Genomic DNA, 42,534 nt, shown 5'->3' on the forward strand with positions numbered 1-42,534 from the left:
TGTTCTCCGGCGTCAGGGCAACCGTGTGCGAGGAGACCGACCCGTGCCGTCCCAGCAGAAGTTTGTTTACTCCTTCACCGAAGGAAACAAGGACCTCAAGGATCTTCTTGGCGGCAAGGGCGCGAACCTGGCCGAGATGACCAACCTGGGCCTCCCCGTCCCTCCGGGGTTCACCATCACCACCGAGGCCTGCAAGGTCTTCCTGGAGACCGGTAGCGAGCCCGCCTCGCTGCACAAGGAGATCAGCGCCCACCTGGAAGCCCTTGAGCAGGAGATGGGCAAGAAGCTCGGCCAGGCGGACAACCCGCTGCTGGTGTCCGTGCGCTCCGGTGCCAAGTTCTCCATGCCCGGCATGATGGACACCGTCCTGAACATCGGCCTCTCGGACGTCTCGGTGACCGGTCTGGTCGCCCAGTCCGGCAACGAGCGCTTCGCCTGGGACTCCTACCGCCGCCTGGTCCAGATGTTCGGCAAGACCGTGCTGGGCGTCGACGGCGAGCTGTTCGAGGAGGCCCTGGACGAGGCCAAGCACGCCAAGGGCACCACCAACGACCTGGACCTGGACGCTTCCGACCTCCGGGAACTGGTCGAGGTGTTCAAGGGCATCGTCCAGCGCGAGACCGGCCGGGACTTCCCGCAGGACCCGCGCGAGCAGATGGACCTCGCCGTCCACGCCGTCTTCCACTCCTGGAACGGCGACCGGGCCCGCCTGTACCGCCGCCAGGAGCGCATCCCGAACGACCTGGGCACGGCGGTCAACGTCTGCACCATGGTGTTCGGCAACCTCGGCGAGGACTCCGGCACCGGTGTCGCCTTCACCCGCGACCCCTCCACCGGTGCCGTCGGCGTCTACGGCGACTACCTGTCCAACGCCCAGGGCGAGGACGTCGTCGCCGGCATCCGCAACACCCTGCAGCTCGCCGACCTCGAGCAGCTCGACAAGAAGTCGTACGACGAGCTGATGGCGATCATGCTGAAGCTCGAGAACCACTACCGCGACCTCTGCGACATCGAGTTCACCATCGAGCGCGGCAAGCTCTGGATGCTCCAGACCCGGATCGGCAAGCGCACCGCCGCCGCCGCCTTCCGGATCGCCGTGCAGCTGGTCGACCAGGGTCTGATCGACCTGGACGAGGCCCTGATGCGGGTCACCGGCGGCCAGCTCTCGCAGCTGATGTTCCCGCGCTTCGCCCCGGACTCCACCTCCAAGCAGATCGCCTGGGGCCTGGCCGCCTCGCCCGGCGCCGCGATCGGCAAGATCGTCTTCGACTCCTACACCGCGGTGAAGTGGTCGCGCTCCGGCGAGAAGGTCATCCTGGTCCGCCGCGAGACCAACCCGGACGACCTGGACGGCATGATCGCCGCCGAGGGCATCCTCACCTCGCGCGGCGGCAAGACCTCGCACGCCGCCGTCGTCGCCCGCGGCATGGGCAAGACCTGTGTCTGCGGTGCCGAGGAGCTGGAGGTCGACACCAAGCGCCGCCGGATGACCACCTCCGACGGCCTGGTGCTGGAGGAGGGCGACGTCGTCTCCATCGACGGCGCCACCGGCAAGGTCTACCTGGGCGAGGTACCCGTCCTGCCGTCCCCGGTGGTCGAGTACTTCGAGGGCACCCTGCACGCGGGCGCCGACGTCCAGGGCGGCCTGGTCCAGGCCGTGCACCGGCTGATGTCGCACGCCGACGTCCGCCGCCGGCTCGCGGTGCGCGCCAACGCGGACAACTCCGAGGACGGCGGGCGCGCCCGCCGCTACGGCGCCCAGGGCATCGGCCTCTGCCGCACCGAGCACATGTTCCTCGGCGAGGAGCGCCGCAAGGAGGTCGAGCACCTCATCCTGGCGGACAACGACAAGGACCGGGAGCTCGCCCTGTCCACCCTGCTGCCGCTGCAGAAGGGTGACTTCCTGGAGCTCTTCCAGGCGATGGACGGGCTGCCGGTGACGGTGCGCCTGCTCGACCCGCCGCTGCACGAGTTCCTGCCCGACATCACCGAGCTGTCGGTGCGCGTCGCCCTCGCCGAGGCCCGCAAGGACCCGAACGAGAACGACCTGCGGCTGCTCCAGGCCGTGCACAAGCTGCACGAGCAGAACCCGATGCTGGGTCTGCGCGGGGTGCGCCTCGGCCTGGTCATCCCCGGCCTGTTCGGCATGCAGGTCCGCGCCATCGCCGAGGCCGCCGCCGAGCGCCGGCTGGCCGGCGGGGACCCGCGCCCCGAGGTGATGATCCCGCTGGTCGGCACCGTCCAGGAGCTGGAGCTGGTCCGCGACGAGTGCGAGCGGGTGCTCGCCGAGGTCGCCCAGTCCACCGGCGTCCAGCTGGACATCAAGCTCGGCACCATGATCGAGCTGCCGCGTGCCGCCGTGACGGCGGGCCAGATCGCCGAGGCCGCCGAGTTCTTCTCCTTCGGCACCAACGACCTCACCCAGACGGTCTGGGGCTTCTCCCGGGACGACGTGGAGGCCTCCTTCTTCACGGCCTACCTGGAGAAGGGCATCTTCGGGGTCTCCCCGTTCGAGACCATCGACCGGGACGGCGTCGGCGCGCTGGTCAAGCACGCCGTCGAGGCCGGCCGGGCCACCCGCCCCGACCTCAAGCTCGGCGTCTGCGGCGAGCACGGCGGCGACCCGGAGTCGGTGCACTTCTTCCACGAGGTGGGGCTGGACTACGTCTCCTGCTCCCCCTTCCGGATCCCGGTGGCGCGCCTGGAGGCAGGCCGCGCCGCCATCGAGACGGCGGGCAGCGACTCGCGCTGACGGCGGCAGCCCTCCCGACCAGGCATCGGCCGGGAGGGCCCGCCCCAGCGCGGTCCCATCGCTGACCGCACCCCTCCCACCGGGAGGGCGTACACCGGAGCTCGGCGCAGGAGAACCGGCGTACGTAACGCAGCCGGGGCGGGGACGGACAATGGCGTCCGTCCCCGCCCCGGACGCATGTCCGCACGCGGCCGGGTGTGGCGACGACCACCCGCGCGGTTGCCGGGCCGCACCCGGGGCGGCTGCGAAGCTGGGCCCATGACCAGCAGAAACCGCCTCTACGCCGTTGTGGCCGTCCTGCTCTGCGTACTCGCCGCGGCGGCCGGGTACCTGCTCTCCGACAACGGATCGAGCCACTCCGGGGCCGCCGCCTCGTCCGCTCCGACGGCCTCCGCCGCCTCCGCGGGCTCGGCGGTGCCGAAGCCCAGCGCCCCGAAGCCGAGCGCCCCGAAGTCCTCCCCGCCGGCCGGCGCCGTCGTCTGGGTGCCCACCGACCCCGCGCTGGCCGACGTCTGCCGCACCGGCCTGCCCGGCCAGGCCCTCGACACCCTCGGCCTGATCGCCAGGGGCGGCCCGTACCCGTACCGCTCGGACGGCATCGTCTTCGAGAACCGCGAGAACCGCCTTCCGCGCAAGGCCACCGGCTACTACCACGAGTACACCGTCGTCACCCCCGGCTCGAACGACCGCGGCGCCCGCCGGGTGGTCACCGGCACCTCCGGCGAGCAGTACTGGACGGCCGACCACTACGCCTCGTTCCAGGAGATCGACCCCCGCTGCTGAGCGTCCGGCGCCGCCCGCCCGGCGGGGCCGGCCGGGCAGGCCCTGGTCGCTCACCGGGCGCGGCGCCAGGTGAGGCGGGCGTGCGGTCCGTGCGGGCCGGTGGCGAGGAGGGTGTGCAGCTCGTGCAGCACGGGGGCCGGATCGCGCCGCAGCTGGGTCGGGGTGGTGCGGACCACCGGGAGCCCGGCGGCGGTGAGGCGGTTGGCCCGGGCGAGGCCGTTCTCGTGGTCGGCCGGGCGCAGGTGCCAGGCCCGGGAGTCGATCTCCAGGGCCACGCAGGCGTGCGGCCAGTAGGCGTCCGGGACGGCGAGGAAGCGGCCGTCCAGGTGCAGGACCGGGTTCCACAGCGGCTCGGGCAGGCCGGACTCGCGCACCAGCTCGCGGGCCTCGCCCTCGACCACCGACCGCACCCCGGCCGCCAGCTCCTCCACCACCCGGGCGACCGGGGGCAGCGCCAGGGCGCCCGGCCGGGCGAGCAACTGCTCCATCAGTTCGCCGAGTTCGCAGTGCCGCCGCTGTACCGCCTCCGCACACAGCGCCCGGAACCGGCGCTGCCCGGCGCCCCGGGGCGCCAGGTCGGCCAGCGCCCGGGCGACCGTGGTGCTCCACAGCCCGTCGTCCCGCTCGAAGCCGGCCGGCATCGGGCCGGCGGCCCGGTGGATCCGGACGAAGGCCCGGTCCGCGACCCGGCGGGCGCCGGGGATCAGCACGTCGACCTCCGCCAGGTCGGCGGGGTGTCCCGCACTGGGCAGTCCGGCGTGGGCCAGCACCGCCACCCCGGTCAGCAGCACCTCCCCGGCCCGTGCCGCCCGGCCCTTGGGGGCCGCGTAGGACAGGGCCGCCCGCAGCCGCTGATGGGCGGTCAGCCGGCCGTTCTGCAGGTGGATCACCCGGGGCAGCACCTGCTGCCAGGGCCCGCCCGGTCGCAGCCGGTGGGCGATCGTGCCGGACGGCACACCGAGCTGGCGCAGCTGCGCGCGGGTGGCGATGTGCTGCTGGTCGGCGCCGAGCAGCAGCAGCGGGTCGATCCGGTCGACACGATCGGGACGGGTCATGTCGCGGTAGTGCCCACCCGGGTCGGATGTATGCGAAACATCGCCCGTGGGGGGACGGGCGACAAGGATGTTGACGAGCCGCCGGGCGGTGCGGCGGGCCGGGGCCGACCTCCGCCCGACCTCGCCAGGACACCCGGAGCCGCCGCCACCGGTGGAGCGGGAGCGACCCTCAGGCCGTGATCAGCCGGCCGCCGCCGTGTCTAAGGCACTCCTGGTTGATCGCCCGGTCCGGGGCGCTCGGCGAGGTGGCGGCGGCGATCCGCAGCTCGATGATGTCCCGCACGGCGGGCCACTCCGAGTCGAGGATCGAGTAGAACGCGGTGGAGCGCACCACCCCGTCCAGGCCCCGCGAGTGCGCCCGGCGGACGCCCTCGGAGGTCGCGCCGAGGCGCTCGATGGCGGCCCGGGAGCGCAGGTTGCGGGCGTCGGCGCGCAGCGAGATCCGCTGCACCCCCCACTCCTCGAAGGCGTACCGCAGCATCAGCAGCTTGGCCTCGGTGTTGATGCCGGTGCCCTGGGCGCGCGGGGAGAGCCAGGTGTTGCCGATCTCGGCGGCGTCCGGCACCGCGGTGGCCGGATCGCCGAACGGCACCCCGGGCACCGGCGGCCAGACCACCGGGCCCTGCCAGTAGTCGAGTTCCAGGAACCGGGTGGAGCCGACCACCCGGCCGTCGGCGGCACTCACCGTCGCGAACGGCAGCGACCGGCCCGCGGCCTGGTCGGCGAGGGCGCGCGAGATGTAGTCGCGGGCCGCTTCCAGGCCGTGCGGGACGGGGGTGAAGGCGTAGGTCGTACGGTCCTCGGCGCCGGCCCCGGCAAGGGCCTCGGCGTGGTGCGCGGCGAGGGGCTCCAGCCGCACGGTGCGGCCGGTGAGGATGACAGGTACGGGCACGGAACCTTCGGTCCTTCGGCGGTCGGAGGATGCCTTCCGCGCCGGGGTTGCGGCGTGGGCGGCTCTGGACGTTCGCCCCGCCCGGACTCCGCCGCCGGGTACCCGTGCAGGCCGGAGGTCCGGTGCACGGGGCGGGGGCGGCGGCCCGGAGGCGGGCACGCGGTGCCGGAACGGACACGGGTCCACGGACCGGTCCGGCGGGATGAGCGAGGGGACAGTGTGCGTCCGCGAAATGGCCGAAGAGGAAACGAGAGCGCGAAGGGAAGCAGGCGGCCAGGTGAAGGCAAGATGCGTCGTGGGTGGCTGGCCGAGCACCGGGCCGGGACGTGATCGACGGCGTTACGGACGACGTGACGACGACGCGACGATGCGAGGCAGCGAGAGGACGATACCCGCCAGAAGGCGGTGCGTCACTTCGCGGCACACGAATGGGCGCGCGGGTCTCCCCGGCGCCTGCCCGGAAGGGCCGCCGAACGCCTGTGACCAGCGGATTTCCCGCCGAGTGCGATCATGGTCGGGGAGCCCTTCCAGCGGGGCTCCGGGCGGTCGCCGGGGCGCGGCCGCGACGATGGCCGGCGGTGCCGGGAATTCCGGCGGGGCCGGGCACGCTGGACGAGAGGAACGCAGGTGACGAGTAGAGATCGGGGTTGGGTGCGCGGTGCGTGATCCCCAGGCGCTGTACGAGCTGGATCAGCAGGGTGTGGACGCCGTGGCCGCGGCGAACGCCGCATTGGGCGACACCGGCGCCGGCCTGGTCCTGCTCCACCACTTCGAGGGCTTCATGGACGCCGGCGAGGCCGGCGGCCAGGTGGTGGCCCACCTCTTGGAGGAGGGCGAGCCCCAGGTGGTGGCCCGCTTCGACCACGACCGGCTGGTCGACTACCGGGCCCGCCGGCCCGCGATGGTCTTCGACCGCGAGCACTGGTCCACCTACGAGCCGCCGGAGATCCTCCTGCAGCTCGTCCACGACGCGGCCGGCTCGCCGTTCCTGCTGCTCAGCGGGCCCGAGCCGGACGTCGAGTGGGAGCGCTTCATCGCCGCCGTCCGCGAGCTGGTCGAGCGCTTCGAGGTGCGGCTGACGCTCGACTTCCACGGCATCCCGATGGGCGTGCCGCACACCCGCCCGGTCGGCCTGACCCCGCACGGGACGAGGCTGGACCTCGCCGCCGGGTACCCGCAGTGGTTCGAGCAGGCCCAGGTGCCGGGCAGCGCCCAGGCGCTGCTGGAGTACCGGCTCGCCGAGGCCGGGCACGACGTCCTCGGTTTCGCCGTGCACGTGCCGCACTACGTGGCGCGCTCGGAGTACCCGGCCGCGGCGGTGCTGATCCTGGAGGCGGTGCAGTCGGCGACCGGCCTGGTGCTGCCGGGGATGCGGCTGCGCGAGCGGGTCGGCGAGGTGTACGCCGACATCGAGGAGCAGCTGGCCCAGGGGGACGGCGAGCTGCGCTCGGCGATCCGGGGGATGGAGGGCCAGTACGACGCGGTCGCGGGCGCCGAGGGCCGGGAGAGCCTGCTGGCCGAGCCGGTCGACCTGCCGTCCGCGGACGAGCTGGGCCGGCGTTTCGAGGAGTTCCTGGCCGAGCACGAGCGCGGACCGGAGTAGGCGCCGGCCCGGAGCAGGACGGGGCCGGGTCAAGGCCTGGTCGGGGCGGGGTCAAGGCCCGGAAAATTTCCCGGGGGTCGGGAGTCATCGGGCAGCGTCGTTCGTTGGGCGGGAGGTGCCCGGGGGACGGGCCGCCGTCCGGAGAACACTTCTGATACTCCTACCCCCGGGGGGACTTCGTGCTGATGCCCAGGCGCTCGACCGCCGTAATGACGGCCGGGCTGGCCGCCCTGCTGCTGGCCGGCTGCACCGGCCAGGGCGACGCGGACGGCGGTCAGGCCAAGGGCTTCGGCGGCGCCCTGCCGGGCCGCACCTCGACCGGCCCGACGCCGACCCCGACCCCGCCCCCGACCGGGCCGTACGTCGCGCTGGGGGACTCCTACACGGCGGGCCTGAAGCTCGGTCCGCAGGTGGGGGAGCCGAAGGGCTGCTCCCGTTCCGCCGTCAACTACCCGTCCCTGGTGGCCAAGGCGCTCGGCCTGGCGCAGGAGCAGTTCCGCGACGTCAGCTGCAGCGGCGCCCGTACCGGCGACCTGACGGGCGCCCAGCAGACCGACGGCGGGGTGGCCAACCCGCCGCAGCTGGACGCGCTCTCCCCGGCCACCCGCCTGGTGACCGTGGGGATCGGCGGCAACGACGCCGGGTTCATGGAGGTCGTCGGCCAGTGCGCCAAGGAGAACCTGGTGGACGCGGTGAAGGGCCTGGTCGGCTCCGGCCGCGCGGCGGCGCCCTGCCGGGACCACTACTCCGCGGGAGCCGGCGCGGACCAGGTGCAGCGCAAGGTGGACGCGGCCGGTGAGCGGCTGGGCCAGGTGCTGCAGGAGATCAGGCGCCGCTCCCCGCAGGCCCGGGTCTACGTGGTCGGCTACCCGGGGCTGCTCCCCGCCGACCCGGGCGGCTGCGCGCCGGTGCTCGGCGCCGCCGTGGCCGCCGCCGACCTGGGCTTCCTGGTCGAGAAGGAACAGCAGCTGAACGCGATGCTCCGACGCCGGGCGGAGACGGCCGGCGCGGTCTTCGTGGACGCCGCCGCGCCCTCGGTCGGCCACGACATGTGCGCGGGCGAGGCCGCCCGCTGGGTCGAGCCGCCGTTCCCGGCCCCCGGCCTGGCGGCCATCCACCCCAACGCCCAGGGGCAGCAGGGCCTGGCCGCCGCCGTCCTGAAGGCCGTCCGGGGTTAGGGCGGGCCCCGGGCCCAGGGCGCCCGCCGCCAGCGCCGCCGCCCGGGCCCCCGCCGGCGTACGGCCAAGGGTTCACGCCCCGGCCCGCGCCCCTTCGCGCGCGGCTCACCTCGGGTGTCGGAGCCTCGGCGTACCGTGATTGGCATATGGACGACACCGCGCACCGCCCCACCGCCGCCCCGACCCCGTACGACCACGCCGCCGAGGCCCGCTGGGTGCCCGAACCGGACAAGCGCCCCGGCCGGACGGCGTTCCAGCGCGACCGCGCCCGCGTGCTCCACTCCGCCGCCCTGCGCCGCCTCGCCGGCACCACCCAGGTGGTCGCCCCGATGCGCAGCGACTTCCCCCGTACGCGGCTGACCCACTCGCTCGAATGCGCCCAGGTCGGCCGGGAGTTGGGTGCGGCACTGGGCTGCGACCCGGACCTCGTCGAGACCGCCTGCCTGGCCCACGACATCGGCCACCCGCCGTTCGGCCACACCGGCGAGGAGGCGCTCGACCAGGCCGCCGAGTCCTGCGGCGGCTTCGAGGGCAACGCCCAGTCGCTGCGCATCCTCACCCGGCTGGAGCCCAAGCGCTTCGCCCCGCAGGACGAGCAGCCGGCCCGGCTCGCGCCCTGGCCCGGCCGCAGTGTCGGCCTCAACCTCTCCCGCGCCGCGCTGGACGCCGCCACCAAGTACCCGTGGAGCCGGGGCTCCCACCCCACCGACCCGGCCTCGCCCAAGTACGGCGTCTACGCCGACGACCTGCCGGTCTTCCGCTGGCTGCGGGCCGGCTCCCCGACCGGGCGCAAGTGCTTCGAGGCCACCGTCATGGACTGGTCCGACGACGTCGCCTACTCCACCCACGACGTCGAGGACGGCCTCCAGGCCGGCCACATCGACCCGGCCGCACTGCGCGCCCCGAGCGAGCGCGCCGAGCTGTTCAAGGTCGCCGAGCGCTATGCCCCGGACGCCGAGCCCGAGGAGCTGGACGCCGCCCTGGACCGGCTGCTCGCCCAGGAGTGGTGGCCCCGCTCGTACGACGGCTCGGCCCGCGCCCGGGCCGGGCTGAAGGACCTCACCAGCCAGCTGATCGGCCGCTTCTGCCTGGGCGCCGAGCAGGCCACCCGGGCCCGCTACGGCCCTGGCCGGCTCACCCGGTACGGGGCCGAGCTGGTGGTGCCGCGCGACGTCCGGCTGGAGTGCGCGGTGCTCAAGGCGGTCGCCGTCCGGTACGTGATGCAGCGCGACGAGCAGGCCCAGCTGCGGGCCCGCCAGCGGATCGTGATCGCCGAGCTGGCCTACGTGCTCACCCAGCGCGCCCCCGAGGGGCTGGACCCGGTCTTCGCCGCGCTCTACGAGGAGGCCGAGGACGACTGCGCGGCCCTGCGGGCGGTGATCGACCAGATCGCCACCCTCACCGACGCCTCCGCCCTGGCCCTGCACGCCAGGCTGGTCGGCGCGGCCTGGACGTGACGGTCCCCGCCGGGCGGGGCGGAAAGGCCCGGCGGGAGGCCTGACGGGAAGGCCCGGCGGAGAGCCACCGGAAAGCCCGGCGGGAAAGCCCGGGGGGAAACGATTCCCGGCACCGTAGACTTCCTGGGTGGCCGGGCGGATCAGGGACGAAGACGTGCAGGCGGTGCGCAGCGCACTGCCCATCGACGTGGTGGTCGGCGACTACGTACAGCTCACCAACGGTGGCGGTGGCGAGTACAAGGGCGTCTGCCCCTTCCACGATGAGAAGTCCGCCTCCTTCTACGTGAACCCCGCCAAGGGCGTCTTCCACTGCTTCGGCTGCCAGGAGAACGGCGACACCATCGCCTTCCTGATGAAGATCGAGCACTTCACCTTCGCCGAGGCCGTCGAGCGGATGGCCGCCCAGGCCAACATCACCCTGCGCTACGAGGAGGGCGGCTACAGCCCCCGTCACCAGCAGGGCGAGCGCACCCGCCTGGTCGAGGCGCACAAGGTGGCGGCCGCCTACTACCAGGAGCAGCTGGGCTCGCCGGAGGCGGAGATCGGCCGCCGCTTCCTCGCCGAGCGAGGCTTCGACGAGCAGGCGGCGCAGACCTTCGGCGTCGGCTACGCGCCGGTCGGCTGGGAGCACCTGGTGCGCTACCTGCGCGGCAAGGGCTTCAGCGACAAGGAGATCCTGCTCGGCGGCCTCGCCTCGCAGGGCCAGCGCGGCGGCCTGATCGACCGCTTCCGGGGCCGGCTGGTCTGGCCGATCCGGGACATCGCGGGCGAGGTGGTCGGCTTCGGCGCCCGCCGCCTGCGCGAGGACGACAACGGCCCGAAGTACCTCAACACCCCCGAGACGCCGATCTACAAGAAGTCCCACGTGCTCTACGGCATCGACCTGGCGAAGAAGGACATCGCCAAGTCGGGCCGGGCCGTGGTGGTCGAGGGCTACACCGACGTGATGGCCTGCCACCTGGCGGGCGTCACCTCGGCGGTGGCCACCTGCGGCACCGCGTTCGCCGAGGACCACATCAAGATCATCCGCCGGCTGCTGATGGACACCTCCCAGTACCGCGGTGAGACGGTCTTCACCTTCGACGGCGACGCGGCCGGCCAGAAGGCCGCGCTCCGGGCCTTCGAGGACGACCAGAAGTTCGCCGCCAAGACCTCCATCGCGGTCAGCCCCGGCGGCATGGACCCGTGCGACCTGCGGCTGGCCCAGGGCGACGAGGCGGTCCGCGCGCTGGTCGAGAACTCCGTCCCGCTCTTCGAGTTCGCGCTCCGGACGGCGGTCGCGCAGCACCGGGTGGAGACGCCCGAGGGACAGGCGGCCGCCATGGAGGCCGCGGCGCCGATCGTCGCCAAGATCAAGGACCAGTCCGTCCGCCACGGCTACGCGGTCCGACTGGCCGGACTGCTGGGGGTGACCCCGGGCGACGAGCAGTTCGTCGTCCGGCGGATCACCCAGCTGGCCCGCTGGGACCGCGAGCGCCAGCAGAACCCGCGCGCCGCCCAGCCGCGCCGCCCCGAGCCGGCCCAGCCCGTCCAGCAGGCCCGCCCGGTGTTCCGGCTCAACCCGCGCGACCCGGCCCAGTTCGTCGAGCGCGAGCTGCTCAAGCTGGCCCTGCAGCACCCGGAGCTGGTCGCCCCGGCCTTCGACCACTACGCCGAGGACGAGTTCCCGACCCCGCCGTACACGGCCGTGCGCCGTGCCATCGGCCAGGCCGGCGGCGCCGCGTACGGGGCCACCCTGGCCGACTTCACCAGTACGGTGCGCGAGGCCTGTCCGGACGACCAGGTGCGCTCGCTGGTCACCGAGCTGACCGTGGAGCCGGTGCGCTCGCGCCGCAAGGTGGACGCGGTCTACGCGGGGGAGTTCCTGGTCAAGCTGCGCCTGCTGGCGGTGGACCGACGGGTCGACGAGGTCCGCGCCCACCTGCAGCGGCTCGGCACCCGGGCCTCGGCCGAGGAGCAGCACGCGGTGCAGTCCGAGCTGTGGCAGCTCCAGCAGTACGGGCAGGGCCTGCGCAGCCGGGGCGCCGCCGGGCTGTAGGCCGCGGCCGGCCGAGCAGTCGGGGCCCTCGGCCCGGCAGGCGGTGGGCGGCAGAAAGTCCGCGCACGAGTCTCGGCCACGGAGCGTGGTGTGCCGCACACTGGAGGGCGTCCCACCTCCGTACAGCGCGGGTCCGCCAGAGTCGCGCCCGCCCCGAGGGATGCCCGTGGACCGAGGCCTTGCCGCCACCCCCCGCCCCACCACCGACCCGCTCGCCCCCGATGACGCCCCCGCCGGCGCCCCCGAGGATCGCGACGACGACCACGGCCGGGCCCAGGCCCCGCCACCGGACGGCGCCCGGGTGCCCGTGCAGGGCCACCCCCAGGCCCTGGACGACAGCGCCCTGGACGCCGAGGACGCCGAGGACGCCGAGGCACCGGACACGGAGGACGCCGACGGCGCCGACGACGGCCCGGACACCCCGCGCACCCCGGACCGCTCGGACGGCTCGGACCGCTCTGACCGCGAGGCGGTCGGACCCGCCGGGGTGACCGGCCCGGCGGCCGACCTGCTCCGCCAGTACCTGCGCGAGATCGGCCGGATCCGGCTGCTCAACGCCGCCGAGGAGGTGGAGCTGGCCCGCCAGATCGAGGCCGGCCTCTTCGCCGAGGAGCAGCTGAACCGCGCGTCGGCCCCACCCGACCCGCTGGCCGGCGAGCTGGACACCCTGGTGGTGATCGGCCGGATCGCCAAACGGCGACTGATCGAGGCCAACCTGCGGCTGGTGGTCTCGGTCGCCAAACGCTACGTCGGCCGCGGGCTGACCCTGCTGGACCTCGTCCAGGAGGGCAACCTCGGCCTGATCCGGGCGGTGGAGAAGTTCGACTACGCCCGCGGGTACAAGTTCTCCACCTATGCCACCTGGTGGATCCGGCAGGCGATGAGCCGCGCGCTGGCCGACCAGGCCCGGACGATCCGGGTGCCGGTGCACGTCGTCGAGCTGATCAACCGGGTGATCCGGGTGCAGCGCTCACTGCTCCAGGAGCGCGGTACCGAACCCGGCGCGGCCGACATCGCCGCCGCCCTGGAGCTCACCGAGGAGCGGGTGCGCGAGCTGTTGCGGCTGGCGCAGGAGCCGATCTCGCTGCACACCCCGGTGGGGGAGGAGGACGATGTCGCGCTCGGCGACCTGATCGAGGACGCCGACGCCGCGTCACCCGCCGAGTCGGCGACCTTCCTGCTGCTGCGTCAGCACCTGGAGGCGGTGCTGGCCACCCTCGGCGAGCGCGAGCGCCAGGTCGTCCAGCTCCGCTACGGCCTGGACGACGGGCGCCCGCGCACCCTGGAGGAGATCGGCGGCCTGTTCGGGGTGACCCGCGAGCGGATCCGCCAGATCGAGTCCAAGACCCTGGTCAAGCTCCGCGACCACGCCTTCGCCGCCCAGCTGCGCGGGTACCTCGACTAGGGCCGGGCAGGCCCTGGCTCAGGAGGCCGACGGCGACGGTGCGGCCGCAGCCGGCGGCGGGGAGGCCGGGCCGATCGGGATCGGGGTGGAGGCCACCAGGGTGGCCAGGTCGCTAACGGTCATCGTGCAGGCGCCGCCGCCGCCGTTCGCCTCGGCCCGCTGCCCGCAGACCTGGAAGGTGGTGGCCGGGTCCGCCGCGTTCACCATCGCCGAGTAGTTGTCGTAGCCCCAGTGGATCAGGGCCGTCTCCAACTCGCCGGAGGCACTGGTGATGGTGGAGGCGTCGCCGGGCGCGCCCTCGGTGATGGCCGCCCAGGCGGCCTGGCACTTCTGGCTGTAGCGCAGGTAGACGACCACCTTGCCGACGTTGCTGGTCTGCAGGGTGCGGGCGTCGGCGCCGCAGCCGGTGGTCTTCGGGTCCTTGTGCGAGCAGCCGAGGCCCTGGCAGGCGGGCACCGCCTGGGCCGGGCCCGCGGTCTTGGCGGCCGGGCTCGGGGCGGCCGTCGTGGGCGGGACGGACTGGGCGGCGACGGCCTGGTCCCCGTCGGCGCCGGAGAGCCGCACGCCGGCCAGCACCAGCAGCGCGAGCACCACGGCCGCGCAGGTCACCAGCACCAGCGGCCGACGCCACCACACCGGTCCCGTCACCGGGCCGGGCTTCGGCTCCTCCCCGGACTCCGAGGCCTCCGGCGTGTCGCGCGGCGCCTCCTCGACCGCTGCCTCGTCGACAGGTGCCTCCCCGGCCTCGTCCGCCGCCGGGGCGTCGGACGCGAGCTCGTCGGACGCCAGACCGTCCGCCGCCGGGGCGTCCTCGGCGGCCTCCGGGGCCGAGGCCTCCGCCCAGAGCGCCCGCAGCCTGGCCCCGTCGCACTCCACCGCCCCGATCAGCGCCTCCAGCGCCTGCTCGGTGACGACCCGTTTGCCGTTCAGCCAGCGCTCCCAGGAGGCCCGGCTGTAGTGGGTCCTGGTGGCCAGCTCGGACAGCGAGAGGCCGGCCGCGTCCTTGATGGCGCGGAGGTCCTCCGTCAGACGTCTGGCGGGGCCGGACAGCTCGTCCGGCAGTTGCTTCCAGGCGGATGCCATGGGGCCTTCCCAACGTGAGAAACGGCGGACGGGGGGCGGGGAGGGCCGAGGTGCGCACCGGCCCGGGGCCGTGGGGGCGTTTCGGCGTCTCCAACCTCACCGGCCTACCGTCTCAAACCCCAGGTCATGGCTCTGAGACGGACGGAAGTGTCTCACAACCCCGTCAGCCGCTCGAACATGCATGTGCCCGTGCTGCAAAGTTCTCTGGTCGGAGCGTTTCAGCGCCCGATCCTTCGTCCGGGCACTGTTCGCAGACCCGGCGATCAGACGTCCCGAATCCCCCACGGATCGAGGCAGCCTCGCGGGGGGAGGCTGCCTCGAATCAAGGGACGCGCGGCGGGGAGGGCGCCTTGAGGGCGCCCTCCCCGCCGGGACCACCCGCCCGCGGGCGTCCGCGCTCCGCGCCGGGTCGTGCCCGCGCCGGGCCGGTCGGTGGTGGGTCGTGTCGGTGGTGGGTCGTCAGTGGTGGAAGGCCGTCCGGGCCGGCACCCCGAGCTCCTTCAGCGGACCGGGCTGGCTCCGCAGCTCAGGCAGCAGCCGTTCGAGGTCGCCGAGCAGCAGGTCGGCCAGGTCCCGCGAGAAGCCGTTGCGGCACACCACGCGCAGCACCGAGAGGTCCTGACGGTTCTCGGGGAAGGTGTACGCGGGCACCTGCCAGCCGCGCTCGCGCAGTCGGCGCGACACGTCGAACACGTCGAACGGCACGTCGTCGGTGGTGGTGAAGGCGAAGACCGGCAGTTCGTCACCCCGGGTCAGCATCCGGAAGCAGCCGAGCGCCTCGACCCGCCCGGCCAGGTACTGCGCCACCTCGCGCGAGGCCCCCTGCACGGCCCGGAAGCCGTCCCGGCCGAGCCGGACGAAGGTGTAGTACTGCGCGATCACCTCGGCGCCGGGCCGGGAGAAGTTCAGCGCGAAGGTCGGCATCTCGCCGCCGAGGTAGTTGACCCGGAACACCAGCTCCTCGGGCAGCGCCTCGCGGTCGCGCCAGAGCGCCCAGCCGACGCCCGGGTAGACCAGGCCGAACTTGTGGCCGGACGTGTTGATCGAGGCGACCCTGGGCAGCCGGAAGTCCCAGACCAGCTCGGGGTCGAGGAAGGGCGCCACCATGGCACCTGAGGCACCGTCCACGTGTACCGGGACGTCCAGCCCGGTACGCGCCTGGAGCTTGTCCAGGGCGGCGCAGATCTCCTCCACGGGCTCGTACGAGCCGTCGAAGGTCGAGCCGAGGATGCCGACCGCGCCGATGGTGTTCTCGTCGCAGAGCGCCACCGCCTGCTCGGCGCCGAGGTGGTACCGCTCGCCCTCCATCGGCGCGGTGCGGGCCTCGACCTCCCAGAAGGTGCAGAACTTCTCCCAGCAGACCTGCACGTTGACGCCCATCACCAGGTTGGGCCTGGCGCCGGCCGCGTAGCGCTCGGGGTTGCGGCGCATCCAGCGGCGCTTGAGGGCGAGGCCGGCCAGCATGCAGGCCTCGCTGGAGCCGGTGGTGGAGCAGCCGACCGTGTTCTCCGGGTCGGGGGCGTGCCAGAGGTCGGCGAGGATCGCCACGCAGCGCCGCTCCAGTTCGGCGGTCTGCGGGTACTCGTCCTTGTCGATCATGTTCTTGTCGAGGCACTCGGTCATCAGCCGGGAGGCCTGGGCCTCCATCGAGGTGGTGACGAAGGTGGCCAGGTTGAGCTTGGCGTTGCCGTCCAGCATCAGCTCGTCGTGGATCAGCTGGTACGCCGTGTCGGCCGCGACGGGCTTGTCCGCGAGCCGGTGCAGCGGCGGTGACAGCTCCATCGGGCCCAGCGGGTCGGCCGTGCCGACGAACGGACTGATGGTCAGCCGGCGGTCGTCGCCGGCCCCCTTGTGCAGCGCCATGAAGTCCTGCCGCCCTTCGCTACCGGTGACCGCGTCGCCTCCCACGCTGCCACCGGCCACCGCAGGGCGCATCTCCACCGCGCGCCAGGGTGGAGCTAGGCGCTCTCCGGGTGGATCTGCTCGCGGGCGGAGCGGTACTGCTGGCGCACCGCCGAGCCGAGCGGCAGGTCCTGCTCCGGGTCGGGCGCCACGGTGACGGCCTCCGGCAGCGGCCAGCGCGGCGGCTCGGGGGTGCCGGCCAGCGCCCAGGCGGCCTGCCGGGCCGCGCCGCGGGCCGCGTGCGCACCGGGCGGCGGCACCACGACGGGGACGCCGAACAGCAGCGGCGCGATCTGCCGGACGGCCGGGAGCCGACCTGCGGCGCCCAGCAGGAAGACCCGCTTCACCTCGACGCCCTGGACGCGCAGCACGTCGAGGGCGTCCGCGATGTTGCAGAGCATGCCCTCGACGGCGGCCCGGGCCAGGTGCTGGGGGGTCATCGACTCGGCCCGCATTCCGGTCAGGGTGCCGGCCGCGTGCGGCAGCGCGGGCGTCCGCTCGCCGTCCAGGTAGGGCAGCAGCACCAGTCCGTACGCGCCGGGGGAGGACTGCAGGGCGAGGTCGCTCAGGCCCTCCAGGTCGCGGCCGAGCAGGGCGGCGGTGGAGCGGAGCACCTGGGCGGCGTTCAGGGTGGCGACCATCGGCAGGTGCCGGCCGGAGGCGTCGGCGAAGGAGGAGACCAGCCCGGTGGCGTCCACCACGGCCCGCTCGTGCACGGCGAAGATCGTCCCGGAGCTGCCCAGCGAGACCACCGCGTCCCCCGGCCCGAGGCCGAGGCCGAGCGCGGCCGCCATGTTGTCGCCGGTGCCGGCCGAGATCAGCAGGCCTTCGGGGGTGTGCCCGGCGGGCTCCGCGGGGGCGAGCACCTCGGGCAGCCGCAGCTCGTGGCCGAGCGCGAGCTCCACCAGGTCCTGGCGGTACTCGCCGGTGATCGGCGACCAGTAGCCGGTCCCGGAGGCGTCGCCCCGGTCGGTGGTGCGCCGCTTGGGGTGGCCGAGCAGCTGCCAGACCAGCCAGTCGTGCGGCAGCAGCACCTCGGCCACCCGGCGGGCGTTCGCCGGCTCGAACTCGGCGAGCCAGCGCAGCTTCGCGATCGTGTAGGTGGGGCCCGGTACGGCGCCGATCGCCTGGGTCCAGGCCGCCGCGCCGCCCAGGGCGTCCAGCAGGGCGGCCGCGGCGCCACTGGAGCGCGGGTCGTTCCACAGGATCGCGGGGCGGACCAGTACGCCGCCCGCGTCCAGGCCGAGCATGCCGTGCTGCTGCGCGCTGACGCCGATCGCCCGGACGCCCTCCAGCAGGCCGCCGGCGGCCGCGTCGCCGAGCGAGTGCAGCCAGATCTGCGGGTCGGCCTCGCCGGCCCGGGCGTCCGGGCCCTCCGGAGCGGGGTGCGGTGCCTTGCCGGACCGCAGCACCGCGCCGGTTTCGGTGTCGCACGCGACGATCCGGGTGTGGCTGGTCGAGCTGTCTATCCCCGCGACGATGGCCATGTCGAGATCATGCCTCAGCGCACGGTCGGACGCGTCCGGACCGGGCAGGTTTTGCCCGTTCGGTATCGCGGCCGGATCCCCCGCGGACAGCCGCCCGTCACCAGGTCGTCACGGGCGGAAGGTACCCCAGCCGTCGTCCTCGACCCGGGGCCGGTTGAAGTACGGCACCCGTTCGGTGACGGCGGGCGGCAGCTTGTCGCCGACCTTGTCCGCGACGGCCCCGGCGGCCTTCCCGGCGACCGCTCCGGCCTGCTGCTTCGCCTTGCCGGCCGCGCCCTGGACCTTGGGGTTCTGGGCGACCTGCCGGGTGACCTTGGCGATCTGCTCATAGCGCTGGCGCCCGGCGCGCGAGCCCAGCACGTAGCCCGCCGCGAGTCCGACGATCAACGACAGCTTCCACATGATCGGATTCCACCCTCTCCTGGCGGCCTCTGCCGCATTGCCCTACCCGTAGTTCGGGGCGGCGAACCGTCCGTGCCCCCCAGCATCCCCGGGCGCTCCGCCGGGCGCGCGCGGGGCGCGCCGGTCGGGGCCGCCGGGGCGGCCGGGGGGAAAGCGATTGGCGGACCACCCCCCCGAGTGCGCTAATGTATGTCCCGCAGCGAGCGCCGAGGAGCCCGGGGAACCGGGAGCCGAAGCGGAAGCCGATCCCCCATAGCTCAATTGGCAGAGCAGCCGACTGTTAATCGGCAGGTTATTGGTTCGAGTCCAATTGGGGGAGCTCAGGTGGCGGGTCCTTCGGGCCCGTTCTCCTGTCCGTGGTACGGCAGTTGTGTACCGCGATCCCGCATAGCTCAATTGGCAGAGCAGCCGGCTGTTAACCGGCAGGTTTTTGGTTCGAGTCCAAATGCGGGAGCTTCACCGGGTGCGCCCGGTGACTGCTCAGAGCGAAGGCCCCCCGGTCGACCGGGGGGCCTTCGTGTTGTGTGGCCTGCGCCACCTCCGGCCCGGCCGCCCGACCGGATCCGGGGTCGGACGGGCTCCGGTGCCGGGCAGGCCCTAGGCGGTGGCCCGGCGGTACAGCTCGGCGACCTTGTCGTCGAAGGCGACGCTGTACGAGGTGTCCGGGGTCTCGCCGCCCTCCTGGTAGCCGCCGATCACGCCGACCACCGTGCCGCCCTGGGTGATCCACGGGCTCCCGCTGGTGCCGTCGGTGTAGCCGCCGCAGTCGAACCGCTCCTGGGTGGGGCTCTGCGAGCTTGTCCGGGCCGCGCAGGTGATCGGCTCGTCGCGCTCGTTGGGGTAGCCCGTCACCGAGACCGCGAGCCCGAAGCCCTCGCCGGTGCCGAGGGTGTTGCCGCCGACCGCGTCCTCGACCTCCCGGCCGCCGGCCGGCCGCAGGGTGACGAAGGCCACGTCGTACTCGGGATCGTCGTCCTCCGCCCAGCGCGGGTCGACGGTGATCGACTGGACCGGCCAACTCCCGTAGGGCGAGTAGCCGTTGCGGTAGCCGGGGGTGAACACCAGGCCGTCCAGCAGGCCGATCCGGCGGCTCTGCACGCAGTGTGCGGCCGTCACCAGCAGATTGCGCCGCGGGCTGTGCACCACGCTCGCCGTGCACGCCCGCGGACCCTGCGCGGTGCGGATCGAGAGGGTGCCGACCCGGTCGCCCGACGGGCTCTGCGCCGCAACCCCGGCGGTCACGGCCGGCTCCGCCCCGCCGCCGCAGGCGATGCCGGCGGCGAGCAGCAGGGCCGCCAGCGCGACCGCCTGGCCCGCGCGCATGGGCCGTACCGGGCGGGAGGCCATCGGGTCTCCGTCTCGTCCTCGGGGCGGGCACTGCGGGTCGTGCGTACCGCCGTTCGTGAGGAAGATCTATCAGGCCGCGCCCGGTGGCGCCACCCCCGGCCCGGTCAGCCCGTGGCCCGGTCGTAGAGGGCCTGGACGCGGTCCCCGAAGTAGCTGCTGTACGAGGTGTCGGGGCTGTCCCCGCCCTCCTGGTGGCCGCCGATCACGCCGACCACGGTGCCGGTCCTGGAGGCCGGGTCGAAGTCGGTCACCCAGGGGCTGCCGCTGGTGCCGCCGGTGTAGTCCGGGCAGTCGATCCGCAGCTGGGTCGGGCTCTGCTCGGTGGTGGTGTTGCTACAGGTGATCGGCACGTCGCTGGTGCCGGGGTAGCCGGTGACCTTCACCGGCAGCCGGAAGCCGCGGTTGACGCCGAGCCGGTTCGCGCCGAGCACCTGCTGCACCTGCTGTCCGTTCTGGGCCTGGACGACCGCGAAGGCGACGTCCACGTCCGGGTCGGCGCCGTCCTTCCAGGCCTGGTCGACGGTGACGGCCAGCAGCGGCCAGACGCCGCTCGGGGCGTCGCCGTCCCGGTAGCCGGGCACGAACACCAGGTCGCCGCGCTGGCCGAGCTTCGGGTCCCAGACACAGTGCGCGGCGGTGACGATCAGGTTGAGTCCGGCGCTGTCGACCACGCTGGCGGTGCAGAAGTGGTCGCCGTCCGCGTTGCGGGTGAAGACGGCGCCGACCAGTCCGTTGAGGACGCTGGGCTTGGCGGTGCGGGTGACGCCGGTGTGCCGGGCGGCGGCGCCGCGCAGCCGGTCCCGGCTCCAGCCGTGGCTGTCGGCGGCGGGTGACGACGGCGGGTGCGAGCTCACCGTCGGCGTGCTGCCGCCGGGGCCCGCGGCGGTGGTGCAGCCCGCGGCCGCCAGCGCCAACAGGGCGGCGCCGACCGGGGCCAGCTCACGTACCGTCATCCGCCCAGGCTCCCGGCGCCCCTGGCCGCCCGCCAGCGGGCCTGCGCCGTCCGGGGAGGCGTGATGGCGGGCGTACCCGTGTGCGCCCCCGGCGCGCACCACGGCTGACCGACCGGCTATGCTGCCCGGGACGGCCTTCCGGGGCCGTCTGCTGCTGCCGCAACCGGGTGACCGGCGGGCACGGCGAACCGGGGCGGTAGCTCAGCCGGTTAGAGCAGGGGACTCATAATCCCTTGGTCGTGGGTTCGAGTCCCACCCGCCCCACCTCCGAACCAGACGGTTCGTCAGATAAAAAGGGCTTCTGGCCAGGGGAAATGCATCCCGGTCTGATCGAACTGTAGAGCACCGGGCCCGCTGGAGCCCGGCCGCCACGCCGAGAGTCACCCACGAGTGGACATCCGTGGACACGGCAGAGGCGCGGGGCGAGCGGCGCCGCCCGGGGGGAGCCAACCGGGCCGCGTTCCGTATCCTGACCCGATGCTCGAACCCGCCCGGCTGCCGACCCCGCTGACCGACTGCACCGACGAGGCCCTGGCGCGTACCGGGGTGGAGCTGCGGCTCAAGCGGGACGACCTGCTGCACCCGGGAGTTCCGGGGAACAAGTGGCGCAAGCTCGCCCCCAACCTGTCGGCGGCCGTCGAGCAGGGGCACACCCGGCTGGTGACCTTCGGCGGGGCGTACTCCACGCATCTGCGGGCGGTGGCCGTGGCGGCCGGGGCGCTCGGGCTGGAGAGCGTCGGGCTGGTCCGCGGCGAGGAGCTGGCCGGGGCCCCGCGCAACTGGTCGCTGCGGGCGGCCGAGGCGGCGGGGATGGAGCTGGCGTTCCTGTCGCGCTCGGCGTACCGGGAGGCGGCCGGCCGCGGGGCACCCGGCGGCGCGGCCGAGGCGGAGCTGCAGCGCCGCTGGGGCCCGTGCCTGGTGCTGCCGGAGGGCGGCTCCAACGCGCTCGCGGCGATCGGTGCGGCGCAGATCCCGGCGGAGCTGCCCGACCTCGGCGAGCGGGACGTGGTCTGCTGCCCGGTCGGCACCGGCGGCACCCTCGCGGGCATCGCGGCCGGCCTGCCGCCGGGGGCGCGGGCGCTCGGCGTGGCCGTGCTGCGCGGCGGCGAGGGCTATCTGGAGGGCGAGGTGACGCGGCTGCACCGGGCCGCGTACGGGCGCGGGTTCGACAACTGGCGGATCGACCACGACCACCACGGCGGCGGCTACGGCCGCGTCCCAGCCGGGCTGGCCGCCTTCGCGGATGGCTTCGAGCAGCGGCACGGCGTCGCGTTGGAGCGGCGCTACGTCGCGAAGCTGCTCGCCGCCGTGCACGGCCTGGCCGCCGCCGGGGCCTTCCCGCCGGGGACCAGGCTGACCGCGGTCGTCACCGGCCTGCCGGACCCGCCGGACGGGCCCTAGCCGAAGGTGAGGTTGGCGCAGGGGTCGGTGTCGGCGTTGCGGGAGTTCTCGGCGATGCCGGTGGGGACGCCGGTCGGGGTCGGGGCGGCGCTCGCGCCGGGGGCGGCGGCCGGGGCGCCGCCGGGAGTGGGGACGCCGGGGGCGGCCGCTCCCGGGGCGGCGGCGAGGGAGTCGATGCCGGTGGAGGCGGTCGGGTGGTAGTCCCGGCCGAGGGTGATGGTGACGTCCTCCGAGCCCGGCTCCTCGACCAGCCGCGCCTGCGGGAAGAGCGGCGCCAGCTGGTCGGCGACGGCCTTCAGCGCGGGACCGTAGGCGATCTCGGTCCGCAGCCGCCCGCCGTCGACCGGGCCCAGGACGACGTTCTGGAAGCCCTTGGCCCGGATCGTCTCCGCGGCCTTGCCGGCCAGGCCGGAGGTGCCGACCCCGTTGACCACCACGACGGGCGCGGCGGCCTGCTCGGGCGTCAGCGCGGTGGGGGAGGGCGCGGCGGCGGTCGGCGTCCCGGAGGGGGCGGGGGCGCCGTCGGCCTGGCCGGTGGTCTGCCCGTCCAGGGTGCGGTCCTCCCGCAGCAGCCGCCAGAGCGTGTCCACGTCGGGGTGGACCAGGGCGACCCGGTCGCCGGAGTAGCGCCAGGGCGTGGTGACGAAGGTGATGTCGGAGAGCTTGATGCTCTGCAGCGACTGGGCGAAGTCCACCAGCTTCAGCGCGGTGCCGAGGTTCTCGTCGACGGTGAGCGAGCGGGTGGCGGCGTCGGCCAGCGGGAGCAGGGTGGGCAGCGAGAAGCCGAGGCCCTGGATCTTCTTGATCATCGAGGACAGGAAGGCCTGCTGGCGCTTCATCCGCCCGATGTCGGAGTTGTCGCCGAAGCCGTACCGGGCCCGCAGGTAGTCCACGGCCGGCTGGCCGGAGATCTTCTGCAGCCCCTTCTTGAGCCGGATGTTGTGCGAGTTGACGTCGTTGGGGACGCAGATGTCCACGCCGTTGATGGCCTCGGTCATCGCCGCGACGCCCTTGAAGTCGACCACGATGGTGTGGTCGATCCGCAGCCCGGTCAGCGCCTCGACGGTGTTCTGCGTGCAGGCCGGGTTGCCCTTGGGCAGCTCGCCTATGGTGAACGCCGAGTTGAACATCTGGTTCGGCCGCGGCTCCGTCCAGCGGCCGCTCGGCAGCTTGCAGGACGGGATGGTCACCAGGGTGTCCCGGGGTATGGAGACGCCGACGGCGTGCTTGTGGTCGGCGTAGATGTGCAGCACGATCGCGGTGTCCGAGTGGCCCACGCCCTCGTCACCGCCGCCGAGGTCGGCGTTGCCGTCGTCCCGGGTGTCCGAGCCGAGCAGCAGGACGTTGACCGGGACGGAGGCGCCGGGCGTGACCGGGACGGGCGCCGGCGGGCGGGTGGTGGCCACGCCGCCCGGGTCGAAGGTGGTGATGTTGCTGTCGAGCCGGTGGTAGAACCAGGCCCCGGCGCCCGTGACGGACAGCACCAGGACGGCGGCGAGCCCTACGGCGGTTCGTACGATGCGCCGCCTGCGCGAGCTGCTGCTCATCGTCCCCGGGCCCCCGTCTTCTCGTGTCGGTGCGTGCGGCGCCGGTCTGGACAGTCCGGTGCCGAGTTACTCGAACGTTAGACGTTTCGGGGAAGTGTTCGGTTACATCCGATGGCCGACGAATACGGCCCGGATCAGGCATTCCGGCTGTGATGCTGCTCACGCCGGCGTCCTGGGGTGCCCGAAGCGGGCGCCCTGGTCAGGCCCCCGGGCCGGAGGCGCCGGACAGCATCCGCCGCAGCAGGTCCCGCAGGGCGGTGCGCTCCTCGGCGTCGAGGGCGGCCAGCGGCTCACGGGCGAAGTTGAGCGACTCGCGCAGCTCCTCGGAGGCGGCCGCGCCGGTGTCGGTGGCGGCGACCAGCTTCACCCGGCGGTCCTGCCGGTCGGCCTCGCGGGTCACGAAGCCGCGCGACTCCAGGCGGTCGACGATCCCGGTGATGTTGGACGGCTCGCAGCTCAGGGTCTGCGCGATGTGGCGCATCGGCATCGGCCCGCGCCGCAGCAGGGCGAGCACCTTGGCCTGCGCGCCGGTGAGCGAGCGGGCGGCTGCGGCCTCCTCGTACTCGCGATGGAAGAGCCCGACCAGATTGGCCATGAGGTCGACGACCTCGCGGGTGATCTCGTCGGACTGCGGCGTGGCGGCCCCGGTCGGCTGGGTGTCCATGCCTCAGAGTCTACCTGAACATTTGACAACATGAACCTTTCATGTCCATCGTTACTTCAGTAAGTCAACCTTTCATGCAAGCAGGGAGTACCACCCATGGCAGACCAGGCAGCGCCCGCGACCGCCCGCGAATGGCACCTCGCCGCCCGCCCGCAGGGCTGGCCCGTCCCCGCCGACTTCGCGCTGGTCGAGGCGCCGGTCCGCACCCCCGGCCCGGGCGAGATCCTGGTCCGCAACGCCTACCTCTCGGTCGACCCGTACATGCGCGGCCGGATGAACGACGTGAAGTCGTACGTCCCGCCGTTCCAGCTCGGCGAGCCGATGGACGGCGGCGCCGTCGGCTACGTGGTCGCCTCCGCGGCCGAGGGCTTCGCCCCGGGCGACGCGGTGCTGCACGGGCTCGGCTGGCGCGAGTACGCCACCGTGGACGCCCGGCGCGCGGTGAAGGTCGACCCGTCCGTGCCGCTGTCCGCCTACCTCGGCGTGCTCGGCATGACCGGCCTGACCGCCTACGCCGGCCTGCTGGCCGTCGCCGGTCTCAAGGAGGGCGACCGGGTCTTCGTCTCCGGCGCGGCCGGCGCGGTCGGCTCGATGGTCGGCCAGATCGCCCGGCTCAAGGGTGCGGCGCTGGTCGTCGGTTCGGCCGGCAGCCCGGAGAAGGTCGCCAGGCTGGTCGACGACTACGGCTTCGACGCGGCGTTCAACTACAAGGACGCCCCGGTCGCCGAGCAGCTCGCCAAGGCCGCCCCGGACGGCATCGACGTGTACTTCGACAACGTCGGCGGCGAACACCTGGAGGCCGCGATCGGCGCCCTCACCCCGCACGGCCGGGCCGTGCTGTGCGGCGCGATCGCCCAGTACAACGAGACCTCCGCCCCGGTGGCCCCGCGCAACCTGGCGCTGGTGATCGGCAAGCGGCTGCGCCTGGAGGGCATGCTGGTGGGCGACCACGCCGCCCTGCAGCCGCAGTTCGTCGCCGAGGTGGGCGGCTGGCTGCAGGACGGCGCACTGCGCAACGAGGAGACCGTGGTGGACGGCTTCGAGCACACCGCGCAGGCCTTCCTGGACCTGCTGCGGGGCGTCAACACCGGCAAGATGGTCGTTCGCCTCGACGGCTGACACCGCATCAGGACCCCTTCGCCGGGGCCGCTCGACCGCCCCGCCGCCCCGCCCGGGCGTGCGGGGCGGTTTGCGTACCGGGCGCTGGGGGTTCGCCCGCACTACCGCATTCCGGCCGGATCCGAAAGTGCGTCATCCGCGGTGCGGGGAGGCGCGGTACGGTGGTTCCGCCGCCTATGGGGCCGTTCGGGGGAGAGATCCCACCGAGGGGTGGACCTCGTTGAGGATTCGACTAGCATTGAGCGAAAGCCTGTCCGTTTTGCTCAATTTAGTGGCTTAATGTCGGCTAACGTGGGTAACTGTGGATCAACTACAGGCACTGACACGAGGCAGCTGGGGAAGGCGACCCTCGTCCACAGCCTGGAGGTCCCGGTGACGACACGTGGAGTCCTGTACGTCCACTCCGCGCCCCGCGCGCTGTGCCCGCACGTCGAGTGGGCCGTCGCAGGAGTGCTCGGTGTGCGGGTGAGCCTGGACTGGATCCGCCAGCCGGCCGCACCCGGACACTGGCGCGCCGAGCTCTCCTGGCAGGGTGAGCCCGGTACGGCCTCGAAGCTCGCCTCCGCGCTGCGCGGCTGGCAGCTGATGCGCTACGAGGTCACCAGCGAGCCCTGCGCCACGGCGGAGGGCGAGCGGTACAGCAGCACGCCCACACTCGGCATCTTCCATGCCGTCACGGGCATCCACGGGGACATCCTGATCCCCGAGGACCGGCTGCGCGCCGTCCTGCTGCGCGCCCGCAGCGAGGGCGCCGACCTGGAGGCGGAGATCTCCCGGCTGCTCGGCAAGCCCTGGGACGACGAACTGGAGCCGTTCCGCTACGCCGGGGAGGGCGCTCCGGTGCGCTGGCTGCACCAGGTGGTCTGAGACCGGACGTACGACGAAGGGGCCGGCCGCTCGGTACGAGCGGCCGGCCCCTTCGCGCGGGTTCGGTCAGACGCTGCGGAAGGCCAGCACCACGTTGTGGCCGCCGAAGCCGAACGAGTTGTTCAGCGCCGCGATCCGGCCCTCGGGCAGCGGACGGGCCACGTCGCGCACGATGTCCGCGTCCACGTCGTCGTCCAGCTCCTCGACGTTGATGGTCGGCGGGGCGAGCCGGTGGTGCAGCGCCAGCACGGTGGCGACGGTCTCGATGCCGCCGGCGCCGCCCAGCAGGTGGCCGGTCATCGACTTGGTCGCCGAGATGGCGATGTGGTCCAGGTCGTCGCCCAGCTCCTTGCGGAGCGCCTTCAGCTCGGCGGTGTCACCCTGCGGGGTCGAGGTGGCGTGCGCGTTGACGTGCACGATCTCGGCCTTGGAGAGGTCGTTGCGCTCGAAGAGGTCGGCGAGCGCCCGGGCCACGCCGGCGCCGGTGGGCTCGGGCTGGGCGATGTGGTGGGCGTCCGAGGACAGGCCCTGGCCCACGGCCTCGCAGTAGATCCGGGCGCCGCGCGCCTCGGCGTGCTCGATCGACTCCAGGACGACGATGCCGGCGCCCTCGCCCAGCACGAAGCCGTCCCGGCCCTTGTCGTACGGGCGGGAGGCGCGCTGCGGCTCGTCGTTGTTCTTGGACATCGCCATCATGTTGGCGAACGCGGCGATCGGCAGCGGGTGCATCGCGGCCTCGGTGCCGCCGGCCACCACGACGTCGGCGCGGCCGGTGCGGATCATCTCGATCGCGTAGCCGATCGCCTCGGCGCCGGAGGCGCAGGCGGAGACGGGGGTGTGCACACCCGCGCGGGCGCCGACCTCCAGGCCGACGTTGGCCGCCGGGGAGTTGGGCATCAGCATCGGGACGGTGTGCGGGGAGACCTTGCGGGCGCCCTTCTCCCGCAGGATGTCGTACTGGTCGAGCAGGGTGCCAACGCCGCCGATGCCGGAGGCGACCACGGCGCCCAGGCGCTCGGGGGCGAGCTTGGAGGAGTTGTCGGTGGCCGGGGTCTCGAACCCGGCGTCGGCCCAGGCCTCGCGGGCGGCGATCAGCGCGAACTGCGCCGAGCGGTCCAGCCGGCGGGCCAGCGGGCGGGGGAGGATCTCGCCCGGCTCGATCGCGACGCGCGCGCCGATCCGGACAGGCAGATCGGCGGCCCACTCGTCGGTCAGCGGAGCCACTCCCGAGTGCCCGGCAACCAGGTTCTCCCAGGTGGTGGCGGCATCGCCGCCCAGCGGCGTGAAGGCGCCGATACCCGTGACGACCACGGTACGGTTTTCAGCGGTCACTGGATCTTCTTCTCTCACGTGTGCGGTTCGGCGGCGAGCCGGGGGTGGGACCCGGCCGGGGCGCCCGGTGGGGCGCCCCGACCGGAAGGTCGGCGGGCACGGGGCCTACCGACGGTCAGGCATCGAGCTGGTTGATCGCTCAGGCGTTGGCGAGGATGTAGTCCACCGCGTCGCCGACGGTCTTGAGGTTCTTGACCTCGTCGTCCGGGATCTTCACGTCGAAGCGCTCCTCGGCGGCCACGACGACCTCGACCATGGAGAGCGAGTCGACGTCCAGGTCGTCGGTGAAGGACTTGTCGACCTCGACGTCCTCGGCCGGGATGCCGGCGATCTCGTTGACGATCTCAGCGAGACCTTCCAGGACCTCGTCCTTGGTAGCCATACTGGCTGCTCCTCTTCGGTGTTGAATGCGGCCGCCCGGCGGACGGACGCAGGCTTGTGGATGGGATGGGGCGAAACGCGCCTAGGGGAGCGTAACGACTGCCGCCGCGTAGACCAGACCCGCCCCGAACCCGATGATCAGCGCGAGGTCGCCACTTCGGGCCTCGCCGCTCTCCAGCATGCGCTCCATCGCCAGCGGGATGGAGGCCGCGGACGTGTTCCCCGTCTCGGTGATGTCGCGGGCGACCGGCACCGAGTCGGGCAGCTGAAGCTTCTTGATCATGGCATCGGTGATGCGCATGTTCGCCTGGTGGGGGATGAACGCGCCGAGCTGGTCGGCGGTGACCCCGGCGGCGTCCAGCGCCTGCTGGGCCACCTTGGCCATCTCCCAGACGGCCCAGCGGAAGACCGCCTGGCCCTCCATCCGCAGGGCCGGCCACCTGGTCTCCGCGCCGACGCCGTTGACGGCGTCCTCCTTCGCGAAGGCGGTGTCCCAGGCCTCGGTCTGCGAGATGACGTCCTTCTGGGAGCCGTCCGAGCCCCAGACGACCTTGCCGATGCCGGGCGTGTCGGACGGGCCGACGATCGCGGCGCCGGCGCCGTCGCCGAAGATGAAGGCGGTCGAGCGGTCCGACTGGTCGGTGAGGTCGCTGAGCCGCTCGACACCGATCACCAGGACGTACCCGGCGCTGCCGCCGCGGACCATGCCGTCGGCCAGGCTCAGACCGTAGCCGAAGCCGGCGCAGGCGGCCGAGATGTCGAAGGCCGGGGCGGTGCCGCAGCCGAGCCGCTCGGCGATCTCGGTGGCGATGGCCGGGGTCTGCTTGAGGTGCGAGACGGTCGCGACGATGACGCCGCCGATCTGGTCCGGGGTGATCCCGGCCTGGGCGATCGCCTTGCCGGCGGCCTGCACCGACATCTCGGCGACGCTCTCCTCCGGACCGGCCCAGCGGCGCTCGGCGATGCCGCTGCGGGTGCGGATCCACTCGTCCGAGGAGTCGATCCAGTTCAGCACCTCGGCGTTCGGGATCACCCGGACCGGACGGTAGCCGCCGACACCGTGGATGCGCGAGTAGCGGGCGCCGGTGACGGGCTTGATCTGGGGCACACTCATGCCTTGGTCTCCTGATCCTTACCGCCGTGCTCCGCGACGATCGCGCGGGCCTTGTCCAGATCGGCGGGGGTCTTGAGGGCAAGCGTCGCCACACCCTTGAGGTTGCGCTTGACCAGTCCGGTGAGGGTGCCCGCGGGAGCGAGCTCGATGACGGCGGTCGCACCCAGCCGCTGGAGGGTCTCCATGCAGAGATCCCAGCGGACCGGGTTGGACACCTGGGACACGAGGCGGTCGAGCACCTCGCCGCCGGAGGCCACGACCTCGCCGTCCCGGTTGGAGACGTACGCGACCTTCGGGTCCGCGACCGGCAGGGTCGGGGCCAGCTTGGCCAGCCGCTCGACGCCCGGGGCCATGTGGTCGGTGTGGAACGCGCCGGCGACCTTGAGCGCGATCATCCGCGCACCGGCCGGCGGGTCGGCCTTGAGGGCCTCCAGCTGGGCCAGCGTGCCGGCCGCCACGATCTGGCCGCCGCCGTTGTTGTTGGCCGCGGTCAGGCCGTGCTCGGCGAGCTTGGCGGCCACGACCTCCGGCTCGCCGCCGAGGACGGCGATCATGCCGGTCTCGGTGGCGGCGGCGGCCTCGGCCATTGCCAGGCTGCGCTCGCGAACGAAGGTCAGCGCGTCATGGGCGGTGAGCACCCCGGCGCCGGCGGCGGCGGTGATCTCGCCGACGCTGTGGCCGGCCACGGCGCCGACCAGCTCACGGGCGCGGTCCTCGTCGGGGAAGAGCGCGCGGGCGGTGACCAGGCCGGCCGCGACCAGCAGCGGCTGGGCGACGGCGGTGTCCTTGATGTCCTCGGCGGACGCCTCGGTACCGGCGTGCACCAGGTCGAGCCCGGCGACCTCCGACCAGCCGCGAAGCCGGTCGGCGACACCGTCGAGCTCCAGCCAGGGGCTGAGGAAACCGGGGGTCTGGGCACCCTGTCCAGGGGCGACGATTACGAGCACGGTTCAACCCTCTCTCGCCAGGCGCCCGGGGGCGGGTAGGCGACGGTAACGAAGAAAAGCATCGGGGATTGTAAGTTCCCTACAGCCTGGTCAGTTCTGCTCCCCGGTCGCCGCGAGTCGGCCCAGCGCCAGTGCGATACGCAGGGTGAACGCCGAACGCACGTCCGAAGGAGCGTAGCCCGTGACGTCTGTCACACGTCGGAGCCGGTAGCGCACCGTGTTGGGGTGGACGAAGAGCATTCTGGCAGCGCCCTCCAGGGAGGAGGCCTGCTCCAGATAGACACTCAAGGTCTCCAGGAGTGCCGAGCCCGCTTCGTCCAGCGGTGTGTAGATCTCCTCCACCAGCTGGCGGCGGGCCGCCTGGTCCCCGGCGAGCGCGCGCTCGGGCAGCAGATCGTCGGCCAGTACCGGGCGCGGCGCGTCCGGCCAGGCCGCGCAGGCCCGCAGGCCCGCGGCCGCGGCGTGCGCCGAGCGGGTCGCCGACAGCAGGTCGGGCACGGTCGGGCCGACCACCACCGGACCGGGCGCGAACTGGCCGATCAGCGCGCGGGCCGCGTGCACCGGCTCCTTGTCGCCGCCGACCACCACGACCAGGCGCTTGCCCAGCACCCCGGTCAGGACGTGCAGCTTCGCGTACCGGGCGGCCCGGCGGATCGCCTCCACCACCAGCTCGCTGTCCCCGTCCGGGGCACTGCCCATCACCACCCGCACCTGGCTCGGCTGGCCCCAGCCGAGCGCCGCGGCCCGGGACAGCACGCCCTCGTCGGCGTCGCCGGAGAGCAGCGAGTTGACGACCAGCGCCTCCAGCCGGGCGTCCCAGGCGCCGCGCGCCTCGGCCGCCTGCGCGTACACCTGGGCGGTCGCGAAGGCGATCTCCCGGGCGTACACCAGGACGGACTCGCGCATGTCCGCCTCGTCGCCGGGGGCGGCCACCTCCTCGATGGCCTCCTCCATCACCTCGATCGTGGTGCGGATCAGCTCCACGGTCTGGCGCAGGGTGATGGCCCTGGTCAGCTCGCGCGGGGCGGTGCCGAAGACATCGGTGGAGATCGCCTGCGGGGCGTCCGGGTGGCGGTACCACTCGGTGAAGGCGGCGATACCGGCCTGGGCGACCAGGCCGATCCAGGAGCGGTGCTCCGGCGGCATCCGCCGGTACCAGCCGAGCTGGTCGTCCATCCGCGAGATCGCGGCCGTGGCCAGCTTGCCCGAGGACTTCTCCAGCCGCTTCAGGGTGGCGGCCCGGCGCTCGGCCCGGTCGGCCGCGAGTCTGCGCTCCTGAGCCGTCAGCCGTGGCGCCGCGCGCCCCGGCCGGTCTCGCCCGGCCCCGGGCGTCGGGCTCTTCCCGCCCTTGTCGGGCTGGGCGGTGGGATCGCTCTTGGAGTTCGCGGAGGCGGCTGGCACAAGGACAAGACTGCCTCACCGGAGTGACTGCTCGTGCACACCCCCCGGTTAGGAGGCGCGGTGGCAGTGGTCACACCCGCTACCGTGGGCCCGTGACCGACGCCCCCGCCCGCCCCCGCGCCGACCTGCGCCGTGCCGCCGAGCGCTACCTCTCCACCCCGGACGAGGGCATCGAGACCAGACACGCGTTCTCCTTCTCGGGCCACTACGACCCGAGGAACACCCACTTCGGCGCACTGCTCGCCTGCAACGAGGAACTGCTCGCGCCCGGTGCGGGGTTCGCCGAGCACAAGCACCGCGACACCGAGATCCTCACCTGGGTGCTGGAGGGCGCGCTCGCCCACCGCGACTCGCAGGGCCACAGCGGCGTGGTCCGGCCCGGGATGCTCCAGCACCTGAGTGCGGGCTCCGGTGTCACCCACACCGAGCGCAACGTCGGCGGCGCCGACGGACCGGTGCGCTTCGTCCAGATGTGGCTCCAGCCGGACGTGTTCGACGCGACCCCCGGGTACGGGCTGCGCCGGGTGGAGCGGGCCGCCGAGGGGCTGACGCTGCTCGCCTCCGGCCTGGCCCGGGACGCCGGGACGGACGCCCTGCGGCTGCGGCGCGGCGACGCCGCGCTCTGGCTGGCCACCGCGGGCCCCTGGCAGCCGCTGCCCCAACCGCCCGCCGCGGCCTGGCGGTACGCCCACCTGACGGCCGGTTCGCTCGGCTACCGCACCGTCCCGGGCCCGCAGGGCGGCGGCCGCTCGATGGTGCCCGGCGACAGCGTGCGGATCACCGGCGCCGCCTTCGCCGACCCGACGGCCGGCGAGGCGGGCGCCGAGCTGCTGGTCTGGGAGATGCACTCGCCGCTCACGTACGGCTGAGCCACCGGGCGGGGGCCCAGCCGTACCGGAGGGTCTCAGCCGCGCAGTTCGGCCAGCACGGCGTCGGTGAGCACGGGCCAGACCTCGGCCGCCCACGGGCCGAAGTCCCGGTCGGTGAGCGCGACGCAGGCCGCGCCCGCCTCCGGGTCGACCCAGAGGAAGGTGCCGGACTGGCCGAAGTGGCCGAAGGTCGCGGGCGAGCTGGTGGTACCCGTCCAGTGCGGCGCCTTGCCGTCGCGGATCTCGAAGCCGAGGCCCCAGTCGTTCGGCCGGCGGTGGCCGAAGCCGGGCAGTACGCCGCTGGTCCCGGGGAAGGCCACCTCGCGGGTGGCGGCGTGCAGGGTGGACGGGTCCAGCAGCTTGGGCGACTGCAGCTCGGCCGCGAACAGCGCGAGGTCCGCCGCCGTGGACAGGCCGCCGGCCCCGGCCGGGGACTTGTGCGCGGTGTTGATCAGCGTCGAGCGCATGCCCAGCGGCTCGAACACCGCCTCGGCGGCGTACCGCCCGAACTCGATGCCGGAGGCCTGCGCCAGGGCCTGCGCCAGCACGTCGAACCCGGCGTTGGAGTACAGCCGGCGGTTGCCCGGCTCGGCCATCACCCGGTGCTCGTCGAAGGCCAGCCCCGAGGTGTGCGCCAGCAGGTGCCGGACGGTCGAACCCGCGGGCCCGGCCGGGGAGTCCAGCTCGAACACGCCCTCCTCCACGGCGACCAGCACGGCGTAGGAGGTGAGCAGCTTGGTCACCGACGCCAGCGGGAAGAGGTGCTGCTGGGGCCCGTGCCCGCCCAGCACCGCGCCGTCCGCACCCCGTACGACGGCCACCGCGGCGTTCGGCACCGGCCAGTTCTCGATCATCCGCAAGCTCTCCATGGGCCCGACTCTAACCGGGGTCCGGAACCGGGTGCCGGGAGTACCCGCGTGGGAGGCTTGCTTGGAGTGCGCTCTAACTCATTAGCGTCGTGGACACCGCTCACCACAGGGGGTTTGGAAGATGGCAACGCTCGCGTCGATCAAGGTGGATCTGCGGACCTGCGACCAGGTCTTCCACACGCCGACCGGCGAACCGGACCGGACCCCGCGGCACGGCATCAGCGAGGTCGCGGCGGCCAGCGGACTGACCGCCCACACACTGCGCTGGTACGAGCGGATCGGCCTGCTCGACCCGGTCGACCGCTCCGCGTCCGGCCAGCGCCGCTACTGCGACGCCGACCTGCACCGGCTGGCCTTCCTGGGCCGGCTGCGGCTGACCGGCATGTCGGTGGCCGACATGCTCCGGTACGTCGAACTGGCCCGCCGCGGTGAGCAGACCCTCGAGGACCGGCGCGACCTGCTGGTCGCCCACCGCGAGGAGGTCCGGCAGCGGATCGCCGACCTCCACGCGACCCTCGCCGTCATCGACTACAAGATCGATCTCTACGCCGGGAAGATCGCCGACAGCGGCGTCCCGGCGGACCGCCCGCAGAGGAAGAAGCAGAGCGCATGAACCTCCCCGTCCTTCCCACCGCGCAGCTCGGCACCGACGGCCCGACCGTGGGCCTCCAGGGCCTCGGCTGCATGGGCATGAGCGAGTTCTACGGCCCGACCGACACCGCCGAGGCCCTCGCAACCCTGGACGCCGCCCTGGAGGCGGGTGTCACCCTCTTCGACACCGCCGACCAGTACGGCGAAGGGCGCAACGAGGAGCTGATCGGCCCGTTCGTCCGGGCCAACCGCGACCGGGTGGTGCTGGCCACCAAGTTCGGCGTCGAGCGCAAGGCCGACGACCCGCTGTACCGGGCCGTCCGCAACGAGCCGGCGTACATCCGGACCGCGGTGGACGCCTCGCTGCGCCGGCTCGGCGTGGACGTGATCGACCTCTACTACATGCACCGCCGCAACCCGGCCGTACCGATCGCCGAGTCGGTCGGCGCGATGGCCGAGCTGGTGGCGGCCGGGAAGGTGCGCCACCTCGGGCTCTCCGAGGTGACCGGGGCCGAGCTGCGCGAGGCGCACGCGGTCCACCCGATCGCCGCCCTGCAGTCCGAGTGGTCGCTCTTCGCCCGGGACGTCGAGCGCTCGGCGGTGCAGGCCGCCGCCGAGCTGGGCGTCGCCTTCGTGCCCTACTCGCCGCTCGGGCGGGGCTTCCTGACCGGGTCCTTCGCCGCCGCCGAGGAGCTGCCGGCGGACGACGTGCGCCGCACCCAGCCCCGGTTCAACGGCGCGAACGCGGCGGCGAACCTCGCGCTGGTCGAGCCGGTCCGGGAGATCGCGGCGGCGCGCGGGATCACCACCGCCCAGGTGGCGCTCGCCTGGGTGCACCAGCGGGCGGAGGTGCACGGGCTGACGGTGATCCCGATCCCGGGCACCCGTCGGCGCGCCCGGCTGGCCGAGAACACCGCGGCCGCCGTGCTGCGGCTCACCGCCGAGGAGCTGGCGGTGCTGGAGCCGGTCGCCGGCCAGGTGGCCGGCGACCGCTACCCGGACATGGCCTTCACCTCGGTCGGCCGCGAGTAGCGCCGGGTGCGGGCCGCACCCGACGGCGGCTCAGGCCTCGCGGCCCAGCCAGGCCGCCAGCCGGGTGGCGGCGTCCGCACCCTCGGGCGCGGTCCGCTCGTCGGCGAAGGGGATGGTCTCGTCGCGCGAGCCGGGCGGCAGTACGGCCTGGGCGATCGACAGGGCGGTCTCGGCCAGCGGCCCGTCCAGGACGAGGCTGCTGCCGAGCGCCCGGGCGATGTCCCAGGAGTGGGTGACGGCCTCCACGATGTAGCCGCCCAGCACCGCCCGGCCCGGCACCTCGCCCCAGGGCGCGACGGACGGGCGGTCCAGCTTGGCGTCGTCCGCCCAGGCGGCGGTGACCCGGGCCCGGGCCCGGCCGAGCGCGGCCGGCCAGCCGTCGTCCGGCTGATCGCCGGTCGCGGCCGCCACGTCGTGGGCGATGCCGCCCTCACCGATGTAGGCGAGCCGGTGCACCCCGCCGACCACATGGCCGAGCAGCTGCCGCAGGTCGTACTCGGTACACGGGGTCGGCCGCCCCAGCGCCTCCGGGGTGACCTCGGCGATCAGCTTCTCCAGCTGTCCGAGGGCGAGCAGGTACAGCGGGCGGGGGTCCTGGGTGGTGTCCACGCGGGGTCAACTCCGTCGATTCGCAAGGGTTTCCTTCTCGGAGGCAATCTCCCGGCAAAACCTGACAGGGAGCGTCAGGATTTCTGGGATCCTCGTGCCATGAAGGCCGACCGCCTGCTCTCGATCCTGCTGCTGCTCCAGACCCGGGGCCGGGTGCCCGCCACCGAACTGGCCGACCGGCTGGAGGTGTCGGTCCGCACCATCTACCGCGATGTCGAGGCGCTCTCGACGGCCGGCGTCCCGGTCTACACCGAGCGCGGCCGGCACGGCGGGATAAGCCTGCTGCCCGGCTACCGCACCGACGTCAGCGGCCTGACCGCCGACGAGGCCCGCGCGCTGTTCGTGCTCTCCGCCCAGGGCGCGCACAGCGACCTCGGCCTGGACGGCGCGCTCGGCTCGGCCCTGCGCAAGGTGATGGCCGCACTGCCGGCCCCGCACCGCCCGGCCGCCGAGCGGATCAGCGAGCGGATCCTGGTCGACCCGGCCCGCTGGCTCCAGCCCGGGCCGCCCGCCGGGCCGGACCTCGGGGAGCTCCAGCACGCCGTGTTCGCCGACCGGCGGCTGCGGCTGCGCTACCGGCACAGCGGCGCGCCCGCCCCGGTCGAGTACACCGTCGACCCCTACGGCCTGGTCAGCAAGGCCGCCGTCTGGTACCTGGTGGCCGATCTGCAGGGCGAGCCCCGGCTGTTCCGGGCCGACCGGGTGCTGGCCGCGGAGGCCGCCGAGGAGCCGGTGCGGCGCCGCCCGGGCCTGGGGCTCGGCGACGTCTGGGCGGTGCTGCGCGAACAGGTGGAGCGGTTGCCGAAGGAGGTGCCCGTGAAGGTCCGGGTGCGGCGCGGGCGGCTGGACCTGTTCATCCGGATCCACGGCACCAGGCTCGCCGCCGCGCCGCCGGAGACCGGCGCCGGGGCTCCGGAGGAGTGGGTCGAGCTGGCCATGGCCTTCCAGTCGCCGGCGGCCGTCCGAGCGCTGCTCTCCTTCGGGATGGACGCCGAGGTGCTCTCGCCGCCCGCCGCCCGGCGGGAGATGGCCCGGGCCGCCACCGAGGCCGCCCGGGTCTACCGGGACCAGTGGGACCAGGCGGACAGGGCCTAGCGGTTCCTGCGGAAGGCCTCAGGCCTCAGGCCTCCGGGGCCGGGCGGACCACGTCCTCGTAGTGGCCCAGGGCGATGGCCGCGAAGTTGTGCAGGCTGTCGGTGCCCGCGACGAAGTAGCCGTTGTGCCCGGAGGAGCGGGCCGAGGAGATCTGCTCGGCGCCGAAGTCGGTCGAGGTCGGGTCGGCGCCGTGGCCGAGCCCGCCGACCTCCAGGTAGGGCACGTTGCCGATCCAGTCGCTGCCGTTGCGGGTCGCCCAGACGTGCACGCCGGCGCCCAGCTCGGAGGTGCTCTGCACACCCATGCCGGGGCTGCCGAACACCATCAGGTCGGTGACCCCTGAGGTGTCGGACGGCGAGGTGGCCGCCCGCGGGATGTCCGGCGCGGCGTTGCCGCAGACCACCGTGCCGTAGGAGTGGCAGAGCAGCGAGGGCGGCGCGTCCGGCCGGGTGGTCTCCTTCAGCCCGGCCAGCAGACGGCCCAGCCGCGGCGCGCCGACGTCGGCGAGGCGGGAGGTGACGGCGTCCGGGCCGAGGCCCGACGGGGTGACGTACCCCGTCCAGGCGATCACCGCGGTCCGGGTGCCGGGCGACTGCCGGTGCTCCTCGGCGAAGAGCGCCCGGGCCATTCCGGCGGGGGAGCGCAGCGGCTCGGAGGCCTGGTCGAAGTGGCCCAGGTCGGCGTCCGATCCGGGCACCAGGACGGAGATCCGGTCGGCGTCCGCGAGGTCGCCGAAGACCTCGGTGACCAGGCCGCGCCCGCGCGGGTCGAAGGCGAGCACCTGGCGCTCGGGGGCGAGCAGGTGGTCGACGTCGTTGGCGCGCGAGACGGCCAGCGCGCGGAGGTCGGAGTCGACCTTCCGGTCGGCGGCGCGTGCCCGGGCGCGGTCCCGCTCGGCGGTGAGGGCGATCCGGTTGGCGCGGTAGCGCAGCTCCACCGGGGCGCCGTCGAAGTTGCCGACGACCAGCGGGTAGTCCTTGATCAGCCGGTCCAGCTCGGTGGGGGCGAGGGAGGCGAAGAAGTCGGCGGCGGCGGCCGGCGTGGTGGTGGCCGGGTCCGGCAGGGACCGCCCGAAGGTGTGGTCCTCGACCCAGGCGGCGCTGCCGGCCGGAGGCGTGGAGATGGCCAGCTGCTCGGTGGAGGCGGCGGCCTGGGCCGCTGCTGCGCCGGCATCGGCAAGCACGGCACCGGCCGCGAAGGCGCCGATCATTACACGCTTCCACCGCCGACGGCGCATCGCGTCAACTCCCTAGGGGCCCGTGACCGTTCCACGGGCGGGGCCCGGAGGGTGGTACGACTGCCAACTTCCTGGGCCAGCCTAGGGTGCCCGGGGGACTGGTGGGCACGCCTAAACTGTGGGATGGGTCACATGAACCGGGGGTGTCCGGTTGGTTTCAGTCATCGGCCTGTGCGTCGAACTCCTTGACCAGCCGCTTCGGTGCGGTGCGCCGCCAGGCCTCGGTCAGCAGGTCGCGAAGCTCGTCCGGGTCGACCGCGTCGAGCCGGACGCCCACCCAGCCGTGCCGGCCGACGTACTTGGGGTAGGAGAACACCTCGGGTTCGGCGGCGATCAGCTCCAGTTGATCCTCCCGGGCGGCCTTCAGACTGACCGTTTCGCCGTCCGGCGAGCCCATCGCGAAGATCTTCGCGCCCACCCGCAGGGTCTCGATCTCCCAGGTGGGCTGCTGCACGGCCGCCGGCAGGGCGAGGGCCATGGTCCGGAACTCGTCGAAGGTCACCATGACGGCAGCTTAGGCCCCCCGAAAGAGAGGCCCTGGGCGGGCAGCCTGACGGACCGTCGCCCCCGGTGCGCCGCGAGTGCTGCGCGCCGGGGGCGACGGTCCGTCAGGGCGTCACGTCACAGCAGCGAGCCCCAGCCGCTGCAGGAGCGGTCGCCGGCGACCTGGCGGTCCGGGTGGCCGCTGCCGTCGGAGACCGAGATCCGGCGGTAGTCCTCGCCGTGGAAGACCCAGTACTCGCTCTTGCCGCCGACCCGCTGCTGGTCCGGCACGGCCAGGAAGCAGTCCACCCTGGCGATGCCGCCGAGCGAGCCCCACTGGGTCAGCTCGCGGTCGGAGCGCTCCAGCGCGTCGGTGTGGGCGGCGCCGTCGGCCACCGAGATCAGCCGGTAGACCTGCCGGCCGCCGGTGCTGTGGAACACCCAGTACCAGCTCTTGCCGCCGACCCGCTGCTGGTCCGGCACGGGGAGGAAGCAGTTCACCTGGCCGACGCCGCCCAGTGAGCTCCAGGCCGTGAGGTCGCGGTCCGGGCGCTCCAGGGCGCTGGTGTAGCCCCCGCCGCCGCAGGTGATCGAGACGGCCCGGTACTGCTGGCGGCCGCCGGTGCTGTGGAACACCCAGTACCAGCTCTTGCCGCCGGGGTTCTGCAGGTCGGGCATCGGCAGCACGCAGTCGATCCGCCCGACGCCCTGCAGGCAGGTCCAGGTGGTCAGCCGGCTGTCGCCCTCGACCGCGCGGTCGGTGTGGGCGGCGCCGTCCGCGACCGAGATCCGGCGGTACTGCTCGCTGTGGAACGCCCAGTACTGGCTCTGCCCGCCCTTGCGCTGCTGGTCCGGGACGGCGAGGAACTCGTCGCAGGGGTACGCCTTGCCGGGCTGCGGCTGCTGTTGGCCGCCGCCCTGCTGGCCCTGCGACTGCCCGGTGAGCCGCCCCTCGGCGAGCGCCTTCAGGGTGGAGAGGGAGGGGGCGAAGGCGTAGACCGAGCCCTGGGTCTGGACGAACTGCTGGAAGCTCAGCGGGGTGTGCCGGATCGCGCCGTCGGGGCCGCGGCTCTCGAAGTCGACGCTGTCGGCCTCGGTGATCACCGGGTCCTTGCCGGGCTGGGGGTTGCGGCCGGGCGGGAAGTCGGGCTGGTCGATCCAGTCCGCCTGGATGAACTCGAACTGCCGGGCGATGTCGGCCTGGTAGCAGACGAAGAGCAGGCCGCGCGGGTCGTCCGGGCCGCCGGGGCCCTCGGAGGCCGGGTCGAAGGGGTGCCCGTAGGGTGCGCCGCGGCGCATGATCCGCCGGCCGTCGAGCTCCTTGGCGTCGAACGGGGGCCGGCTGGGGTTCGGCGCCTGCAGCCCGGCGCGCGGGCTGGTCTTGCGCAGGTGCGAGAAGAGCGGGGTGGCCAGGCCCTCCAGGTCGTCCCGGTAGTCGAAGTCGTTGTCCGAGGAGGCGTTCGGGTCGAACGGGACGTCCCGGTCCTGGTGCTTGCAGACCGGCGCACCCGAGCGCCAGCGGCCGACCAGCCGGGCGGCCAGCCATTCGGCGGTGGCGGTGTCGGGGACGGCCTTGGCCTGCTTGAGCTCCTTCAGCTTGACGGAGATCTGCGACCACCAGCCGGGGACGTCCTGGGACAGCCGGCGGACGACCTGGAAGGAGCCGTTCCGCGCCCACTCGGGGTAGTCGGTGAAGCTGCCGGGGGCGGGCTCCTCGCCGACGACGAACTCGCCGGCCGGGATGATCCGGGTGCCCGGGTGGCCGTCCACCTCCTCCGGGCGGGCGGCGCTGGGCCGGTCGAAGAAGCGGATGCCGGGCTCGCTGATGCCGTCCTTGAAGCCGAAGTGCTCCTTGCCCCGGCGGCTGCCGAGCAGGGTCTTGGCGTTCTGCTGGAAGATGATGACGATCTTGGACTCGGCGGCCGCCTCGCGCTGGGCGGTGACGGCGGCCGCCAGGTCGGCCTCGGTGTCCGAGGCGATCGTCAGCACGGCGTGCACCGGCTGGCTCCTGCCGTTGCCGAAGAGCCAGTTCTCCGGGGAGTTGTCGCCGGTGTCCCCGAGCGCGCCGGCCCGTTTGGCGGAGCCCTCCTTGAACGCCTCCAGGCCGCTGCCGGTCGGCGGGGCCTTCTCGAACGGGTCGGTGGTGGAGAGCTGGCGCATGCCCTCGTAGGTGAAGCTGATGCCGAGCCAGGTCGCCTTGAGGGTCTTCGGGTCGTCGCCGCCCGAGGACCGGCGGGCCTCGCTGAACGCCTCGTTGAAGTCGGCGACCTGCCGGGTGGTGGCGATCTGCGGCGCGAGGGTCCGCAGCCAGGTGCGGGCCCTGGCCGCGTCCTCGAACTTCAGGAACAGCAGGGTGACGTTGTCCTTCTTGAAGCCGGCGACGATGTCGCCCTGGATCTCGTCGCTTTGGCGCAGTCTCAGATCCGTTGCCATGGGGTTTCCTTCGGTGGTGTTTCGGGGGGAGGCGGACGGGATCGGGCCTCAGGAACCGAGCTGCACCCACTGCGCGACGCTGGGCACGCCCTGGTCGTTCAGGAGGAAGAGCATGTACCAGCCGGGCGGCGCCGCCTTGGCGTCCGGCGGGGCCTGGAGCTCCAGCCGGTTGCCGGCGCGGCTGGTGATCCGCAGCTCGACGTGGCGCTGGCTGGTGTTGACCGAGTGGGTCGCGGTGGTCGGCGAGAGCAGCACGGCCTTGGCGGCGTGCTCCGGGGTGCCGGTGGTGACCAGGAACTTCTTGTCGAAGCCGACCGGGGTGGTGGGCGCCCGGTCGAGCAAGGGCCGGTTGCCCTTGTGCAGGTAGGCCGGCTCGTAGATCTCGATGGTGCCGTTCATGTCGTCGTTGATGTTGGGGTCGTTGGCGAGCTGCTGCAGCTCGTCGCCCGTCACCATGACGCGCCCGTCCGGCAGGACCACGGCGTTGGAGTGGTAGCCGCGCGGCAGCCGCTGGACCGGGCCGAGCCGCCAGTTGCCCTGGGAGTCGCGCAGCTCCGTCTGGCGGTACTTCAGGTCGGCGTTGGGGTTGTAGGGCCCGTTGCCGTAGTCGCGGATGTCGTACGCGCCGTTGACGGTCAGCAGGTTGCCGTCGGGCAGTAGCAGGGTGTCGTCCTGGGTGCGGCCGAAGGCGCGGGACTTCTCGGCCGTCCAGGTGCCGTTGGCGAACCGCAGGGTGCTCGGGTTGTCCCGGTCGCCGCCGAGGACCAGCGCGGAGTCGGGCCCGTTCACCCCGCCGGGCAGCGGGATGGCGGAGCCGTAGTTGCGCTTCCTGCCGTCCGGGCGGGCCTGGAGGTCGCTGCGGGTCTCGTTGACCGGGTCGAAGGCCCACTGCTCGTTCGGCTGGCGGCCGAAGGCGTAGATGTTGCCGTCGCGCAGCGAGAACAGGTGCGGGTAGTCCAGGGTGAACGGGGCGTCCGCCTTGAACCGGTCCACCGGGGTGTTCCGCGGGGTGTCGGTCTTCAGCGTCGGCACCGCGTGGCCCTTGGCGGGGAAGCGCTCCACCACCGGGGTCGGGGTGCCCCAGCCCAGTTCGGACTGGCCGGACATGATCAGCTGCCGGCCGTCCGCGCCGGTGACCACCGACGGGTACCAGCGGCCGACGGACATGTCGGGGTTGCGGGTCCAGGTCTCCGTCCAGGGGTCGAAGACCAGCGAGAGCTTGGCGCCGGTGCCGCCGTTGCCGCCGAGGTTGCCGCCGAAGACGCCGAGCATGCCGTTGGGCAGGAAGGAGTGGCCGGAGCAGAAGAACGGCGCCGGGCGGGGCTGGTTGAGGCCGTCCGGCATGTCGACCACCGGCGGGGTGGCCTTGGTGAAGGCGTTCGCGCCGGTGCCCTTGGCCGGGTCCCAGATGTAGGCGCGGCCGGCGTTCTCGGTGCCGGTGGTCTGGGTGGGCGCGGGCTCCTTCTCCGGGTTGGTCTCGATCCGTTCGAAGGAGAACAGCAGGACTTTGCCGGTCGGCAGCATGGCGATGTGGGCGGCGAACTCGGGGGAGGGGAAGTACTCCTTGAACGCGCCGAAGACCGTCGGGTCGAACCCCGCGTTGATGCTGGTCTGGGAGTCCGTCAGTGCCTTCAGCCGGTTGGTCCGCGTGGTCTGCGGGTAGTCGCCGACGCCGCGCACGGCCGCCCGGGCGCGGGCGTGCTCCTCGGCGTGCTCCTGGCCGAGGGCGGCCACCTCGTCGTCCCGCATCTCCGCCTGGACCCGGGGCGCGGTGATGTGCGGGGCGGTGTCGGCGGGTTCACCGTGGGCGCGGCCGAGGGCGAGGGCCGGGGCGGCGGTCAGGACGGTGCCGGCGGTCAGCGCGCCGGCCACGGCGGTGGCGAGGGCGGACAGTCGGCGGGACCGCGGCCGGGGCTGCGGCCGTGGCGGTGACAGGGACATGGGACTCCTCGGAAGGGGGGACACGTCGGGAGGGGTCGGCGCGCGGCGCGGACGGGCCGTGGGCGGACGCGGGCACACGCGGTGGCCGACGGTGACAGGACATCACAGTGCGTGGTGGTTCGCATGCGGATCCACCTGCGGGTGGGCGCGTGTCGCGGACGCACCTGGGGCGGGGGGCGCGCGGGCCCCCCCCCCCCCGGCCCCCCCCCCCCGCCCGCGCCCCCCCCCCCGGGCCCCCACCCCCCCCCCCCCGGGGGGGGACACC

General features: G+C 73.6%; 35 protein-coding genes and 3 tRNA genes. 17 read left to right on the forward strand and 21 right to left on the reverse strand.

Annotated features, from left to right (window positions below; all coding sequences use genetic code 11):
- Positions 1-43 precede the first annotated feature (43 nt).
- Positions 44-2,752: a pyruvate, phosphate dikinase gene (ppdK, locus tag ACGFZP_RS00765; RefSeq protein ID WP_392927176.1), complete on the forward strand. Its 2,709-nt coding sequence runs from the start codon at positions 44-46 to the stop codon at positions 2,750-2,752.
- Between the two features lie 258 nt (positions 2,753-3,010).
- A complete protein-coding gene (locus ACGFZP_RS00770) occupies positions 3,011-3,535 on the forward strand; it encodes a ribonuclease domain-containing protein (protein ID WP_392927179.1) in 525 nt (174 codons plus the stop codon).
- 50 nt (positions 3,536-3,585) lie between these two features.
- On the opposite strand, the gene ACGFZP_RS00775 is transcribed toward ACGFZP_RS00770, so the two are convergent.
- Both ACGFZP_RS00775 and ACGFZP_RS00780 read right to left on the reverse strand, forming a co-directional pair.
- Entirely contained in the window at positions 3,586-4,590 is a 1,005-nt protein-coding gene (locus tag ACGFZP_RS00775; RefSeq protein WP_392927182.1) for a hypothetical protein, read from the reverse strand.
- Between the two features lie 169 nt (positions 4,591-4,759).
- Positions 4,760-5,482, reverse strand: a complete 723-nt coding sequence (locus ACGFZP_RS00780) for a GNAT family N-acetyltransferase (protein ID WP_392927185.1) — start codon at positions 5,480-5,482, stop codon at positions 4,760-4,762.
- 658 nt (positions 5,483-6,140) lie between these two features.
- On the opposite strand from ACGFZP_RS00780, the gene ACGFZP_RS00785 reads away from it, so the two are divergent.
- The 5 genes from ACGFZP_RS00785 to ACGFZP_RS00805 all read left to right on the forward strand — a co-directional run bounded on the left by ACGFZP_RS00785 (position 6,141) and on the right by ACGFZP_RS00805 (position 13,163).
- The gene (locus tag ACGFZP_RS00785) at positions 6,141-7,085 is read left to right on the forward strand and encodes a PAC2 family protein (protein WP_392927188.1); all 945 of its coding nucleotides are present in this window, start codon (positions 6,141-6,143) and stop codon (positions 7,083-7,085) included.
- A gap of 185 nt (positions 7,086-7,270) precedes the next feature.
- Positions 7,271-8,263, forward strand: a complete 993-nt coding sequence (locus ACGFZP_RS00790) for an SGNH/GDSL hydrolase family protein (protein ID WP_392927191.1) — start codon at positions 7,271-7,273, stop codon at positions 8,261-8,263.
- Positions 8,264-8,409: 146 nt separating this feature from the next.
- On the forward strand, positions 8,410-9,720 hold the full coding sequence (locus ACGFZP_RS00795) for a deoxyguanosinetriphosphate triphosphohydrolase (RefSeq protein ID WP_392927193.1): 1,311 nt from the start codon (positions 8,410-8,412) through the stop codon (positions 9,718-9,720).
- A 127-nt stretch (positions 9,721-9,847) separates the two neighbouring features.
- On the forward strand, positions 9,848-11,758 hold the full coding sequence (gene dnaG / locus ACGFZP_RS00800; protein ID WP_392927196.1) for a DNA primase: 1,911 nt from the start codon (positions 9,848-9,850) through the stop codon (positions 11,756-11,758).
- A gap of 160 nt (positions 11,759-11,918) precedes the next feature.
- Positions 11,919-13,163: an RNA polymerase sigma factor gene (locus ACGFZP_RS00805; RefSeq protein WP_392927199.1), complete on the forward strand. Its 1,245-nt coding sequence runs from the start codon at positions 11,919-11,921 to the stop codon at positions 13,161-13,163.
- A gap of 18 nt (positions 13,164-13,181) precedes the next feature.
- Here the strand turns inward: ACGFZP_RS00805 and ACGFZP_RS00810 are convergent, their stop codons facing one another.
- From ACGFZP_RS00810 to ACGFZP_RS00825, 4 genes are all read right to left on the reverse strand, one after another.
- Positions 13,182-14,246: a DUF2690 domain-containing protein gene (locus ACGFZP_RS00810; protein WP_392927200.1), complete on the reverse strand. Its 1,065-nt coding sequence runs from the start codon at positions 14,244-14,246 to the stop codon at positions 13,182-13,184.
- A 459-nt stretch (positions 14,247-14,705) separates the two neighbouring features.
- Positions 14,706-16,109: a glutamate decarboxylase gene (locus tag ACGFZP_RS00815; RefSeq protein ID WP_392928284.1), complete on the reverse strand. Its 1,404-nt coding sequence runs from the start codon at positions 16,107-16,109 to the stop codon at positions 14,706-14,708.
- Positions 16,110-16,204: 95 nt separating this feature from the next.
- Positions 16,205-17,635, reverse strand: coding sequence for an FGGY family carbohydrate kinase (locus ACGFZP_RS00820; RefSeq protein ID WP_392927202.1), 1,431 nt, complete (start codon positions 17,633-17,635; stop codon positions 16,205-16,207).
- A 108-nt stretch (positions 17,636-17,743) separates the two neighbouring features.
- Positions 17,744-18,040: a hypothetical protein gene (locus ACGFZP_RS00825; RefSeq protein WP_392928286.1), complete on the reverse strand. Its 297-nt coding sequence runs from the start codon at positions 18,038-18,040 to the stop codon at positions 17,744-17,746.
- Between the two features lie 243 nt (positions 18,041-18,283).
- On the opposite strand from ACGFZP_RS00825, the gene ACGFZP_RS00830 reads away from it, so the two are divergent.
- Together ACGFZP_RS00830 and ACGFZP_RS00835 are read left to right on the forward strand one after the other, a co-directional pair.
- Positions 18,284-18,356: transfer RNA gene (locus ACGFZP_RS00830), tRNA-Asn, on the forward strand.
- 62 nt (positions 18,357-18,418) lie between these two features.
- Positions 18,419-18,491: transfer RNA gene (locus tag ACGFZP_RS00835), tRNA-Asn, on the forward strand.
- 143 nt (positions 18,492-18,634) lie between these two features.
- Here ACGFZP_RS00835 and ACGFZP_RS00840 read toward each other — a convergent pair.
- Positions 18,635-19,384 (reverse strand): trypsin-like serine peptidase, encoded by a 750-nt coding sequence (locus tag ACGFZP_RS00840; RefSeq protein WP_392927204.1) that lies wholly within the window; start codon positions 19,382-19,384, stop codon positions 18,635-18,637.
- 104 nt (positions 19,385-19,488) lie between these two features.
- Positions 19,489-20,337, reverse strand: a complete 849-nt coding sequence (locus ACGFZP_RS00845; protein ID WP_392927207.1) for a trypsin-like serine peptidase — start codon at positions 20,335-20,337, stop codon at positions 19,489-19,491.
- Positions 20,338-20,527: 190 nt separating this feature from the next.
- On the opposite strand from ACGFZP_RS00845, the gene ACGFZP_RS00850 reads away from it, so the two are divergent.
- Positions 20,528-20,601 (forward strand) — tRNA-Ile (locus ACGFZP_RS00850).
- Between the two features lie 213 nt (positions 20,602-20,814).
- Positions 20,815-21,738, forward strand: coding sequence for a 1-aminocyclopropane-1-carboxylate deaminase/D-cysteine desulfhydrase (locus ACGFZP_RS00855; protein ID WP_392927209.1), 924 nt, complete (start codon positions 20,815-20,817; stop codon positions 21,736-21,738).
- Here the strand turns inward: ACGFZP_RS00855 and ACGFZP_RS00860 are convergent.
- Both ACGFZP_RS00860 and ACGFZP_RS00865 read right to left on the reverse strand, forming a co-directional pair.
- The gene (locus ACGFZP_RS00860; protein WP_392927212.1) at positions 21,735-23,285 is read right to left on the reverse strand and encodes an LCP family protein; all 1,551 of its coding nucleotides are present in this window, start codon (positions 23,283-23,285) and stop codon (positions 21,735-21,737) included. The two genes, ACGFZP_RS00855 and ACGFZP_RS00860, sit on opposite strands and share 4 nt — an antisense overlap.
- 199 nt (positions 23,286-23,484) lie before the next feature.
- Positions 23,485-23,949, reverse strand: coding sequence for a MarR family winged helix-turn-helix transcriptional regulator (locus ACGFZP_RS00865; RefSeq protein WP_387939898.1), 465 nt, complete (start codon positions 23,947-23,949; stop codon positions 23,485-23,487).
- Between the two features lie 96 nt (positions 23,950-24,045).
- Between ACGFZP_RS00865 and ACGFZP_RS00870 the strand changes: the two genes are divergently transcribed.
- Both ACGFZP_RS00870 and ACGFZP_RS00875 read left to right on the forward strand, forming a co-directional pair.
- On the forward strand, positions 24,046-25,068 hold the full coding sequence (locus ACGFZP_RS00870; RefSeq protein WP_392927215.1) for an NADP-dependent oxidoreductase: 1,023 nt from the start codon (positions 24,046-24,048) through the stop codon (positions 25,066-25,068).
- A gap of 372 nt (positions 25,069-25,440) precedes the next feature.
- The gene (locus tag ACGFZP_RS00875) at positions 25,441-25,935 is read left to right on the forward strand and encodes a DUF3145 domain-containing protein (RefSeq protein WP_238740953.1); all 495 of its coding nucleotides are present in this window, start codon (positions 25,441-25,443) and stop codon (positions 25,933-25,935) included.
- A 66-nt stretch (positions 25,936-26,001) separates the two neighbouring features.
- Here ACGFZP_RS00875 and fabF read toward each other — a convergent pair whose 3' ends face one another.
- From fabF to ACGFZP_RS00900, 5 genes are all read right to left on the reverse strand, one after another.
- Positions 26,002-27,267, reverse strand: a complete 1,266-nt coding sequence (gene fabF, locus ACGFZP_RS00880) for a beta-ketoacyl-ACP synthase II (protein WP_392927218.1) — start codon at positions 27,265-27,267, stop codon at positions 26,002-26,004.
- Positions 27,268-27,406: 139 nt separating this feature from the next.
- On the reverse strand, positions 27,407-27,649 hold the full coding sequence (locus tag ACGFZP_RS00885) for an acyl carrier protein (protein ID WP_387939906.1): 243 nt from the start codon (positions 27,647-27,649) through the stop codon (positions 27,407-27,409).
- Between the two features lie 81 nt (positions 27,650-27,730).
- Complete coding sequence (locus ACGFZP_RS00890) at positions 27,731-28,762, reverse strand: beta-ketoacyl-ACP synthase III (RefSeq protein ID WP_392927221.1); 1,032 nt, start codon at positions 28,760-28,762, stop codon at positions 27,731-27,733.
- On the reverse strand, positions 28,759-29,709 hold the full coding sequence (locus ACGFZP_RS00895) for an ACP S-malonyltransferase (protein WP_392927223.1): 951 nt from the start codon (positions 29,707-29,709) through the stop codon (positions 28,759-28,761). The genes ACGFZP_RS00890 and ACGFZP_RS00895 overlap by 4 nt, the downstream gene beginning before the upstream one ends.
- A gap of 90 nt (positions 29,710-29,799) precedes the next feature.
- Positions 29,800-30,996: a PucR family transcriptional regulator gene (locus ACGFZP_RS00900; protein ID WP_392928288.1), complete on the reverse strand. Its 1,197-nt coding sequence runs from the start codon at positions 30,994-30,996 to the stop codon at positions 29,800-29,802.
- Between the two features lie 206 nt (positions 30,997-31,202).
- On the opposite strand from ACGFZP_RS00900, the gene ACGFZP_RS00905 reads away from it, so the two are divergent.
- Positions 31,203-31,979, forward strand: coding sequence for a pirin family protein (locus ACGFZP_RS00905; protein WP_392927225.1), 777 nt, complete (start codon positions 31,203-31,205; stop codon positions 31,977-31,979).
- A gap of 35 nt (positions 31,980-32,014) precedes the next feature.
- On the opposite strand, the gene ACGFZP_RS00910 is transcribed toward ACGFZP_RS00905, so the two are convergent.
- The gene (locus tag ACGFZP_RS00910; RefSeq protein WP_392927228.1) at positions 32,015-32,848 is read right to left on the reverse strand and encodes a serine hydrolase domain-containing protein; all 834 of its coding nucleotides are present in this window, start codon (positions 32,846-32,848) and stop codon (positions 32,015-32,017) included.
- Positions 32,849-32,969: 121 nt separating this feature from the next.
- Here ACGFZP_RS00910 and ACGFZP_RS00915 point away from each other — a divergent pair, with 121 nt between their 5' ends.
- Both ACGFZP_RS00915 and ACGFZP_RS00920 read left to right on the forward strand, forming a co-directional pair.
- Positions 32,970-33,461 (forward strand): MerR family transcriptional regulator, encoded by a 492-nt coding sequence (locus tag ACGFZP_RS00915; protein ID WP_392927230.1) that lies wholly within the window; start codon positions 32,970-32,972, stop codon positions 33,459-33,461.
- Complete coding sequence (locus tag ACGFZP_RS00920) at positions 33,458-34,471, forward strand: aldo/keto reductase (protein ID WP_392927232.1); 1,014 nt, start codon at positions 33,458-33,460, stop codon at positions 34,469-34,471. The genes ACGFZP_RS00915 and ACGFZP_RS00920 overlap by 4 nt, the downstream gene beginning before the upstream one ends.
- Before the next feature lie 30 nt (positions 34,472-34,501).
- On the opposite strand, the gene ACGFZP_RS00925 is transcribed toward ACGFZP_RS00920, so the two are convergent.
- Complete coding sequence (locus tag ACGFZP_RS00925; protein WP_392927234.1) at positions 34,502-35,080, reverse strand: TIGR03086 family metal-binding protein; 579 nt, start codon at positions 35,078-35,080, stop codon at positions 34,502-34,504.
- A gap of 99 nt (positions 35,081-35,179) precedes the next feature.
- Here ACGFZP_RS00925 and ACGFZP_RS00930 point away from each other — a divergent pair, with 99 nt between their 5' ends.
- A complete protein-coding gene (locus ACGFZP_RS00930; RefSeq protein WP_392927236.1) occupies positions 35,180-36,175 on the forward strand; it encodes a helix-turn-helix transcriptional regulator in 996 nt (331 codons plus the stop codon).
- A gap of 25 nt (positions 36,176-36,200) precedes the next feature.
- On the opposite strand, the gene ACGFZP_RS00935 is transcribed toward ACGFZP_RS00930, so the two are convergent.
- The 4 genes from ACGFZP_RS00935 to ACGFZP_RS00950 form a co-directional block, all read right to left on the reverse strand.
- Positions 36,201-37,385 carry an alpha/beta hydrolase gene (locus ACGFZP_RS00935; RefSeq protein WP_392927237.1) on the reverse strand — a complete coding sequence of 395 codons (1,185 nt, stop codon included), beginning with the start codon at positions 37,383-37,385 and terminating at the stop codon, positions 36,201-36,203.
- 184 nt (positions 37,386-37,569) lie between these two features.
- Complete coding sequence (locus tag ACGFZP_RS00940) at positions 37,570-37,917, reverse strand: MmcQ/YjbR family DNA-binding protein (protein WP_392927238.1); 348 nt, start codon at positions 37,915-37,917, stop codon at positions 37,570-37,572.
- Between the two features lie 116 nt (positions 37,918-38,033).
- Positions 38,034-40,328, reverse strand: a complete 2,295-nt coding sequence (locus ACGFZP_RS00945) for a Dyp-type peroxidase (protein ID WP_392927240.1) — start codon at positions 40,326-40,328, stop codon at positions 38,034-38,036.
- Positions 40,329-40,376: 48 nt separating this feature from the next.
- Complete coding sequence (locus tag ACGFZP_RS00950; protein ID WP_392927242.1) at positions 40,377-42,269, reverse strand: galactose oxidase-like domain-containing protein; 1,893 nt, start codon at positions 42,267-42,269, stop codon at positions 40,377-40,379.
- Positions 42,270-42,534 lie beyond the last annotated feature (265 nt).

Source organism: Kitasatospora sp. NPDC048239 (assembly GCF_043202015.1).
In the GTDB taxonomy this organism is placed as follows: Bacteria; Actinomycetota; Actinomycetes; order Streptomycetales; family Streptomycetaceae; genus Kitasatospora.

What these genes read in the sequence shown, in the direction of transcription:
- ACGFZP_RS00770 (WP_392927179.1), top strand. Translation starts at nt 3,011, where the DNA reads ATGACCAGCAGAAACCGCCTCTACGCCGTTGTGGCCGTCCTGCTCTGC.
- ACGFZP_RS00775 (WP_392927182.1), bottom strand. Translation starts at nt 4,590, where the DNA reads ATGACCCGTCCCGATCGTGTCGACCGGATCGACCCGCTGCTGCTGCTC.
- ACGFZP_RS00790 (WP_392927191.1), top strand. Translation starts at nt 7,271, where the DNA reads ATGCCCAGGCGCTCGACCGCCGTAATGACGGCCGGGCTGGCCGCCCTG.
- ACGFZP_RS00795 (WP_392927193.1), top strand. Translation starts at nt 8,410, where the DNA reads ATGGACGACACCGCGCACCGCCCCACCGCCGCCCCGACCCCGTACGAC.
- ACGFZP_RS00805 (WP_392927199.1), top strand. Translation starts at nt 11,919, where the DNA reads ATGCCCGTGGACCGAGGCCTTGCCGCCACCCCCCGCCCCACCACCGAC.
- ACGFZP_RS00810 (WP_392927200.1), bottom strand. Translation starts at nt 14,246, where the DNA reads ATGGCATCCGCCTGGAAGCAACTGCCGGACGAGCTGTCCGGCCCCGCC.
- ACGFZP_RS00815 (WP_392928284.1), bottom strand. Translation starts at nt 16,109, where the DNA reads ATGGCGCTGCACAAGGGGGCCGGCGACGACCGCCGGCTGACCATCAGT.
- ACGFZP_RS00820 (WP_392927202.1), bottom strand. Translation starts at nt 17,635, where the DNA reads ATGGCCATCGTCGCGGGGATAGACAGCTCGACCAGCCACACCCGGATC.
- ACGFZP_RS00840 (WP_392927204.1), bottom strand. Translation starts at nt 19,384, where the DNA reads ATGGCCTCCCGCCCGGTACGGCCCATGCGCGCGGGCCAGGCGGTCGCG.
- ACGFZP_RS00845 (WP_392927207.1), bottom strand. Translation starts at nt 20,337, where the DNA reads ATGACGGTACGTGAGCTGGCCCCGGTCGGCGCCGCCCTGTTGGCGCTG.
- ACGFZP_RS00855 (WP_392927209.1), top strand. Translation starts at nt 20,815, where the DNA reads ATGCTCGAACCCGCCCGGCTGCCGACCCCGCTGACCGACTGCACCGAC.
- ACGFZP_RS00860 (WP_392927212.1), bottom strand. Translation starts at nt 23,285, where the DNA reads ATGAGCAGCAGCTCGCGCAGGCGGCGCATCGTACGAACCGCCGTAGGG.
- ACGFZP_RS00865 (WP_387939898.1), bottom strand. Translation starts at nt 23,949, where the DNA reads ATGGACACCCAGCCGACCGGGGCCGCCACGCCGCAGTCCGACGAGATC.
- ACGFZP_RS00870 (WP_392927215.1), top strand. Translation starts at nt 24,046, where the DNA reads ATGGCAGACCAGGCAGCGCCCGCGACCGCCCGCGAATGGCACCTCGCC.
- ACGFZP_RS00885 (WP_387939906.1), bottom strand. Translation starts at nt 27,649, where the DNA reads ATGGCTACCAAGGACGAGGTCCTGGAAGGTCTCGCTGAGATCGTCAAC.
- ACGFZP_RS00890 (WP_392927221.1), bottom strand. Translation starts at nt 28,762, where the DNA reads ATGAGTGTGCCCCAGATCAAGCCCGTCACCGGCGCCCGCTACTCGCGC.
- ACGFZP_RS00910 (WP_392927228.1), bottom strand. Translation starts at nt 32,848, where the DNA reads ATGGAGAGCTTGCGGATGATCGAGAACTGGCCGGTGCCGAACGCCGCG.
- ACGFZP_RS00915 (WP_392927230.1), top strand. Translation starts at nt 32,970, where the DNA reads ATGGCAACGCTCGCGTCGATCAAGGTGGATCTGCGGACCTGCGACCAG.
- ACGFZP_RS00920 (WP_392927232.1), top strand. Translation starts at nt 33,458, where the DNA reads ATGAACCTCCCCGTCCTTCCCACCGCGCAGCTCGGCACCGACGGCCCG.
- ACGFZP_RS00930 (WP_392927236.1), top strand. Translation starts at nt 35,180, where the DNA reads ATGAAGGCCGACCGCCTGCTCTCGATCCTGCTGCTGCTCCAGACCCGG.
- ACGFZP_RS00935 (WP_392927237.1), bottom strand. Translation starts at nt 37,385, where the DNA reads ATGATCGGCGCCTTCGCGGCCGGTGCCGTGCTTGCCGATGCCGGCGCA.
- ACGFZP_RS00940 (WP_392927238.1), bottom strand. Translation starts at nt 37,917, where the DNA reads ATGGTGACCTTCGACGAGTTCCGGACCATGGCCCTCGCCCTGCCGGCG.
- ACGFZP_RS00945 (WP_392927240.1), bottom strand. Translation starts at nt 40,328, where the DNA reads ATGGCAACGGATCTGAGACTGCGCCAAAGCGACGAGATCCAGGGCGAC.
- ACGFZP_RS00950 (WP_392927242.1), bottom strand. Translation starts at nt 42,269, where the DNA reads ATGTCCCTGTCACCGCCACGGCCGCAGCCCCGGCCGCGGTCCCGCCGA.